Origin of the sequence: Mycobacterium sp. IEC1808 (assembly GCF_002101935.1) — a bacterium.
GTDB lineage: Bacteria > Actinomycetota > Actinomycetes > Mycobacteriales > Mycobacteriaceae > Mycobacterium.
The window spans coordinates 1-55,403 of sequence record NZ_LQPV01000011.1 but is presented as its reverse complement, the minus strand read 5'-3'; the positions used below and the strand labels follow the sequence as shown (position 1 = coordinate 55,403).

Here is a 55,403-nt window from a genome sequence, read left to right as displayed (position 1 = left end):
CAGCTCGGCGTCCGGTCGCCCGTCATGGTCGCCCAGACCGCGATCACGCTGTCGAACCTGTCGAACGGGCGGTTCCTGCTCGGGTTGGGGGCGTCGGGTCCGCAGGTGATCGAGGGCCTGCACGGCGTGTCGTTCGATCGACCGCTGGCGCGGATGGCCGAAACCGTCGACATCGTGCGGCAGGTGTTCGCGGGGGACAAGATCTCGCACTCCGGCAAGGAGTTTCAGATTCCCCGGCCCGGCGGTGAGGGGGTGCCGATGCGATTGTCGACCCGCGCCGAGCACGCGATTCCGGTCTACCTGGCGGCGCTGTCACCGGCGATGCTGCGGCTGACCGGGCGTATCGCGGACGGATGGCTGGGCACCAGCTTCGTTCCGGAGGGGTCCGGCGACGCGTATTTCTCCCACCTCGACGAGGGGCTGGCGGCCGCGGGCCGCACGCGCGCCGATATCGACATCTGCCAGGGAGCCGAGGTTGCGTTCGCCGCCGACGAGGACGAGCTGCGCGGCATGATCGCGGGCCGCAAGAAGGAGCTCGCCTTCAGCCTCGGCGGCATGGGCTCGTCGAGTACGAATTTCTACAACCAGGCGTACAGCCGGCAAGGCTGGGCCGACGTCGCGGCCGAGGTTCGGGAGCGGTGGCAGGGCGGCGACCGAGACGGCGCGGCCGGGTTGGTGTCCGATGAGATGGTGCTGGCCACCACGCTGATCGGAACCGAGGAGCTGGTCCGCGCGCGTCTCGCCGTCTGGCGCGACGCCGGCGTCGACACCGTGCGGCTGTATCCCGCCGGGGACACGCTAGAGGCCAAGCTGGGCACTCTGGGCCGGGCCATCGAGCTGGTCCGCGAGGTCGGCTGAATCTCGAGCGTGGGGGCTATGGACGAATTCGAGGCGGATTTCGTACACAGGCCCCACGTTCGGCGCCCGGTCTCAATGCACCTGCGTCGGCGCGTCGACGACCTTAACCAGTTTCACCTCGGGCCGCGCCGGCACACCGTCGGCCAGGAACCACCGGAACGCTAGGTTGCCGCGGGGATAGTCCAGCGTGGTCAGCGAATTCGGGTGGGTCGTCATGCCGCGGGACAACACGATCGTCACCGAGCCATCGCCGTTGAGCGCGGCGCTGCTGCCGTTGATGGAACACCTGGCATCGGCCGCGCCATAGGTAGCCATGAACTGGTTCCACACCACCATGTTCCAGAACCGGCACGCCGGCGGTCGGTGCGTGATGACCAGCGCCTCGTCGTCGTCGAGCACGAAACTGCCGTAGGAATAGCACGCGTCACGCGCCGACCAGCCGAAGTTGGCGTCCGGCACCTGGTAGGGGTCGGCGAATTCGTTTGCCGCGTGCGCGGTCTCGTGCCCGAGCGCGTGCTCCTCGTCCGCTCGAGTGCCGACGGCCAGCGGCACGATGGCGAACATCGTGCGCAGCCACGTGGCCGCCGCCCGCAGGCTCGCCGCGGTCTCGGCGTCGCCGTGTCGTATCGGGTCGGGCTCGTCGAGCGCCTCGATGTTCCACACGACCGGGCGGCCGGTCAGCGGGTCGGCCTGGTAGTCGCGGGTCATCAGCACGGCCGCGTCCGGTGTCGGGGGGAATTCGAAGCTGAAGTTGCCGTCGGCGTCGACGTCGAGATCGCTGTCGCGGACGATCGCAACGACCCGGTCCGACCACGCGCCGGGCGAGGGTTCGTTGTAGGCCGTCACCGAAAAGTACACGCTGTCACCGCGATTGCCGCTGATGCGGTAGCGCCGCTTCGGGTCCACCGGACACAGGAAGTAGTAGGCGTCGGTGTTGTCGCCGCCCCACCGACGGTCGCGCCGAAACGGCGTGTTCACCGCGACGAACTGCGGGCGCCCCGGCTCGGGAAACAGGTAGGCGTCGAACGCCACGCCGAGTGTGGCGGCAAGCATGCGGTAGCCGTCGGCGATGTGGCGATCGTCGGTGACGGCGCGGTCGCCCTCGAGGAAGGAGCGGTCGAGGGTGCCGAGCGTGGCGAGCAGCTCCTGCCACGCGGCCGTCGAGTCGTGCGTCATGTGCTGATTCCCTTCAGTAGCAGCGTGGTGGTGCGGTCGACCCACGCGTCGTCGAGTTCCTTGGCGCGGGTGAGCAGGGCGACCAGAATCAGGCCCGCGACGGCCTCGGCGAGTTCGGCGGCGCTGACGTCGGCCCGCACCTCGCCCCGCGCGGCCGCGGCCTGCAGCCACTCGGCCAGGCCACCGGCGATGACGTCGGCGAACCGCTCCAGCAGCGCCGAATGCAGGGTCGGGTCTGCGGCCATCTCGCCGACCAGCCCCGGCAGTGCCGCGCGGGCGGCCGGCGTCGTCAGGAAAGCCATTGCGCGGCGGACCATTTCGCGCAGGTCGTCGGGCGGCGAGCCGGTGTTCGGAATCGCGGTCGCGGCGCCGATCGGGAACACCGCTTCATGCACCAGGTGCGCCTTGCTGGGCCAGCGCCGATAGATCGCGGGCTTGCTAGTGCCGGCCCGCTCGGCGATGGCGGAGACCAACAGGCCCGAGTAACCGGTTTCCGAGAGAAGTTCGACGGTCGCGCGCAGCACGGCCGCGTCGATACGCGGGTCACGGGGTCGGCCAAAGTCTATCGTCATTACGTGACTCAGAGTAACATAAGTCGCCGTGACCGAAGCCGTTCGCTCAGTTCCCCTCGACGACCTGGCCCTGCCCCGATTCAGTGCCGAGGCCCAACAGATCCTCGACATGATGGCCACCATGGCCGCGGACTGTCCGCTCGATGCCGACGCCCTGCACGCGAGGGCCAGTGCCGATACCGGCCTGGACGATTTCGGCGCGGACGACTACCGAGAACGACTCGACGTCTACCTCGCCGACCTACGGTCGATCGACGGGCTGCACCCGGCCGGGGCGGTCAACTTCTTCGCGCAGTTGGTGCAGCTGCTGAAGAACCGGTTGCTGTTCACCGACCTGCTGCGTCGGCATCCCGAGATCCACGAAATCGACCTGCAACCGCCGGTCGTGATCGCCGGGCTGCCCCGCACCGGCACCACCCACCTGCACAACCTGCTCGCCGCGGCGCCCACGTTTCGCACCATGCCGTACTGGGAAAGCGTCGAGCCGTTTCCCTTGCCGTCTGAGGCGGGAATCGAGCCGGATCCGCGGCGCACCCGGATGGACGTCGGGGTGTCGGTCATCAACACGGTGATGCCCCATTTTCCGTTGATGCACGAGATGACCACGGACCACGTGCACGAGGAAATCCAGCTGCTCGCAAATGACTTCTCGACGATGCTCTTCGAGACCCTCGCCGAGGCGCCGCGCTGGCGCGGCTACTACCAGGCGCACGATCAGACGCCCCACTACCGCTACCTGGCCGGGCAGCTCAAGGCGATGCAGTTCCTGCGCGGCGGGCGGCGCTGGCTGCTCAAGTCGCCGCAGCATCTCGAGCAGGTGCCGGTGCTGGACCGGGTTTTTCCGGGCAGCATCGTGGTGTTCACCCATCGCGATCCGGTCCCGGTGGCGGTGTCGATGATCGCGATGATCACCTACTCCGCGCGCATGCACCGCTCGCCCGTGCCGGTGCGAGAGATTGCGGCGCAGTGGATCGACCGCCTCGATGACATGCTGACCGCGCTGGTTCGCGACCGCGACGCCATCGGTCCGGCACGCTCGGTCGACATCCGCTTCGACGACTTCATGGCCGACGAGCTCGGTGTGGCGGAGCGGGTGTACGGGCTGGCCGGTGAACCGTTCACCGACCAGGCGCGCGCGGCGGTCGCCGGCTACCTGGCGGGGCATCAGCGCGGCCGGCTGGGCAACGTCGAGACGTCGTACGAGATGTTCGGGTTGACGGAGGACGCCCTGCGGGAGCGCTTCGCGCCATACGTCGACCGGTTCCTGAGCTGAGGCGGCGGTCGGCTACGTTTTCAACTCATGGTCGCTATGCCCGCGTTGAACGGTGTCGAACACAGGTACGTGGAACTCGGCGACGGGGTGACGATCCACGTCGCCGACGCGGGCCCGGCAAACGGGCCGGCGGTGATGCTGGTGCACGGCTTCCCCCAAAACTGGTGGGAATGGCACGATTTGATCCCTCCGCTCGCCGCCGACGGCTATCGGGTGCTGTGTCCCGACCTGCGCGGCGCGGGCTGGAGCTCGGCGCCCCGCTCGGACTACCGCAAGAACGACATGGCCGACGACCTCGCCGCGGTGCTCGACCGCTTGGGGGTCGCGACGGTCACGCTCGCCGCGCACGACTGGGGCGGGCCGATCGCGTTCATCATGATGCTGCGCCATCCGGACAAGGTCACCGGTTATTTCGGCATGAACACCGCTGCGCCGTGGTTCAAAAGGGATCTCAAGCTCGCCCGCAATCTGTGGCGGTTCTGGTATCAGATCCCGATCATGTTGCCGGTGATCGGCCCGCGCGTGATCGGCGATCCCAAGGCCAGGTTCTACCGGCTGCTGGCGTCCTGGGTCGGCGGGGGATATTTGGTGCCCGAGGAGGACGTCCGCTTCTACATCGAGTGCATGCGCCAGCCGGGGCACGCGGTGGCCGGTTCGAAGTGGTACCGCACTTTTCAGACGAAGGAGGTGCTGGGCTGGCTGCGCGGCGAGTACGACGACGCCCGCGTCGACGTGCCCGTCCGCTGGCTGTGTGGAACGAAGGACCCGGTGCTGACACCGGACCTGCTGGACGGATACGGCGACCGGATAAGCGATTTCGAGGTCGAGCTGGTCGACGGCGTCGGCCACTGGATCGTCGAGCAGCGACCCGAGCTGGTGCTTGACCGGCTGCGGGCGTTTCTTCGCGGTGAAACGTAAACCGCTGCGGCGCTATTCGACGCCGATGGTGACTTCGGTGGACTTGATGAACACGGTCGCGGGCTGACCGACCGCCAAGCCGAGGTCGACCGCCGCGTCCTTGGTGACCGACGACGTGACGATCTGCTCGCCGCCGTCGAGCTTGACCTTCACGATCGCCATCACGGCGCCGAGATCGACCTCGGTGATGGTTCCCTTGAGTTGGTTCCGGGTCGATAGCCGCATCGCGTCCTCCGTCTGTGGGCTCTGCGGTCAAACCTAGTGCCGCGGCCCGAGCAGGGCTACGGAGGCGTCCACCGCCGGTTCGACGATCTCGCGCACTGGTTTGCCATCCTCGACCGCCAGCGCGGTCAGCTCGCGCAGGCCACCCAACAGGATCACGGCCAGCGGCGCGGTCAACGGCGGCAGCTCCGCGCGCCGGAAGCCCGGGCTGGCGCTGAGGTCGATCAGCAGGTTCGACAGCAACTGCAACCCCCGGCGCTGGACCGGGCGGGCGACGGCGCCCAGCGACGGCAGCTCGCGGATCAAGCTCAGGGTGATGGCCGGTCGCGCCTCCATGTGTTCGACATAGGCCTCGACGGCCTGGCGAATCTGCCGGTGCCAGTCCGCCTCCGGGTCGACGGCCGCGGCGATGTTCTCGCCCAGCCTCTCGATGTCGGCCCGCAGCAGTTCCAGGAAGCACTCTTCCTTGCTCGCGAACTGGTCGTAGAAGGTGCGCTTGGACGTGCGGGCGTGGCGGACGATGTCGGCGACCGTGCTGGTCCGGTAGCCGCGCTCCCCGATCGCAGTGGCGAGGCCGTCGAGCAGCCGGAGTCGAAAAGGATCCGATGAAGGGTCGGCCACGACCGCGTCGTCAACCGCTGATGTCACGGCCGCCCCCTTCGGTGAATACGGACCTTGTCAGGCTTGGTACCACAGAGTACCGTATCGGGAAAGGTTTGGTACACCGCGGTACCGCCCCCGAATCCGGGCGAGAGATATGGGGAGCAACAACGCCATGAGCGACGTCGTCACCGCCCCGCCGGGGACACCGGCAGTCAGGCTGCCCCCGACCGCCCGAATCCCGAAGCCGTTGTCCGGCATCGCCTTCGCGATCTCGCGGCGCGGGATGATCAAGCGGTTGGCGCGCCGCTACGGCAACGTCTTCACTCTTACCATCCCTATTTTCGGTCGGGCGGTGATCGTGTGTGACCCGCAGTTGGCGAAGCAGGTGTTCACCACCAGTCCCGAGGAGCTGGGCAACATTCAGCCCAACCTGAGTCGGATGTTCGGCTCGGGTTCGGTGTTCGCGTTGGATCGCGAGGAGCACCGCCAGCGGCGACGGCTGTTGGCACCGCCGTTCCACGGCAAGAGCATGAAGAACTACGAGGCCATCATCGAAGAGGAGACCCTGCGCGAGACGGCCAATTGGCCGGAGGGCCGGCCCTTCCCGACCTTGCCCTCGATGATGCGCATCACGCTCAACGCCATCCTGCGCGCGGTCTTCGGCGCCGACGGCGCCGAGCTGGACGAGCTGCGCCGTCTCATCCCGCCGTGGGTCACCCTGGGCTCACGCTTGGCCGTATTGCCGAAACCCGAACGGACATATGGCCGGTTCACCCCGTGGGGCAGGCTGGACTGGTGGCGGCGCCAATACGACGTCATCATCGACAAGCTCATCGCCGACGAGCGGGCCGATCCGAGCTTCGCCGAACGCACCGACGTGCTCGCGCTCATGCTGCGCAGCACCTATGACGACGGCTCCCCCATGTCGCACAAGGACATTGGTGACGAATTGCTCGCGCTCCTGGCCGCCGGTCACGAAACGACGGCGGCGACGCTGGCGTGGGCGTTCGAGCGGGTGACCCGCCACCCCGACGTGCTGGCCGCTCTGGTGGAGGAAGCCGACAACGGCGGGAACGAGCTGCGCCAGGCGACGATCCTGGAGGTCCAGCGGGCCCGGACGGTCATCCTTTTCTGCGCCCGCCGCGTATTTCCACCGACCTTCGAGCTCGGCGAATGGGTTCTCCCCCAAGGGGATTCGATAATCGTGAGCATCTCGCAGATCCACGACGATCCCGATATCTATCCCGACCCGGAGCGCTTCGAACCGCAGCGCTACATCGGGGGCAAGCCGTCGACGTTCGCGTGGATCCCGTTCGGTGGGGGCACCCGCCGCTGCGTGGGGGCCGCGTTCGCCAACATGGAGATGGACGTGGTGTTGCGAACGGTGCTGCGCGACTTCACGATCGAGACCACGACGGCGCCGGGGGAGCGTTGGCACTCCCGCGGTGTCGCCTATACCCCCAAGAACGGTGGGCGCATCGTCGTCCACCGGCGCTGAGCGCGCGCTAGGGGTTGAGTCAGCTGCCGGCGGCGGCGCGGCGCGGCAGCTTCCAGCCGGGACGCACGAAGTGGCAGGTGTACCCGTTGGGGTAGTTCTGCAGGTAGTCCTGATGCTCGGGCTCGGCTTCCCAGAAGTCGCCCGCGGGGCTGACCTCGGTCACGACCTTGCCTGGCCACAGGCCCGACGCCTCGACGTCGGCGATGGTGTCCAGCGCGACCCGCTTCTGCTCGTCGTCGACGTAGAAGATGGCCGAGCGGTAGCTGGTCCCAATGTCGTTGCCCTGGCGGTTCTTCGTCGTCGGATCGTGGATCTGGAAAAAGAACTCCAGCAGCGTGCGGTAATCGGTGACCGCAGGGTCGTAGACGATTTCGATGGCTTCGGCGTGCGTGCCGTGATTGCGGTAGGTCGCGTTGGGAACGTCGCCGCCCGTGTAGCCGACCCGGGTCGAGATGACGCCGGGTTGCTTGCGGATCAGGTCTTGCATGCCCCAGAAGCAGCCGCCGGCGAGAATCGCCTTTTGAGGATCGGTCATGATTGCCCCTCCTTGCCGTCTCGCTATCGCAACCCGAAGCGATCTTCCGATTATTCCGCACAACCGCCGCCGCCGGTGGGCAGGTGTTGGCCGCCGCGGCGACGGCGGGCAATGCTCGACAAACGTCAATAGAACGTGTTCTAGTTTTGGCATGACTACCGCCACGTTCTCGCACAGCGAACTCGCCGCCGCCTTCGAGAAATTCGAGGAAACGGTCGCCCGGGCCGCCGAGACCCGGGACTGGGACGCCTGGGTCGAGCAGTACACGCCGGACGTCGAATACATCGAGCACGCGGCGGGCACCATGCACGGACGCGACGAGGTGCGCGAGTGGATCAAGCAGACGATGACCACCTTCCCCGGCAGCCACATGGTCGCGTTCCCCACACTGTGGTCGGTCATCGACGCGCCCACCGGGCGGGTCATCCTCGAACTGGACAACCCGATGCGCGACCCCGGCGACGGCAGCGTCATCAGCGCCACCAACATCACGATCATCACGTATGCCGGCGACGGCCTGTGGAGTCGTGAAGAAGACATCTACAACCCGCTGCGTTTCCTGCGCGCGGCGCTGAAGTGGTGCCGCAAGGCGCAGCAGCTGGGCACCCTCGACGACGACGCCGCGCGTTGGATGGAACAGAACGGTGGGCAACAGTGAGCGCGAAACCCAAGCTCGTCATCGGCGCCAACGGCTTTTTGGGTTCGCATGTGACCCGCCAACTCGTCGCCGACGGCGCCGAAGTGCGGGTGATGGTGCGCCCGAAAGCCAACACCCGCAGCATCGACGACCTGCAGGTCACCCGCTTTCAGGGCGACGTCTTCGACACCGACACGGTGCGTGAGGCGATGGACGGCGTCGATGACGTGTACTACTGCGTCGTCGACACGCGCGCCTGGCTGCGTGACCCGTCGCCGTTGTTCCGCACCAACGTGGACGGCCTGCGCAATGTCCTCGACGTCGCCGTCAAGGAACCCGGCTTGCGCAGGTTCGTCTTCACCAGCACCTACGCGACGGTGGGCCGGCGACACGGGCACGTGGCGACCGAACAGGACCTTATCGACCCACGCGGCCTGACGCCGTACGTCCAATCCCGGGTCCAGGCCGAAGATTTGGTGATGCGCTACGTCGCCGAGGCCGGGCTGCCCGCCGTCGCGATGTGCGTCTCGACGACGTACGGCAGCGGGGACTGGGGCGGCACCCCGCACGGCGCGTTCATCGCCGGCGCGGTCTTCGGCAAGCTGCCCTTCCTGATGAACGGCATCCAGCTGGAGGTCGTCGGCGTCGACGACGCCGCCCGGGCCATGATCCTGGCCGCCGAGCGCGGCCGCATCGGGGAGCGATACCTGATCTCCGAGCGGATGTTCGCGCTGAATGACGTCGTCCGAATCGCGGCCGACGAGGCGGGCGTACCGCCGCCGCGACGCTCGATCTCCGTGCCGGTGCTCTACGCCCTGGCCGCGATGGGCACCCTGAGGGCGCGACTCACCGGCAAGGACTCCGAACTCAGCCTCAAATCGGTGCGGATGATGCGCGCCGAAGCGCCCGTCGACAGCAGCAAGGCGATGCGCGAATTGGGCTGGCAGCCGCGCCCGGTCGAGCAATCGATCCGCGAGGCGGCCCGGTTCTGGGCCGCCCTGAAGGGAGCGCAGTCCGCTCGATCCGCGACGAAGAACAGCACCGCCGCCCAGGCCGACTAGCCTGCGCCCGTCGGTTCAGTTGGCGGGCCGCGGCGGCAAGGTCGTGACTACCGCGTCGCCGGTCGCGGTGGACGAGGAGAGATGCAGCGGATGCAGCGGCAGTTCGCTCGTCTGCGTCAACGCGGCCTGATGTTGCAGGATGATGCCCTCACGCAGCGCCCATGGGCTCACTTGCACGGTGGGAATCTCCAGGTAGCGCAGCGTCTCGAGGGCGACGATCGCCCCGGCCAGGATCTGTCCCGCCCGCGCCGTCGACACGCCACGCAACCGGGCGCGTTCGGCCGGGGTCAGCCGTTTCAGCCGGGGCAAGCAGCGAGCCAGGTCCGCCGTCGCCAGGGTGCGGCGAACGAACGGGCCCTTGCGCATCTTGGGGGCGCCGCACAACCGCGCCAATTGCCGGAACGTCTTCGACGTCACGACCACCTGGCCCGGTTTCCCCTCCCAGATGATCCGGTCGGCGACGTCACCGAGCTCGCTCTCGACGCGTTTTCGCAGCGCCTTGAGTTGCTTGGCGGAGGGCACCGGCGCGGAGCCGAAGAACTCGCGGGTGGCGCGGCCGGCCCCCAGCGGAAACGAGAAGGCGAAGTCGGGCGCCTGGTCACGACCGAAGGCCAGTTCCATCGAGCCCCCGCCGATATCGATGATGAGCATCCGCCCGGCCTGCCATCCGTACCAGCGGCGGACGGCGCCATAGGTCAGGCGAGCCTCTTGCTCCCCGGAAAGCACTTGCAACCGGATCCCGCACTGATCTTCGATGTGGTCCAGCACCGCTTCCCGATTAGAGGCATCGCGAATCGCGGCCGTCGCGAACGGGTACAGCCATTCGACATCGAAGTCGCGCGCCGCGGAAATCGCTTGCTCCACGGCGGAAGTCACATGGGCGATGCCCGATTTCGAGATCGAGCCGTCCTCGCCCAGCTCCTCACCAAGGTGGGTGTGCTCCTTGACGGCGCGGACCGGAAGCGGCGGACTGCCCGCCACCGCATCGACCACCTGCAGCTGCGCCGAATTCGAGCCCACGTCGAGCACTCCGAGTCGCATAGCGAGCGCATACCCCCGGATGTTCGACCTATGCAAAGCCGCGGGGAAGTCTTGGACCCGGATCGGTGTTGCAGAACACATCCGCGTCTGAGGAGGAACCCATGACCCACCCGGAAATCAAAGAACCGAGCGCCGGACATCCGATCACCATCGAGCCGACGAAAGGCCGGGTACAGGTGCGCGTCAACGGCGAACTCGTCGCCGACACCACCGCGGCGCTGGAGCTGCGCGAGGCGAGTTTGCCTGCGGTGCAATACATTCCGATCGACGACGTGGTCTTCGACCGGCTCACCCGCACGGACACCAGCACGCACTGCCCATTCAAGGGTGACGCCAGCTACTACAGCGTGACGACCTCCGCGGGCGAGACCGTCGTCGACGCGATCTGGACGTACGAGCAGCCCTACCCCGCCGTCGCGGCGATCGCGGGGCACGTCGCCTTCTACCCGAACAAGGCCGAGATCTCAGTAGCCCCCGCTGGGTGACTGGGGCAGCGCGCGCTCCTGCGCGCGCGTGTCGCTGTATTCGCGCATCGAGACGATCAGCCCGTCGCGTATCTCGAAGATGCACGCGAAGGGGCTGTCGTATTCGACCCCGTCGGTGTTGGTGCCGAACGCCTGGGCCTCAACCACCACCGTGTCGCCGTCGGCGAAGCAACTGCGCAGCTCGACGGTAAGATCCAAGGTCCGTTTGCGCCACTCGACCGATTGCCGCAATGTCGCCTTGTCGAACGCTATCCGGGTGTAAAGGCTCCAATAGGTGAAGTCGTCGCTCAGCAGCGAAAAGCCCTCGTCCAGGTCGGCGCCCTCGGTCAGGCTCTGCAAGAACATCCAGGCGAGCTCCGTGTGCGGGCCATCGAATGGCGTCATCACATCGCAATATTGTCGTGGGACACGATCACCGGTCAAACGGCAGGGTCCTTGGAACTCGCTGTGACTGAAGATTGCGGAGTGAACGGGTGAAAAGCGCGCGGACGGTCACATTCCCCGGGGCGGCCAGCTTCGGACACACCTTGGCGCCCCTGCGCCGCGGTCCGCGCGACCCGTGCTTCCGGCTGCCCGGCGACGGCACCATCTGGCGGACCAGTCTGCTGCCCAGTGGGCCCGTCACGGCGCGGATCCGCCGCGCGACCGCCAACGCGGCCCACTGTGAGGCCTGGGGCGGCGGTGCTCAGGAGTTCATCGAGATGCTGCCCGCGATGCTGGGCGCCGATGACGACGCGTCGGACTTCGAGCCGCGCGACCCCATCGTTGCCGCCGCCCACCAGCGCGTCCCGCACCTGCGGCTGGGCCGCACCGGACGGGTGCTCGAGGCCCTGATCCCGGCCATCATCGAGCAGCGGGTGCCGGGCGCCGACGCGTTCCGGTCCTGGCGCGTCCTGGTGTCCAAGCACGGGACCCCCGCGCCCGGGCCGGCGCCGGCCGGGATGCGGGTGCCGCCGTCGGCCGACGCGTGGCGGCACATCCCGTCGTGGGAGTTCCATCGCGCCAACGTCGACCCCAGGCGGGCGCAGACGGTGGTGGCTTGTGCGCGGCGGGCGGCCTCGCTGGAGCGGCTGGTGGCGCGGCCGGCGGAGGAGGCCCGCCGGGCTTTGACCTCCCTGCCGGGGGTGGGTGAGTGGACCGCCGCCGAAACCGCGCAGCGCGCATTCGGCGACGCCGACGCCGTGTCGGTGGGCGACTATCACATTCCCAAGATGATCGGCTGGACGCTGCTGGGCCGCCCCGTCGACGACGCCGTGATGCTCGAGCTGCTCGAGCCGATGCGCCCACACCGCCACCGAGTGGTTCGGTTGCTGGAGGCCAGCGGGCTGGCGTACGAGCCGCGGCGCGGCGCCAGGCTGCCGGTGCAGCAAATCCACACGCTCTGACCCACGGTGTTTTCCGGATGGGCCATCGGGTACCCAGCAGGGCAGTACCGTGTGCGAACCGCAGGGAAGGAAGCTAGGAAAAGCAATGACTCAGTTCACTATTCCGGGATTGACCGACAAGCAGGCGGCGCGACTGACCGAACTGCTGCAAAAGCAACTGAGCACCTACAACGATCTGCATCTGACGTTGAAGCACATCCACTGGAACGTGGTGGGCCCGAATTTCATTGGCGTGCACGAGATGATCGATCCCCAGGTGGACGCGGTGCGCAACTTCGCCGACGACGTCGCCGAACGCATTGCGGCACTTGGGGCTTCGCCACAGGGCACGCCGGGCGCGATCATCAGGGATCGCTCGTGGGACGACTATTCGGTCGGCCGCGACACGGTGCAGGCGCATCTGGCTGCGCTCGACCTGGTCTACAACGGCGTAGTCGAGGACATCCGCCAATCCATCGACGAGACGGACGAACTCGACCCGGTGACCCAGGATTTGCTGATCGGGCAGGCGGGACAACTGGAGAAATTCCAATGGTTTGTCCGGGCGCACCTGGAAAGCGCGGGCGGCGCGCTGGCCCACGAGGGCGCGAGCACCGAAAAGGACGCGGCGAGCAGCGTGCGGCGCGAGTCCTAGCTATCGGTAGCTGATTCGCCTTCGGCGACCGTGGAGGGCTGGCGCGCGCGCTCGGCCTCGGCGGTTTCCCGGTTCAGCCGCTGCGCCTCGTAGATGGTGACGTTGCTGCGCGACAGCACCAGGGCCGCTATCCCGACGGCGAGGATCGCGCCCGGCACCACCGAAAACGAGCCCGTCATCTCGGCGACCATGATCATGATCGCGAGGGGCGCGCGCGCGACGCTGCCGAAGCACGCCATCATCCCGACCACGACGAAGATTCCGGGCTGGTGCGGCACCCCGGGCAGCCCGGACAGCTCGCCCAGCCGCCAGACGGCGGCCCCCACGAACGCGCCGATCACGATCCCCGGTCCGAACAGGCCGCCGGATCCGCCGGTACCGATCGACAGCGACGTGGCCACGATCTTGGCGATCGGCAGCACGATGACGACCCACAGCGGGATCGCCAACAGCGACGTGCGGTCGGCCGCCAGCTGGGCCCAACCGTAGCCACTGCTCAGGATCTGCGGGAGCAGCAGTCCCAGCAGCCCGACGAGCAGCCCGCCCAGCGCCGGCTTGAGCACGGCGCCGCCGGGCAGCCGCTTGGTCAGCCGCACTGTGGCATGAAAGGTGCGGGCGTATAGGTAACCGATCGCAGCCGCGACCAGACCGATCACCACGAACCACAGCAGCGGCCATGCCTTCTCGAAGCGGTACTCGGCATCGATGTAGCCGAACAGCGGATCGAAGCCCAGGAATGCCCCGAGCACCGCGTAGGCCGTGCCCGAGGTGATGAAGCCGGGGAGCAGGTAGCGGTAGTCGAAGTCGTCGCGGTAGGGGATCGACGCGGCCAGCACCGCCCCACCCAGGGGTGCCGCGAAGATTGCGCCGATGCCGGCGCCGATGCCCAGCGCCACCGCCGTCCGGCCGTCCTCGTCGGACAGGTTCAGCCGCCGGGCGAGCAGCGAGGAGAAGCCCGCCGAGATTTGCGCGGTCGGGCCCTCGCGCCCAGCCGAGCCGCCCGAGCCGATGGTCAGCGCGCTGGCCACCATCTTCACCAGCACGGCACGAAAGCGGATGGCGCGGGGATCGCCGTGGACGGCCTGGATGGCTTCGTCCGTGCCGTGGCCGGTGGCCTCCGGGGCCAGCTTCGCCACGATCAACGCGGACAGCAACGCGCCGCCCGTCGTCACCAGCGGGATGGCCCACGCCCGGCTGAAGCCCGTCGACCCGTGGCCGCCACCCTCCCCCACGGGCGTCGGGATGTGGTAACCGGCCAGGTAGCCGAGCAGAAATTCGCCGGTGTACTTCAGCGCGAAATAGAAGGCGACGGCGCCCAGGCCGGCGATGACGCCGATAGTGACGCCCAGCAGCAGCCACTTCTGCACGTAGCCCGACTTGCGGATCGATGCCCCGAAGCGGCCACCTGCGGCACGGGCCGGGGCCTCCGCGGGCTGGGGTTCCTCATCCGTCGGCTCTTCCCCGGGCACCACGTCATCTTAGGCAGACGGGAATAACCGGACTTCGGTCCGGTTATAGAGACAGCTCTAATCGAGGAGGTAAACATGCCTGCTGTAACCGCAGACACGCTGACGCTGCCGCGCGTCGGCGCCCCAAGTCCCGCCGACACCGAACGGCCCGTCCGGTCGATCACCACCGGACCACGCGGCTACGAGGGCGAGGGTTTCCCAGTTGTCCGTGCGTTCGCCGGGGTCAGCACCGCCGACCTGGACCCCTTCGTGCACATGGACCAGATGGGCGCGGTGGAGTACCAGCCGGGTGAACCCAGGGGCACCGATTGGCATCCGCACCGCGGGTTCGAAACCGTCACCTACATGATCGACGGCAAGTTCGCGCATCAGGATTCGCACGGCGGTGGCGGGCTGATCACCGACGGCGCGACCCAGTGGATGACGGCGGGTTCGGGAATCCTGCACATCGAGACGCCGCCAGCCGAACTGGTCGAAAGCGGCGGGTTCTTCCACGGCGTCCAGCTGTGGGTGAATCTGCCGAAGAGGGACAAATTCGCGGCACCCCGGTATCAGGCCATCGAGGGCGGCGACGCCGGGTTGGTGGCGTCGGACGACGGCGGGGCCCTGGTGCGCATCGTCGCCGGTGAGATCGGCGGTCAGCGCGGTCCCGGGATCACCCACACGCCGATCACGCTGGCGCACGCGACGATCCAAAGCGGCGCCCGGCTCAACATTCCGTGGCGGCGCGATTTCAATGCGCTGCTTTACGTGCTGTCCGGCGACGGATACGTCGGTCCGGTGCGCCACCCGATCCGCTCGGGGCAACTGGCGGTGCTCGGGCCGGGCGACCGGATCACCGTGGGGGCCGGCCGGCAGGCGATCGATGTGCTGCTGTTGGGCGGTCAGCCGATTCGTGAGCCGGTATTCCACTACGGGCCTTTCGTGATGAACACCCGCGCCGAATTGATCGAAGCGCTAGAGGACTACCACGCCGGAAAATTCGGAACTATTCCGCCAAATGCGCTAATGCCCCACCGTGGCGGTGGCACACTCTAGAAATGCCGCAAACGGCGAGTCGCCGGCCGGGACGTCCCCCCGCCGCAAAGGCGGATGAGACGCGACAGCGGATCATGCAGGCGGCTCGCCTGGTATTCGCCGAGCGCGGCTACGACGGCGCGACGTTCCAGGCGATCGCGGCCCGCGCCGACCTGACCCGACCGGCGATCAACCATTACTTTTCTACCAAGCGGCTCCTGTATCGGGAGGTGTTGAAACAGACGAACGCCCTCGTCATCGGCGCGGGGATGCGGCAGGCGGAGGGCGAGAAAACGCTAACGGGCCGGCTCACGGCGTTCATCACAGCCGCGGTGCGGGCAAACTCCGACAATCCCGCCGTCTCGGCATTTCTGATTGCCGCGGTGCTCGAGTCGCAACGGCATCCGGAATTAAGCGGAGCTGAAATTGATTCGGTCAAAATTAGCCGCGAATTTCTGGCGTCGGCGGTCAGCGAGGCAATCGAGCGCCGAGAGGTCGCTCCCGATATCGACGCGGCCGCATTGGTCGAGACACTAATAATCGTGCTCTGCGGCGTCGGGTTTTACGCCGGCTATATCCGCAGCTATGAAGAGATCCTCGCGATCAGCGACGTGCTGCGCCGGCTGCTGGAAGGCGCCCTCTGGAGGCCGGAGGCCTGACCCGGTCGGGCGCAGTGAAGTTGCGCACAAAGCGCATAGGCTAACTAACTTATTCGGTAGCATGGTCGCGTCATGACTGATGTGGACGCCTCCTTACCGCCTTCCCTTCGGACCGCCGGTGACAGCTGGACCATCACCGAACTCGTCGGCGCTACCGCGCTCGGGGTGGCCGCTGCTCGGGCCGCGGAAACGGCCGGTCCGGACCCGCTGATCCGTGACGAGTTCGCCCGCCTGCTGGTGTGGTCTGCCGGTGACGCCTGGGCGCGGCTGGCCGACCCCGAGCTGGCTTGGCTCGACGGCGATCCGCAAGGCCAACGCGCGCACCGGCTCGGCATCGACTACCAGGCGGTGCGCACCCACTTCTTCGACGAATACTTCGGCGAGGCCGTCAACGCCGGGATTCGGCAAGTCGTGATCCTGGCCGCCGGGCTGGACTCGCGGGCCTACCGGCTGAACTGGCCACCGGGCACCGCGGTCTACGAGATCGACCAGCCCAAGGTGCTCGAGTACAAGACCCGAACGCTGGAGGAGCACGGCGCGGTGCCGACCGCGGCCCGGCGGCCCGTTCCGGTGGATCTGCGCGACGACTGGCCTGCGGCCCTGACCGCCTCCGGCTTTGACCGCGCCCAACCCACCGCGTGGCTCGCCGAGGGCTTGCTGCCATACCTGCCGAGCGACGCCCAGGACCGACTGTTCGAGATGTTCACCGCGCTCAGTGCGCCGGGCAGCCGGGTCGCCATCGAGGCGTTCGGCATGAACTCGCGAAGCAATTCGCAGCGCTGGCTGCGGATGCGGGAGCGGCTCGGCCTGGACGTCAACGTGCAGGCGCTGACCTTCCACGAGCCCGACCGCACGGACCCCATTGCCTGGCTGACCGACCACGGCTGGCAGGTGGACGCCGTGAATAACCGCGACGAGATGGCCCGATTGGGCCGCCCCGTTCCCGACGACCTGGACGACGAGGCCGTCCGCAGCACGCTACTGCGCGCGCGTCTTGGCGGACCGAACAGCTGATGAAGGAGCAACCAACGCGATGAGCTCACTGCGCACCCACGACGACACCTGGGACATCAAGACCAGCGTCGGCAGCACCGCGGTCATGGTGGCCGCCGCCCGCGCCGTCGAAACCGAACGGCCCGACCCGCTGATCCGCGACCCGTACGCCCGGCTGCTGGTCGAGGGCGCCGGCGCCGGTGTCTTGTGGGAGGCGATGCTCGACCCGGAGATCGCGGCCAAGGTCGAGGCGCTCGATGAGGATTCCGCGGCCCACCTGCACCACATGCGGGGCTACCAAGCAGTGCGCACGCACTTCTTCGACACCTTCTTCGCCGACGCCGTCGCCGCCGGGATCCGCCAGATCGTCATCCTGGCGTCCGGGCTGGACTCGCGCGCCTACCGGCTGGACTGGCCCGCCGGCACCACGGTGTACGAGCTCGACCAGCCCGAGGTGCTGGCCTACAAATCCACCACCCTGGCCGAAAACGGCGTGACCCCCGCCGCGGATCGCCGCGAGGTGGCCATCGACCTGCGTCAGGACTGGCCGGCCGCGCTGCGTGCCGCCGGCTTCGACCCGACGCAGCGCACGGCGTGGCTGGCGGAGGGGCTGCTGATGTACCTGCCCGCCGAGGCCCAGGACCGGCTCTTCACCCTGATCGGCGAGCTGAGCCCGGCCGGCAGCCGGGTTTCGGCCGAAACCGCACCCAACCACGCCGACGAGCGGCGCCAGCAGATGCGCGAACGCTTCAGGAAGGTGGCCGACGAGATCGGCCTGGAGGAGACCGTCGACGTCGGGGAGCTGATGTACCGCGACGACCACCGCGCGGACGTCGCGGAGTGGCTCAACGAAAACGGCTGGCGCGCGACGGCCGAGCATTCGATCGACGCGATGCGCCGGCTGGGCCGCCTGATCGAGAACGTCCCGATGACCGACGACAAGGACGCGTTCTCCGACTTCGTGATCGCCGAAAGGCTGTAAATGCCGCGCACCGCGGACGACTCCTGGGACATCGCCACCAGCGTCGGGGCGACCGCGGTGATGGTCGCGCTGGCCCGCGCCGCCGAGACCGCAAGCGCCGCGCCGTTGATCTCCGACCCGTTCGCCGAGGTGCTGGTGTCTACTCCCGAACTCGAGGGGGTTCGGGAGCAGGTCGCCGCCTGGTGGACGCCGGATCCCGACGACGAGGCCGCGGATTTCACGGTCGACTCCCGGCACATGATCAATTACCAGGCGGTGCGGACTCATTTCTTCGACGAGTACTTCGCCGAAGCGGTGACCGCCGGGATCCGCCAAGTGGTGATCCTCGCGGCCGGGCTGGACTCGCGGGCCTACCGGCTCGACTGGCCGGACGGCACCGTCGTCTACGAGATCGACCTGCCCAAGGTGCTCGAGTACAAGGCCGAGACGCTCGCCGCGCACGGAGCCGCCCCGGTCGTCGACAGGCGACCGGTGCCCGTCGACCTGCGCCACGACTGGCCCCAGGCGCTGCGCGACGCCGGGTTCGATGCGACCCGTCCGACGGCATGGCTCGCCGAGGGGTTGCTGCCGTTTTTGCCGGCGGCCGCGCAGGAAGCCATGTTCGCCTCCATCGACGAGCTGAGCGGACCGGGCAGCCGGGTGGCGGTAGAAATCTTCGGCGTCGACGGGGAGAAGCGGCGCGAGGCCGAGCAAAGGTGGCAGGAGCTGCGGGACAGGCGCGCGGCGCGCGGCCAGGACACCTCGTTCAACCCCTTCGACCTCTGGTTCGACGACGAGGGACGCCCCGAGCCCGCCGACTGGTTCGCCGCACACGGCTGGGCGACGCACGCGGTGAGCGCGCGCGACGAGGGGCTGCGGCTGGGCCGCGCGCCGCAGTCGGAGGAGCGGCCGTTCACGAACAGCTTCGTGACGGCAAGCAAAGCTTGACCTAGGGCGGATCCTTCCTAACTGCTCGCCCAACCGGATGGTTAGGATCGCGGTTATCACCGATGAGCGGCCACCCGCACTGCAGCGGGCGACTCTGCTCGGGAAGGACAATGATGACCACCGAATCGGTTGCACAGAAAGCGTCGGAATCGAAGGAATCCACGAACGGCGCGCCCGCTCAGACAGGCGACATCCCCGCCACGGTGGCCCGGCTCCGCAGGACATATGCCTCCGGGCGCACCCGCGACATCGAGTGGCGCAGGCAGCAGCTGCTGCAACTACAAAAGCTGATGGAGGAGAACGAGGAGGCGATTGGCGCCGCCCTCGCCGCGGATCTGGACCGCAACAAATTCGAGTCGTTCATCGCCGACATCGCTACGACCGCCGGTGAAGCGAAGTACGCGGCCAAGCACCTGCGGAAGTGGACGCGCCGCCGCTACCAACGGCTGGAGCTGCCGCAGCGGCCCGGGCGCGGCTGGATCGAGTACGAGCCCTACGGCACCGTGCTCATCATCGGCGCCTGGAACTACCCCTTCTATCTGACGCTGGGTCCGGCCGTCGGGGCGATCGCCGCCGGGAATGCCGTCATCCTGAAGCCGTCGGAAATCGCCGCCGCGTCGTCGCGATTGATGGCCGAGCTGGTGCCGCGCTACCTGGACAACGACGCGATCACGGTCGTAGAGGGCGACGGTGCGGTGAGCCAGGAACTCATCGCGCAGGGCCTCGACCGCGTGATGTTCACCGGCGGCACCGAGATCGGCCGCAAGGTCTACGAGGGCGCGGCGCCCCACCTGACCCCGTGCACGCTCGAGCTCGGCGGCAAGAGCCCGGTGATCGTGGCCGCCGACGCCGACGTGGACGTCGCGGCCAAGCGGATCGCGTGGATCAAGCTGCTCAACGGCGGGCAGACGTGCGTCGCGCCCGACTATGTGTTGGCCGACGCGAAGATCCGCGACGAACTCGTCGACAAGATCGGTGCGGCCATCACGAAGATGCGCTCCAAGGAGCAGCAGGGAATTCGTATCGTCAACCAGCGCCAATTCGACCGGATCAGCGGTTACCTCTCGGAGGGGGACGGCAAGGTCACCGTCGGGGGCGCCTGCGACGCGTCGACGCTGCGGATCCAGCCGACGGTCGTCGTCGATCCGGACCCGGACGGCCCGCTGATGCAGAACGAGATCTTCGGGCCGATCCTGCCGGTGATCACGGTCCAATCCCTGGACGAGGCAATACGTTTCGTCAACTCGCGCCCAAAGCCGTTGTCCGCGTACCTGTTCACCAAGGCGAAAGACGTCCGCGAGCGGGTGATCAAGGAGGTGCCCGCCGGCGGCATGCTGGTCAACCACCTGGCGTTCCAGGTGTCGACGGCCAAGCTGCCGTTCGGCGGCGTCGGCGCCTCGGGCATGGGCGCCTACCACGGCAGGTACGGCTTCGAGGAGTTCAGCCACCGCAAGTCGGTGTTGACCAAGCCGACCCGGCCCGACCTGTCCAGCTTCATCTACCCGCCGTACACCGAGCGGGCCTTCAAGATGGCTCGCAGGATGTTCTGAGGCGCCGCCACGCCAAATCGCTTGCTAGGTCCAGTGTTTCACACCAGAGAGGAACCTTATGCCCGGAGTGCAGGATCGCGTCATCGTCGTCACCGGAGCCGGTGGCGGATTGGGGCGTGAATACGCCCTGACCCTCGCCAAGGAGGGCGCCAGCGTCATCGTCAATGACCTCGGCGGGGCACGTGACGGCACCGGCGCCGGCCACAACATGGCCGACGAGGTGGTCAAGGAGATCAAGGACGCGGGGGGCCGGGCGGCGGCCAACTACGACAGCGTCGCCGAGCCCGAGGGCGCCGAAAACATCATCAAGACCGCGCTCGACGAATTCGGCGCCATCCACGGTGTGGTGAGCAACGCCGGGATCCTGCGCGACGGCACATTCCACAAGATGACATTCGAAAACTGGGACGCCGTGCTCAAGGTGCATCTGTACGGCGGCTACAACGTCATTCGCGCCGCCTGGCCGCACTTCCGCGAGCAGAGCTACGGCCGCGTCGTCGTCGCCACCTCCACCAGCGGGCTGTTCGGCAACTTTGGCCAGACCAACTATGGCGCGGCCAAGCTCGGCCTGGTCGGCCTGATCAACACGCTGGCCCAGGAAGGGGCCAAGTACAACATCCACGCCAACGCGCTCGCCCCGATCGCGGCCACCAGGATGACTCAGGACATCCTGCCGCCCGAGGTGTTCGAAAAGCTCACGCCGGATTTCGTTGCGCCGGTGATGGCTTACCTGTGCACCGAGGAATGCGCCGACAACGGGTCGGTTTTCATCGTCGGTGGCGGCAAGGTGCAGCGCACCGCGCTGTTCCAGAACGAGGGTGTCACCTTCGACCAGCCGCCGTCGGTGCAGGACGTCGCCGCGCACTGGGACGAGATCACGGACCTCTCCGCAGCGCAAAAGGCCGGATTCAAGCTCTAAGGCCATGAAAGCCTGTGTGGTGCAAGAGCTGTCCGGTCCGGACGGCATGGTCTTCATCGATATCGATGACGTCAGCGCCGACGGGAACCACGTCGTCATCGACGTTCGCGCCGCCGGGGTGTGCTTTCCGGACCTGCTGCTGACCAAGGGCGAGTACCAGCTGAAGTTGCCCCCGCCGTTCGTCCCCGGCATGGAAGCCGCCGGGGTGGTGCGTTCCGCGCCGGAAGGCTCCGGCTTCCGGGTGGGCGAGCGGGTCTCGGCCTTCGGGATCCTGGGTTCCTACGCGGAACAGGTCGCCGTCCCGGTGCCCAACGTGATGCGCAGCCCCGCGGAACTCGATGACGCCGAAGCGGTTTCGTTGCTGGTGAACTACAACACCATGTACTTCGCGCTGTCCCGCCGCGCCGCCATGCGGCCGGGCGACACCGTCCTGGTGTTGGGTGCCGCCGGCGGGGTGGGCACGGCGGCCATCCAGGTGGCGCGGGCAATGGGCGCGAAAAAGGTGTTGGCCGTGGTGCACCGGGAGGCCGCGACCGACTATGTCGGGTCGCTGGGCGCCGACCTGGTCGTGCCGCTGGCCGACGGCTGGGCCGATCGGGTGCGTGACTACACCCAGGGCCGCGGGGTGGACATCGTCGTCGACCCCATCGGCGGCCCGGCCTTCGACGACGCGATCCGGGTCCTGGCGATCGACGGCAAGCTGCTGGTGATCGGCTTTGCTGCGGGCGGCATTCCGACCGTGAAGGTGAACCGGTTGCTGCTGCGCAACGTCAGCGTGGTCGGCGTCGCGTGGGGCGAGTACCTCAACCGGGTCCCCGGTTCGGCCGCCCTGTTCGCCTGGGGGCTGAGTCAGTTGGTCTTTCTCGGGCTGAAACCCCCTCCGCCGCAGCGTTTCCCGCTGTCGGAGGGGCAGGCGGCGCTACAGTGCCTGGCCGACGGGGGGGTGCTGGGCAAGGTAGTGCTCGAGCCCTAGCGGTCAGCCGAGCGCCACTTCGTCACTGGGGACCAGGGTTTGGTACGCCAGTGAAGATCGTCTGGCCCGCGTTCACAAAGTTGATGAGTTCGAAACCGCCTGCCAGCGTGACCAATCCGACGTCGGCGGCGATCGGACGGCCGAACGCGTCCATCAGTCCCTGAATTGGATTGACAGTGATGGCTTCGTTGATCCCGTCGAGGAACAGGTTGAGGTCGTACGACGGGAGGGTGACGACGACGGCGGTCGCGATGTCCGCGGTCGGCAGCAACGTCGCGTAGGCGGTCGAGACATCGCCGGTCAGCGTGCCAACGATGTTGGTGTTCGCCGACTCGATGGCCTGGATGACTCCGGTGGGCGTGGTCGGAAGCGACGCGGACGGTGGCGTCGAAAGCTGGGCGAGGCCCGTTGATGCCGCGCCGGGAAGGGAGCTCGCCAGGTTCGACAGGTCGTGGGTGAAGGCGCTGACGCCCTGCGCGGTGGCGCCGGGCAACAGGGCTCCCAGCTCCGTCGTGGCGCTGAGCGGCGGGAGGAACCCGAACGGGGTCTGGATATCGGCCGGGCTGGTCGACCAGCCGAAGTTCGGGTCGCCGTAGCCCCAGTTGACAAGGAGTTTCAGGTCCGGCTGGATCAAATCCGCCAGCGGGTTTCCGATGACCGGGAGCGCGCGCAGCGGTGTCAGCAGCGGCAGGTTATCGGTGGGGATCATGTTGTAGGTCGTCATGGAGGGCGCTCCCGACTGCCCCAGCGTCACAGCGGTATTGAGCGTCGCTTGGGTCAGATGCGGATAGGTTCCATGGATGAACACAATGCCGGCGAGGGCGTTGAGGTCGGAGAAAATATCGATCGGGTAGCGCGGGAAGTCCGCGAAGCCGTCGTATTCGAGCGACCAAATCGTGGTCGGGAAGTCATTGCTCGGCGTGGAGGTGCCGAAAGTGACGCCCAGGCTCGGGAAGCTCAGCCCCGGGAAGCGCGCGAGCAGGCCGCCGTTGGGATTGGCCGGGTCACCGAGCAGCGTGAAGTACACCTGGTTCGTCGCCGGGTTGAGTGAACCTACAAAGCCCTCGGCGAGGAGTTTCGGCATCTCCAGCGAGGAGATGATCGCACTCTGCGAGTAGCCCAGTATGGAAACGCTATTGGTCGGCCCGCCCAAGCCGGGCGTGATCTGCTGGTTGATGATGTTGTCCAGGGCGGTGACGCCGCGGGCCAAGGAGATGTCCAGCGTCAGGTCCTTGACACCGCTGAACGGGTACAAACCCTCGGCCGTGGTCACGGGGAGCGTGAGTGCACTGGTGAACGCGGTCAGGTAGCGCGTGCTGACGTTGGTGACGTAGCTCTGTGGCGGGTTGGCGGTACCGGTGCCGGTCATGACAAGGATGGCTTTGACGGCCGGGTCGGCCGCCTGGGTCACAGCCGTGAATGGCACGCCGCTGGCCGAGCCGGTCAGGCCCAGCGTCCCTGCGATCTGGGCTTCGGCTTCCGCGTAAGCATTTCCGGCGCCGGCCAGCGCCGCGACGAACTGTCCGTGGAACGCCGAGGCCTGCTGCAGCAGCGCCTGGTATTCCTGGCCGAACGAGCCGAAGAACTGCGCGGTGATGGCCGACACCTCGTCTTCGGCCGCTGCGGCGAGACTCGTTGTGGGGCCGGCCGCGGCCGCCTTGGCCTCGTCGATCGCCGAACCGATGGCAGAAGCGTCCGCTGCGGCCGTCGTCAAGATCTGGGGCTGCGTGATCAAGCTCGTCATCGCCTCTTCCCTTCCGCACTGAGGGGCAAGCGTGTTGGTCCCGAGGACGCCGTCAACCTCGGCTCGGGCACCGGCACCCAGCTAGCTTAGGAGCGACAGCGTCTTCTTGTTGGCGTTTTGCACCGGTGTTTTTGCTTCTAAAGCATTCGTTCCCGAAGTGGGGCAGGACCCATTGTGCGCGTTAGGGAATGAGGCTCTGGATGTCCTTGACGTTGCTCGCGAGCGCCGAAACGATGGTCAGGAATTCGACCCCGCCCGCCACGGTACCCAACCCGACGTCGGCGGCGATCGGATAACCGATCGCGTTGACGAGGTTGCCCTGACCGAGCTGGCTCAGGAAAAGCTCGGTGTCGTAGAAGGGCACCTCGGTGACGAGGGAGTAGCCGATATCGGCCGTCGGAAGCGCGACGGCGTAGTCGGTCGTCACGATTTTGTTGATGGTGTTGAAGACCTGTTGCGGTGACGGGAAGTTCGCCGGCGTCGTCGTCGGGCCCGGCGGCGAACTCGGCAGGGCGAGCTGCGGCACGACGGGGGGCGGCTGCGACGCGATCTGCTGCAGGTCGAGCGAGAAGTCGTGGATTCCCTGCTGGGTCCCGGTCACCAACGCGTTGAACACGGTGGCGGGGTTGGCATCCGGGAACAGGCCGAACGGTGTCGGCACGTCCGCGGGGCTGGTCGAGTACCCGAGAGTGGGATCGGGACCGTAACCCAAATTGACCAACACCTTCATGTCCGGTTGGAGCAGGTCGACCAGCGGCTTTCCGATCACCGGTATGGCATCCAACGGTCTCAGCAGCGGCAGCTCCGCGGTGGGAATCATGAAGTACTGGGTGTTGCCGGTGTAGCCCGGAGACGTCGGCAATGGAATCGCGTTATTGATCTGGGTGGGCGTGAGATCGAGATAGGTGGTGTGCACGTAGACGATGCCCGCGATCGCATTCAAGTCGGAAATGATGTTGATCGGGTACCGCGGGAAGTCGGCGAACCCGTCGTATTCCAGTGTGTAGTTGGCTACGTGGTAGGGCGTGTTCGCGTTCATCGCGGGATAGAAATTCAGCCCCAGGGCGGGCAGGGAGAGATTCGGGAAACGCGAAAGCAGGCCGCCGTTGGGGTTCACTTCGTTCCCGGTCAGCACGAAGTTGAGCTGGTTGACGTTGGGAGGGTTCGTGCCGAAGAGGGACGTGCCGTTGGCGAGGTTCTGCATTTCCAGCGAGGAGATGATGGCGCTCTGGGAAATGCCGAAGACGGTTACCGTTTGCCCTTGGTTGTGTATTGAGTTGTACAGCTGGTTGTCGAGAATGGTCACACCCTCTTGGACCGACGCATCGAGGGTCATGCTTTTGACGCCGGTCAGTGGGTACAACTGCTCGGGCGTGACCAACGCCTGCATGGCGTTCGCCAAGCGGACATAGAGGTTGTTGGCACGGGTAACGAATGACGACGACGGTATGGGGGTCCCGGTGCCGCCGATGAAGATCGTCAAATCCGTTGGTATGAATGGGGGTTGCGTGGCCGCGGGGATAGGCGCGCCGGGTGCGAGGCCCAGGGTCGCGGCGACGGCCGCCTCGGTCTCGGCATAGGCGAACCCGGCCGAAGCCAGCGTCTGCTGGAACTGGTTGTGAAACGCCTCGAACCGCGCGACGAGCTCCTGATAGTCCTGGCCGAATGTGCCGAACACATCGGCGATGGCGGCCGACACCTCGTCGCCCGCCGCCGCCGCCACACCCGACGTCGGCGCCGCCGCGGCGCCGGTAGCGGCGCTGAAGGCGGACCCGATTCCCTCGATTTCCGCCGCGACCGACGCCATCATCTGCGGCTCGGCAATCACATACGTCATCGGCCCGAATCCTTCCCCGACAAAGGCGCGACTCGACCGCTGCAGCGGACCCCGTCAGCCTAGGGCGATCTCACGATCCTGTCCGGGATTTGCGCCGCCGGCGCGGGGATCAGGCGAGCAGCGCGCCGCGCAGTCGATCCAGATCGGCGTCGGTTATGCCCGCGTCGCTCAGATAGCCGCCGAGCGAACCGAATTCGGCGTCGATGGTTTGGCGGGCGGCGGCCAGGTATTCCGGACGCACCCCGAGGACGCCGTCGGACAGCCGGGCCTCGGTGAACGTCACCACCTCCGGGGTCAGTTCGGTATCCCCGCGCTGCTGGATCATCTCGAAGATCCGCGACCGAAGCTCGGGCACGGCGTCATTGCTGCGCAGGAAGTCGGCGACGATGGCGTCGCGATCGACGCCGATTGCTTCGAGCACGGTCGCGATCACAAAGCCGGTCCGGTCCTTGCCCGCGAAGCAGTGGGTCAGCACCGGGCGACCGGCGGCCAGCAGCGTGACGACGCGGTGCAGCGCGCGCTGCGCCCCGTTGCGCGTCGGGAATTGCCGGTACTCGTCCGTCATGAATCGGACGGCGGTCTCGTTCACCGACTCTTCCGAGCCGTCGGCTTCGCCCCGCAACAGCCGCTGGAACGCCTCCTCGTGCGGCGCCGCCGCTTCGGCCTCGGCGTCGGCCAGGTCGGGGAACGGCAGCAGGTGGACCTCGACGGCGTCGGGAACCAGCCCCGGCCCGCGCCGGGCAACCTCGCGCGCGGCGCGCAGGTCGGCGACGTCGGTGATGCCCAGCCGGCGCAGCGTCGCCCGACCGTCGTCGTCGAGGCGGCTCAACTCGCCGGACCGGAACACCCGCCCGTGCCGCAGGCCGTCGACACCGTCGGCGACGTCACGAAAGTTCCACGCACCGGACAGTTCTCGCACGGCTTCAGCCATGCCGGGTGACCGCCGCGGCGAGCGCGGATTGCTCCCCACCGAGCTCCGTGCGCGCGATGGTCCGCATGTGCACCTCGTCGGGTCCGTCGAAGATCCGCATCGCGCGATGCCAGGCGTACATCCGGGCCAGCACGGTGTCGTCGCTGACGCCGGCGGCCCCGTGCACCTGGATGGCGCGGTCGATCACGTTGCACGCCACCTGCGGGGCCACCGCCTTGATCTGCGAGACCAGCAGGTGGGCGGCCTTGTTGCCGTGCTGATCGATGGTCCAGGCCGCCTTCTCGCACAGCAGTCGCGCCTGGTCGATCTCGTTGCGGGACTTGGCAATTGCCTCCCGCACCACGCCCTGCTCGGCCAGCGGGCGGCCGAACGCCACCCGGTTGCGCGCGCGGACGGCCATCAGCGCCAGCGCGCGTTCGGCGCCGCCCAGCGCGCGCATGCAGTGGTGGATGCGGCCCGGCCCCAGTCGCGCCTGGGCTATCGCGAAGCCGGCGCCCTCTTCGCCGAGCAGGTTGGTCACCGGCACCCGGACGTTGTCGTAGTCGATCTCGCAGTGCCCGGGCTGGTCCTGATAACCGAAGACCGTCGTGGAGCGGATGACGGTCACGCCGGGCGTATCGATGGGCACCAGCACCATCGACTGCTGCTGATGGCTGGCCGCGTCCGGGTTGGTCCGGCCCATCACGATGAGGATCTTGCAGCGCGGGTCGGCCGCCCCGGACGTCCACCACTTGCGGCCGTTGATGACGTAGTCGCCGCCGTCGCGCTCGATGGACGTTTCGATGTTGCGGGCGTCGCTGCTGGCGACCGAGGGCTCGGTCATCGAGAAGGCGCTGCGGATCTCCCCGGCCAGCAAGGGCTCCAGCCACTGCTTGCGCTGCTCCTCGGTCGCGAACAGGTGCAGGGTCTCCATGTTGCCGGTGTCGGGCGCCGCGCAGTTGAGCGACTCGGGAGCGAGCTCGAGGCTCCAACCGGTCAGCTCGGCCAGCGGGGCGTACTCCAGGTTGGTCAACCCCGACTCGGCCGGCAGGAACAGGTTCCACAGGCCCTGTTGTTTGGCCTTGATCTTCAATTCCTCGATGACCGGCGGAACCGTGTGGTCATTCGGGCCGGCCTCGTGACGGTATTTGTCGTATTCGGCCTCGGCCGGAAACACGTACTCGATCATGAAGTCGGACAATCGCTTGTGGTAATCGCTGGCTTTGGCCGACATCGCGAAGTCCATGACCGTCACGATAGGACACGTGTCGCCAGGCGGCGCGAGCAGAGTTCCGGCGGCTCGGTTGCGGGTGCCGCGGCGGGTGTGCGTGGCTTCAGTCTCGAGGAACTGTCAGCGCTCGCGAGGGCGCACGATGGACGCCATGACCGAATCACGCCCCCCGTTCCCGCCATTCACCCTCGAGACGGCACTTCAGAAGGTCCAGGCGGCCGAGGACGCCTGGAACACCCGCGACCCGGAGAAGGTGAGCCTGGCGTACACGCCCGACTCGCAGTGGCGAAACCGCGACGAGCATGTCGTCGGCCGGCCTGAGATCGTGGCGTTTTTGACGCGCAAGTGGCAGCGCGAACTCGACTACTCGCTGCGCAAGAGCTTGTGGGACTTCCACGACAACCGCATCGCCGTGCGGTTCCAGTACGAGTGCCACGACCACACGGGCCAGTGGTACCGCAGCTACGGCAACGAGCTGTGGGAGTTCAGCCCGTCGGGACTGATGGCCCGCCGCGAGGCCAGCATCAACGACGTGCCGATCCAGGAATCCGAGCGCCGGTACTTCGGGCCCCGCCCGGCGTCGCAGCACGGGCAAGATATTCCGCTGTGGTGACTGCGGATAGGGTGTGCTGCGGCAAGCCGAAGACATAAGGGAAGTAGATGTACGCGCCATGACAGATGCGCAGACGACGGTGGGGGTGGTCGCCGAGTCGGGGACCGACGAGCGGCGCGTCGCGCTGGTGCCGAAGGCGGTCGCGTCGCTGGTCAGTAGCGGTTTGGCGGTGGTGGTCGAGTCCGGTGCGGGCGAACGCGCGTTGCTGCCCGACGCGCTCTACACCGAGGCGGGGGCCAGCATCGGGGACGCCTGGGCGGCCGACGTCGTCGTCAAGGTGGCACCGCCGACCGCCGACGAGGTCGCCCGGTTGCACAGCGGCCAGACGCTGATCGGTTTTCTGGCGCCGCGCAACGCGGACAACGCGATCGGGGCGCTGAAGCAGGCCGGGGTTCAGGCGTTCGCGCTGGAGGCGATCCCGCGCATCTCGCGGGCGCAGGTGATGGACGCGCTGTCGTCGCAGGCCAACGTGGCCGGGTACAAGGCCGTCCTGCTGGCGGCCTCGGAGTCGACCCGGTTCTTCCCGATGCTGACCACGGCGGCGGGAACCGTGAAGCCCGCCACCGTACTGGTGCTCGGCGTCGGGGTGGCCGGGCTGCAGGCGCTGGCGACGGCCAAGCGGCTGGGCGCGCGGACGACCGGCTACGACGTGCGTCCGGAGGTGGCCGACCAGGTGCGGTCGGTGGGGGCGCAGTGGCTGGACGTCGGGATAGACGCGGCCGGTGAGGGCGGCTACGCGCGCGAGCTGACCGACGAGGAGCGCGCCCAGCAGCAGAAGGCGCTGGAAGATGCGATCGCCGGATTCGACGTGGTGATCACCACCGCGCTGGTGCCGGGGCGCCCGGCGCCGCGGCTGGTGACCGCGGCCGCGGTGGAGGCGATGAAACCCGGCAGCGTGATCGTCGACCTCGCCGGTGAGACCGGCGGCAACTGCGAGCTGACCGAGCCGGGCCGCACCGTGGTCAAGCACGACGTCACCATCGCCTCGCCGCTGAACCTGCCCGCGACCATGCCGGAGCACGCGAGCGAGCTCTACAGCAAGAACATCACGGCGCTGCTGGACCTGCTGATCAAGGACGGGAAGTTGGCGCCGGACTTCGACGACGAGGTCATCGCGGACTCGTGTGTTACCCGCGGGGAGGATTAGATGTACGACGAGCTGTTGGCCAACCTGGCGATCCTGGTGCTGTCCGGATTCGTCGGGTTCGCGGTGATCTCCAAGGTGCCCAACACGCTGCACACGCCACTGATGTCGGGCACCAACGCCATCCACGGCATCGTGGTGCTCGGCGCGCTGGTGGTGTTCGGGGAGGTCGAGCACCCGTCGCTCGCGGTGCAGATCATCCTGTTCGTCGCGGTGGTGTTCGGCACGCTCAACGTCATCGGCGGCTTCATCGTCACCGACCGGATGCTGGGCATGTTCAAGGGCAAGAAGAAGCCGGTGCCCGCCAAAGTTGACGAGGTCGCCAAATGAACTACCTGGTGACCGTCCTTTACATCATCTCGTTCTCGCTGTTCATCTACGGGCTGATGGGCCTGACCGGGCCCAAGACCGCGGTGCGCGGCAACCTGATCGCCGCGGTGGGCATGGCGCTGGCCGTGACGGCGACGCTCATCAAGATCCGGCATACCGACCAATGGGTGCTGATCATCCTCGGGCTGGTGGTGGGTGTCGCGCTCGGCGTCCCACCGGCCCGCTACACCAAGATGACCGCCATGCCGCAGCTGGTGGCGTTCTTCAACGGCGTGGGTGGCGGCACCGTCGCGCTCATCGCGCTCTCGGAATTCATTGAGACCAAAGGCTTTTCGGCCTTCCAGCACGGCGAGTCGCCGACCGTGCACATCGTCGTCGCGTCGCTGTTCGCCGCGATCATCGGGTCGATCTCGTTCTGGGGCTCGATCATCGCGTTCGGCAAGCTGCAGGAAATCATCTCCGGATCGCCGATCGGCTTCGGGAAGGCCCAGCAGCCGATCAACCTGCTGCTGCTGGCCGCCGCGGTGGCTGCCGCTGTGGTCATCGGTCTGGGCGCGCATCCCGGCACGGGCGGGGTGCCGCTCTGGTGGATGATCGGCCTGCTGGCCGCGGCCGGGGTGCTCGGCCTGATGGTCGTGCTGCCCATCGGCGGCGCCGACATGCCGGTGGTCATCTCCCTGCTCAACGCGATGACCGGGCTGTCGGCCGCCGCGGCCGGTTTGGCGCTGAACAACACCGCGATGATCGTCGCCGGCATGATCGTCGGCGCGTCCGGCTCGATCCTGACCAACCTGATGGCCAAGGCCATGAACCGCTCCATTCCCGCGATCGTTGCGGGCGGTTTCGGCGGGGGCGGGGTGGCGCCCAGTGGCGACGGCGGCGGCGACAAGCACGTCAAGGCGACGTCGGCCGCCGATGCGGCGATCCAGATGGCCTACGCCAACCAGGTGATCGTGGTGCCCGGCTACGGCCTGGCCGTGGCGCAGGCCCAGCACGCCGTCAAGGACATGGCCTCGCTGCTGGAGGACAAGGGCGTCGCGGTGAAGTACGCGATCCACCCGGTCGCCGGCCGCATGCCCGGGCACATGAACGTGCTGCTGGCCGAGGCCGAGGTGGACTACGACGCCATGAAGGACATGGACGACATCAACGACGAGTTCGCGCGCACCGACGTCGCGATCGTCATCGGCGCCAACGACGTCACCAACCCGGCGGCGCGCAACGAGGCGTCCAGCCCGATCTACGGCATGCCGATCCTCAACGTGGACAAGGCGAAGTCGGTGATCGTGTTGAAGCGGTCGATGAACTCGGGATTCGCGGGTATCGACAACCCGCTGTTCTACGCCGACGGCACGACGATGTTGTTCGGGGACGCGAAGAAGTCGGTGACCGAGGTCGCCGAAGAACTAAAGGCGCTCTAGACGGGCGGGTATGCCGGCGGCGGGTACCCGTTGCCGTCGACGACGCCGCGCAGACCCCACGGCACGTACTTGAAGAAGAACTCGATCTCGTCGCTCATGTCATAGTCCGGACTCGGATCCATGTCCCCACCTCTCGACTCGCGACCAGTTCGACACACCATCGTAGTCGTAGAGCCGCCGGTGCGACAGGCGGCGATGCCCTTAAACTGTCCAACCAGTTGATTGATAGCAGTGAACGATAGAGAGCACTCAGAGACAGATGCCATCCGAGAACGGGCTGACCCGCCGCGAGGAGTTGCTGGCCGTTGCCACCAAGCTGTTCGCCGCGCGCGGCTATCACGGCACCCGGATGGACGACGTCGCCGACGTCATCGGGCTGAACAAGGCGACCGTCTACCACTACTACGCCAGCAAGTCGCTGATCCTGTTCGACATTTACCGCCAGGCCGCCGAGGGCACGTTGGCCGCCGTGCACGACGACCCGTCGTGGACGGCCCGCGAGGCGCTCTACCAGTACACCGTGCGCCTGCTGACTGGGATCGCGGCCAATCCCGAGCGGGCCGCCGTGTACTTCCAGGAGCAGCCGTACATCACCGAGTGGTTCACCTCCGAGCAGGTCGCGGAGGTCCGCGAGAAGGAGGCCCAGGTCTACGAGCACGTGCACGGGCTCATCGACCGCGGGATCGCCAGCGGCGAGTTCTACGAATGCGACTCGCACGTGGTGGCTTTGGGCTACATCGGGATGACGCTGGGCAGCTACCGCTGGCTGCGGCCGAGTGGGCGGCGCACCGCCAAGGAGATCGCCGCGGAGTTCAGCACCGCGCTGCTGCGGGGTTTGATTCGCGACGAGTCGATCCGGCAGCATTCGCCGCTGGGCCCGTAGCCGGCGGGTCAGCCGAAGTTGGGCGGCGGGATCAGGTGCAGCACGTTGCCGGTCGCCCCGCTCAATAGGGACAGCAGCGTGGTGCTGGACTGGCCGAACGAGACGTTCAGGCCCGGGTTGATGGACGGCACCCACGGGTAGGTGTTCGGGAAGTACGACGGCGACAGCAGCCCGGCCTCCACACCGATCTCCACCGCGGCGCCATAGGGACCCTGGACCGCGCCCAGGGCGAGGTCGGGGATGACCGTGAACGGATTCGGTACGTCGAACAATCCCGCCGGGGTCGGGATGTTCGCATAGTTGGCGCCGGGCCCGTAGTCGCCGTAGCCCAGGTCGACGAGCACCCGCAGATCGGGCTGGAAGATGTCGGCGATCGGGGGGCCGGCATACGGGATAGCGCGGATCGGCTCGAGCAGTGGCAGGTTCTGGGTCATCAGCATGTAGTACTGGGTGCTGCCGGTGTAGTCGGGCGACGTGGGTAATGGCACGGCGGTGCCGACCTGGGTGGCCGTCAAGAGGGGATATTGGCCGTGGACGAAGAAGTAGCCCATGAGCGCATTGAGGTCGGACACGAGGTTGAGCGGGTATTGCGGGGCGTCGGCGATGCCGTCGTATTGGTACGTGTAAATCGAGGTCGGGTACGGGGAATTCGGCGGCGTCGCACCGTTGAAAGCCACGTCCAGGAACGGGATGTAGAAGCCGGGGAAGCGCTCCAGGATGCCGCCGACGGGGTTGTTGGGATCGCCGATCAGCACAAAGTTCAAGTGGCCCTGATAGGGGGAGCCCGCGGCCATCAGGTTCCTTATTTCGTTCGTGGCGATCGTGGCGCTTTGCGAGTAGCCGAAAACGACGGCGCTGTTTAATGGCTGGCCGTTGAGGGTCGAGTTGATCGCGTTGTTCAGCAACGTGACGCCCTTGGCGACCGACTGGCCGAACGTCATGTTGCCGAGGTTCGGCGTCACCGGCCAGAACTGCTCGGGCGTGAAGACGGGCAGCGGCGGCGATGAGACCGACGGGTAGAGGGGCTTGATGTAGGCGTTGAAGACGCTTGTCACGTATTTGGGGTCGGGTTGCGGGTTGTTCGTGCCGCCCATGATCAACGCGAACAGTGGGTCGCCGGGGGAGGCCAGCTGCACCACTGACAGCGGGGTTCCAGTAGACGAGCCTCCGGAGACAAGCGCCGCGTTGGCGGCCTCGGATTGCGCATAGGCGCTTGCCGCCGCCGCCAATGCCTGCGTGAATTGGCTGTGAAAACCCACGGCCTGCGCGAGGAGCGCCTGGTATTCCGTGCCGTACGCACCGAATAGGTTCGCGATCGCCGCCGATACTTCGTCCTGCGCCGCCGCGAGCAAACCGGTTGTCCGCGCGGCGGCATTCGTCCCGGCCGCGTTGATTGCCGAACCGATGCTTTGCACATCGGCGGCCGTGGAAGCCAAGGTCTCAGGGACAGTAATTAAATCCGACATCTCCCCGTCCTTTCCCCACGGACGCCATCCCGGCCCAAAGGGAGTTATCCGCGACCGTGGGTATTAGGTATTGACCGAGGGTAGATCTGTCCCGCCGGTAAGTTTGGCGTTTTGCGCAAGTTCTAAGCGTTCACACGTTTGAGGTGCCTGTCGAGAAAGGCGAGCTGATCCGCGACGACGCGGTCGAAGGCGTCGCCGACATAGATCTCGAAATGCCCCTCGGGATACATCCGGACCTCCCCGCGCGGTGCCTTCGCCGCGTAGCGCAGCGTCGGCACCGGGGGAGCCACCGAGTCGGCCTCGCAGACGCAGAACAGGATGGGGCACGCGACCTTCGCGGCCAGCCTGCCGGGTCGGTAGGCGGCGACCTTCAACGCGAACCGGGCGGCGACCTCGTTGGGCACGGTCTGGCCCTCGGGGATCAGCCTCATGTAGCCGGGGTAGACGTCGGGCGCGTTCATCAGGGCGACTTCGCCCGGCCTGCCGGCCGCGGGAACCATCACCGGCGACCTGCCGAGCCCGGCCGCGATGAGGTCCCGTGTGGCCAGTAGGCCGACGCGGCCGAAAATCACCGGGCTCAGCGTGCGCGCGGATGCGATGCCGTCAGTAAACGGGCACTGGGCCACGGCGGCCTTGATGCCCGGCACCCTGGCCGCCGTCGCGATCACGTGTCCGCCGCCAAAAGAGGTGCCCCACACGCCGATTCGATCGTGATCGACGCCGTCAAGGGTGTGGGCGTGGCCGACCGCGGCCGCCCAGTCCGCGAGCTGCATCCCGATGTCGAGCAGTTGTCGCGGCCGGCCCTCGCTGTCGCCGAAGTTGCGGTAGTCGAACACCAGGCAGGCGTAGCCGGCTGCGCTGAATCGTTCGGCATAGGCGTCCAGTCGCATGGTCCGCACCGCACCCAGGCCGTGCGCCATCACCAGCAGCGGCGCGGCGCCACCGCCGTCCGGCCGGTAGAGCCACGCGCTGATCCGGTCGGCACCGGACCGGAATTGGACGTCCTCGCGTTGCGCCATGAGGGTTTCCATTCTGCCCCTGCGCCGTAGGCGTCGCAGAAGTTGTGGACTACTGTCTAGAAACGTTTCGAGCGTTCGAGGGACGGAGACTCTCATGGCCATCCGCGTCGCACACGTCGGTACCGGAAACGTCGGAGGGTTGGCCCTGGCCGAGCTGATCACCAATCCCGCGTTCGAGCTCACGGGCGTGTGCGTGTCCACGCCGGAGAAGGTGGGCAAGGACGCCGGGCAACTGTGCGGCGTAGGGCTGGACGCCGACACCGTGACGGGCGTCGCCGCCGTTTCGGACCTCGACGCCATCCTGGCCGCCAAGCCCGAGTGCGTCGTCTACTGCGCCATGGGCGACACCCGGCTGCCCGACGCGATGGCGGACGTCATGCGCATCCTGGCCGCCGGCATCAACGTCGTCGGATCGTCACCGGGATTGCTGCAGTACCCGTGGGGGGTCATGCCCGACAAATACATCGCCCGGGTGGAAGATGCTGCCCAGCAAGGGAATTCGAGCATCTTCATCAGCGGCGTGGATCCGGGATTCGCCAACGACCTGATCCCGTTCGCGCTCGCCGGAACCTGTCAGCGTATCGAACAGGTGCGCTGCATGGAGATTCACGATTATGCGTCGTACAACGGCGTCGAGGTGATGAGCTACATGGGCTTCGCCCAGCCCCTGGATTACATCCCGATGCTGCTGCAGCCGGGTGTTCTGAGCATTGCGTGGGGGACCGTGATCCGACAGTTGGCGGCCGGCCTCGGCATCGAGATCGACGCGATCACCGAGTCCTACCAACGTGAGCCGGCACCCGAGGACTTCGACATCGCTGTGGGGCACGTTGCCAAGGGCACGCTGGCGGTGCTGCAGTTCGAGATCCGCGGAATGGTCAAGGGCCACCCCGCGATCGTCATCGAGCACGTCACCCGGCTGCGGCCCGACCTGCGCCCCGACCTGCCCCAGCCTGCCTCCGGCGACGGCTCGTATCGCGTCGAGATCACCGGCGAACCTTCCTACGCCGTGGACATCATCCCCAGCAGCCGCAAGGGCGACCACAATCACGCCGCGATCGCGGGCGCCGCCGGCCGCATCGTCAACGCGATCCCCGCGGTGATCGCCGCGCCGCCGGGGATCCGGACGACCCTGGATCTGCCGCTGGTGACTGGTAAAGGCCTCTATGCGTCAAAAGACTTGGTAGTTAACTAAATTCGAAAGGACTGTTAGATGGGACGGGTTGACGGCAAGGTAGCGCTGATCAGTGGCGCCGCCGGCGGCATGGGCGCCGAAGATGCGCGGCTGCTGGTCGAGGAAGGCGCCAAGGTGGTTATCGGCGACATTCTGGACGACCAGGGCAAGGCGCTGGCCGAGGAGATCGGCGACTCCGCGCGCTACGTCCACCTCGACGTCACCCAGCCCGACCAGTGGGACGCCGCGGTCGCGACCGCCGTCGGCGAATTCGGCAAGCTGAACGTGCTGGTCAACAATGCGGGCACGGTCGCGCTGGGGCCGTTGAAGGACTTCAAGCTGGACAAGTGGCAGAAGGTGATCGACGTCAACCTGACCGGCACCTTCCTGGGCATGCGGGCGGCGGTCGAACCGATGACCGCGGCCGGGGGAGGCTCCATCATCAACGTGTCGTCGATCGAGGGGCTGCGCGGCGCGCCGATGGTGCACCCGTACGTCGCGTCCAAGTGGGGCGTGCGCGGGCTGGCCAAGTCGGCGGCGTTGGAGTTGGCGCCGTTGAACATCCGGGTGAATTCGATCCACCCCGGTTTCATCCGCACCCCGATGACCGCGCACCTGCCCGAAGACATGGTCACCATCCCGCTCGGCCGTCCGGGTGAAGTCCGCGAGGTCGCAACGTTCGTGCTGTTCCTGGCCAGCGACGAGTCCTCTTACTCGACGGGGAGCGAATTCGTCATGGACGGTGGGCTGATAACCGACGTGAACCACAAAGAGTTCTAGGTGCTATAACCGCGAGCATGCTGCGCAGTTTGGCGGGTGTGGTCGGTTCGTCTCACGTCGTCACCGACCCTGACGTGCTGGCCGGCCGCAGCGTCGATCACACCGGGCGCTACCGCGGGCGCGCCAGCGCGCTGGTGCGGCCGGGTACGGCTGAGGAGGTCGCCGAGGCGTTGCGGGTGTGCCGCGACGCGGGGGCGCACGTGACGGTGCAGGGCGGGCGGACCTCGCTGGTGGCCGGGACCGTCCCCGAGCGCGATGACGTGTTGCTGTCGACCGAACGGCTGCGCGCGCTCGGCGACGTGGACACCGTCGAGCGTCGCCTCTCGGCCGGCGCCGGAGCTACCCTGGCTGTCGTCCAGAACGCCGCTGCCGCAGCGGGTTTGGTGTTCGGCGTCGATCTGGCCGCCCGCGACACCGCCACCGTCGGCGGCATGGCATCGACGAACGCCGGCGGCCTGCGCACCGTCCGCTACGGCAACATGGGCGAGCAGGTCCTTGGCCTGCAGGTGGCGCTGCCCGACGGTTCGCTGCTGCGCCGCCACAGTGAGGTGCGCAGCGACAACACCGGCTACGACCTGCCGGCGCTGTTCGTCGGCGCCGAGGGCACCCTCGGCGTCATCACCGCGCTGGACCTGCGGTTGCATCCGATGCCGTCGCATCGGGTGACGGCGGTCTGCGGGTTCGCCGAACTGGAGGCGCTGGTCGACGCCGGCCGCACGTTTCGCGACGTGGATGGGATCGCGGCTTTGGAGCTGATCGACGGCCGGGCCGCCGCGCTGACCGCCGAACACCTCGGTGTCGGGGCGCCGGTGCAGGGCGACTGGTTGCTGCTGGTGGAGCTGGCCGCTGACCACGACCAGACGGATCGGCTCGCCGACCTGCTCGAGGGCGTGCGCCTGGCCGGTGAGCCGGCCGTCGGCGTGGATGTCGCTGCGCAGCAACGGTTGTGGCGGGTGCGGGAATCGCTCGCCGAGGTGCTGGGTGTGTATGGGCCGCCGCTGAAGTTCGACGTGTCCTTGCCCCTGTCGACCGTTGGTGAATTCGCCAGGGAGGCGGTCGATTTGGTCGGGGTGCATGCGCCCGACGCGCTGCCCGTGTTGTTCGGCCACATCGGAGAGGGCAACCTGCACCTCAACGTGTTGCGTTGCCCGCCGGAACGCGAGCAGGCGTTGTATGCGCCGATGATGGATCTGATCGCGCGATGCGGCGGCAACGTCAGCTCCGAGCACGGCGTAGGCAGTCGGAAGCGCCCCTACCTCGGGATGTCGCGGGAGCCCGCCGACATCGCCGCGATGCGGGCGGTCAAGGCCGCCCTCGACCCGACCGGTTACCTCAACGCGGCCGTGCTGTTCGACTGATCCACAGTTGCAGTTTTATCCACAGGCCGGGTGCCGGGTGTGTTCGGGTGGGGGTTTTGACGGGGGTGGTTTTTAGCGTCGGGCTATGGGCTTGAGTGCGGAGTTGGCACGGCAGCGGATCAGCGCTGCTCTTGATGCGATCGACGCCGCGCACGTGGTGTTGCGGGAGACCTCGTCGGATCTGGTGGGCAACGACTTTCGCGTCGAGGTGGCCGAGCGGCTCGAGACCCAGGAGCGGGTGAATCGGGGGGTGATGTATCGGGTGTTCGGTGAGATCGCCGAGCCCCCGGACGGCAGTCCGTCCCTGCCCGCGGTGCGGGGCCGGTTGTGCGCGCGGCTGCGTCTGACGTCCGGGGAGGTGACGCGCCGGTTTCGGTTGGCGGCCCGGATTCGGCCGCGGCGCTCGCTGGCCGGCCCGCCGGTGGGGCCGGAGTTGGCCGAGGTCGCGGCGGCGGTGGAAGCAGGCGCGCTCGGCGAGGATCACATCCGCGCGATCTGTCACGCGGTGGATGTGCTGCCGGCCAGCGTCTCACCGGCCGACGTCGCGGAGGCCGAACGCCTGCTGGTAGAGCACGCCGCGAAACTGGACTCCGGGGTCATCGGCAAGCTGGGGCAGCGCATCGCCGACTATCTCAACCCCGACGGACTGTTTACCGACGAGGACCGGGCGCGGCGGCGCGGGCTGCACCTGGGCCCGCAAGGCCCCGACGGTATGTCGCGGCTGTCCGGGCTGCTCGACCCCGAGGCCCGCGCCTACCTGGAAGCCATCGCGGCCGCGGTGCGCCCGGGGCGCCACCAACCCGACGACACCAGCCCCGCCGAGGAGCGCGACACCCGCAGCACCGCCCAACGTGGCCACGACGCCCTCAAACTGGCCCTGCGGACCGCGATCGGCTCCGGGCAACTCGGCACCCACCGCGGCCATCCGGTCACCGTGGTGGTCACCACCACGCTGGGCGAACTCGATCGGGCCGCCCATGCCGCCGTCGACCCATCGGTGCCGATGCCCGCTCCCGCGCGCACCGGCGGCGGATCGCGCCTGCCGATGCCCGATCTGATTAGGATGGCGGCCAACGCGATTCACTATCTCGCGGTATTCGAGGACCACACCGGCCGGCCCCTCTACCTGGGTCGGCAAAAACGCATCGCCACCCCCGATCAACGCCTCATCTGCCATGCCCGCGACCACGGCTGCACCCGTCCCGACTGCCTGGAATCGGGCTATCACTGCGAGGTCCACCACGTCCCCGACTGGGCCGCCGGCGGGCAAACCGACGCGGATAAACTCTTTTTCGCCTGCGGCCCCGATCACGCCGGCGCCACCGACGGCGACTATCACACCGAAGTCACCGACACCGGACGCCTCGCCTGGACCGACGGCACCGGACCGCCAGAAATCAACCACGCCCATCACCCCGATGAACTCCTGAACGGAGACCCCGACCCGCCGGAGCCGACGGACTAGGTCGTTCCCTTGATTCCGACGGCGTGGCGCAGTTGCTCGAGGAACTGATCGGCGTCGTCGCTTCGCACGATGTAATGCGAGATCGCGATCCGGATGACGGTCGCCGCTCGCACCGCGGCGTTGGGTCCGGAGAGGTGCCGTTGCAGGCCGTCGCGCATCTGCGGGATGACGCGGCCGAACTGGGCGATGGTGTGCTCGGGTTCGACGTCGACCATCCGCACGCCGGAGTACGAATGCTGATACTCGACGATGAAGCGCAGCACCGCGTCGAGCTTGTCGGCTCCCTTCAGCCCCGCGGTGGCCTTGACCAGGCCGCTCTCGAAGCTCTGCCGTTCGTATTGCGAAAACGCCGACAGCAGCTCCTCTTTGGAGGCGAACCAGCGGTACAGCGTGGGACGCGAGACGCCCGCTTGGGCGGCCACCTCGGACAGGCTGAGCTTCGTCTTGCCGTTGCGGCCGAGGACCTCGGCGGTGGCGTCGAGGATGCGCTGGCGTGTTGAGGTGTCGATGTCCGCGGCTGGGGCCGGGTGGCTCATAGGAGAAACTTTACGAAGTATCGCGAGCGTGTCACTGTTTTTTCGCTTCCCGGCCAGGGCGCCCTCGCACCAGCACGCATTGTTGAATGGCGCCGACCGCGCCCCCCTCGTCGAAAAGTGTGCCGACCGTGGTGCCGATGCCGTCCGGCCCGTAGCTGGTCTCCGCGCGAATGCCGATCCAGTCGCCGTCGGGGATCCGGAACACGTGCACCGCGAGGTCGGTGTTGAGGAACGTCCACTTGGTGATGTCGAGCTTGCTGCCGATGCCGTTGGCGCAGTCGGCCACCGCGAACAGCCGCTCCAGCGGGCTCATGGCCTCGCCCTTGACCAGGTCGACGGTCGGCTTGATCCAGGATTCGCCCGGGCCCTCGCTGAGCGGTTCGGTCAGCCACAGCCAGTCCAGGCTGTGCACGTAGTTGCGATCCCAGTCCCGCGCCTTGAGGTTGCGGTCGCGGGCCTCGGCCCGCGGCCGGGGCAGGGGAGTCGCGCCGTGCGCCACCGCGCGGGTGTCTTGGTGCTGCAACCGCCACCCGCTGGCACGCGCCACCGGCCGGGGTTCGCCGTCGGGCCCCGGCGCCAGCATCTCGGCGGTGACGAGCTCGATTTGTTTCCCGCCCCGTTGGACTTGCGAGCTGACCCACAGGTCGCCCTCGGCCGGCACCCCACCCAGCAGGTCGATGACGACCCGGCCGAGGTGGGTGTCGTCGCGCTGCGCACACCGTTCCAGCGCCCGGACCAACAGCGCCGACACCGGGCCGCCGTGCTGGATGGCGGCCGACCAGGTGCCGCGCGCCAGGTCGGTCGCCGCGAACTTCTCGCCCCGCGGGTCGGCGTCGTCGATCAGCTCGTAATAGGAGTCGGTCATCCTCTGCCTTCCGGGTGTCAGGGTAGGCCCGCGCCGGGGGTGTCGACCGTCACCGCGTCCACCTGGGAGAGCCGGGTGCCGATCAGTCGCTGAGGATAAGCGTCGGTGCTCGACAGCAGAAACAGCGTGCGGCGCGCGGGGCCGCCGAACGCGCACGCGATCGCCACCCGCTCGCCCATGCCGATGCGGTCGGTCACGGCGCCGCCCTCGGTGATCCGCTCGAACTGGTGCGCCAACGTCATGGACGCCCACACTGCGCCCTCGGCGTCCAGCGCGATGCCGTCGGGCGGCCCGTCCAGGCCGTCGGCGAAAACCCGGCGGCCGCTCAGCCCGCCGTCATCGCCGATGGTGAACGCGGTCAGCCGCCGCCCCGTCGACTCGGCGACGATCAGCGTCTTCCGGTCCGGCGTGATCACCATGCCGTTGGGAAAGTCGAGGTCTTCCGCCGCGATGGTGGCTGTGTCGTCGGCGTCGAGGCGGATGATCGCGCCGCCGGAGAACGCCTGGCAGCCGATGTAGGCGCGCCCCGCGTCGTCGACGACCATGTCGCCCAGGTTGACCGGCGTCAGGGCGGCGAGGTCGGCGACGGTGTCGACGGTTTCGCCGTCGTAGCGCAGCACCTGCCGGTCCTCGGTCGAGGCGATCAGCAGGGACCCGTCGGGACGAAATCCGAGGCCCGACGGGGACCGCCCGGGCAGCGCCACCGTGGTCACCGAGCCCCGCATGTCCACGGTGTGCACGGCCTCACCGAGCATGTCGGAGAACCACAGCAGTCCTTCGAACCAGCGTGGGCCCTCGCCGAAGCAGAACCCCTTGGCCAACGGCTCCGGGATCATCCGCTCACGCCTTTACAAAACACCGGAAAAGTGTCACGTACGACGTGCGTCGGTGTCAATCTCGCCCAGCTCGCGCGCGACGGCCGTGTGGTAGGCGTCGATCCCCGCGGGATTGGTCTTGGTCCAGTTGGCCGGGTTCTTGGACAGTTAGCGGTTTTGTTGGCCAGCATTGGATGAGCCGTATTTGTCGGACCTGTCTACGAGAGTGTGGGTATGGCCGATCAGAAGTTGCGTGAGTGGCGTGGGGTGAAACTCGTCGCGGGGCCCGCGGGGGTGGCGATCACCTGTCGGATGCGTACATCAGCCGAAGATGAGTACGTGCTGGATCGTGTGGCGGCGCAGCTTGGCCGGTTGCGTCGCGCTGATCTGGCGGCGACATCCCGGCGGGATCTGGTGGATTCGCGATTGGGCGCTGAGCAACGCCGACAGGTCCGCCGGGATCAGCTCAACGCCCGTAAGAAGGTGTTGACCGCGCAGTCCAGTGCGCGGTGGGCCACCGCGATCATCGCGGGCAACGATGACCAGTACTGTCTGGCCCGCGAGGCCCAATACCGCCACGTCGTGGGGCTGCGGGCGGCGATCGCCGCCATCGAAAAGCGACTGGCCGCTCCCACCATCGACGCATTAACGGGCGCGGAGCCTAAAGCCCGCCGCAAAGCCAAAGGGCCGAAAGGTTATGCGACTCAGCACGAACGATTCACCAAACAGCAGCGGCTACAGGCTCTTCGCGGCCAGCTCGCCCAAGCCGAAGAGGATCGCCGCAACCAGCGAGTACGTGTCACTGAAGGTGGGAAACGTCTGGTCCGCACCCGCCGCCACCTCGACAAAGCCGGTCTGACCGTCGCCGAGTGGACACGGAAGTGGGCGGCAGCGCGCTGGCGGATCACCGCGAATGGTTCCCCCGATGAACCCTTTGGCAATCTGACGATCACCGTCACCCCAACGGGTGAGGTCAGTGTGCGGTTGCCCAAACCGCTGGAGCATTTGGCGAATGAGCCGCGGGGACGTTACGTACTGTCCGCGCCGGCGGTATTACCGCATCGCGGACACGAGTGGGCCCAGCGGATCAGTAACGGAAACTCGGTGTCCTACACCATCACCCGCAAGGCTGGCCGCGGCGGCCGCTATCTGACCGCGTCGTGGGCGATTCCCACGCTGCCGTACTGGGTCGGCCGCTACGACACCGCCGCCGGTGAGGACGTCTACGCCACCGGCCCCGTGGCGGCAGTCGATCTCAATGACGGGCACCTCGCCGTGCGCCGACTCGACGCCCATGGCAACCCCACCGGTCGTGCTGAGCGCATCGACATCGACCTCACCGGCTCCGCGGCACGCCGTGACGCCCAGGTCCGTCACGCCATCACTCAACTGATCCGTTACACGCAGCGGTTCGGGATCACTGCGATCGCGGTGGAAGACCTCGACTTCGCCGACGCGCGGGCCACTGGCCGCGAAACAATGGGCCGCGGGACACGCGGGAAACGGTTTCGCCGCACAGTATCCGCTATCCCGACTGCGGTGTTCCGCAACCGGCTGACCGCGATGGCCCATCATGCGCAGATCGCGGTGTTCGCGGTCAATCCCGCCTACACCAGCAAGTGGGGTGCCCAACATTGGCAGCACCCCTATCACAACGTCACCCGTCACCAGGCCGCAGCCACGGTGATCGGGCGTCGCGCCCAAGGTTTGTCGGCGAGGCGACGGAAAGGTGTGACACCAGCGCGACCAGAGGACCGCGCGGTGAGAGCTACCGACCAGACCGCACCGAACAGCCCGACGGCGAGTACCGGTCGTCGCCACGAGACAGGGAAACGGGCAACCACATGCCGTCAGCCCACCTCGCCACGCACGCGACAGCCGGGCCGGGCAACCGTTACCCCGGCACTGGCCAACAACGGCCAACTACGTATGTAACGGTTGGTGACGAAGTCGTACACGTCCTCGGCGGAATGGGTGAAGGCGGTCTCCGAAGTGCTCGTCACGATGCCCAATTGCCTTGCCTCCCTGGATGTTGTTAGCCAAGCTTTACAAATCTTACTCAAAGTGTCACGCTGAGCCCTGAGCTGCTAGCGCGGAGGTGGAGCGGATTTGACGAAGGCTTCTGAGGAATCCGAGCAGATCGAGTGGACCGTGCAAGGTCTGCTGGACCTGTTCGACGTGCGCCCCGACGGGCAGGACCGCTTCACCGGAGAAACCGGGATCGCCGTCGGCGACGAACGGCAGGTCGTCGAGGGCACCCAGGTGCTGGCTCAGGCGATTGTCGCGGTGGCCAAACGATTCCCGGACAAGTCGGTGCGCTCGGCACACGCCGTGTTCTCCCGTGCGGTGACGGTCGGCCCACCGATCGAGCTGGTGCTCGACGTCGTCGCCGAGGGCCGGTCCACCGCCACCGCGGTCGTCGCCGTGCATCAGAACGGTCGGCGCTGCCTGAGCATCACCGTGCTGGCCGACGTCCCGACGGGCGATGTCATCCGCCATCACCTGCCGCGTCCCGACGTGGCGGCTCCGGCCGAGGCCAACCATTCGCCGATGCCGATGGTCGGGCGGGAGCTGCGCCTCGTCGACGTCGTCGACGTCAACAGCCCCGACGAGGTCGGGCCGCCCGAGCTGTACGCGTGGCTGCACTACGACCCCATCCCGACCCGCGACGACCTCGCCAAGGCGCTGGTCGCCTACTTCACCGGGCACCTGGGGATCTCCACGACCATGCGGGCGCACCCCGGCATCGGCACCAGCCAGGCGCACCTGACCGTGTCCACCGCACCGATGAGCATTTCGGTCGCCTTCCACGAACCCGTGCGCTGGGCGGGGTGGCTGCTCTACACCCACGAGAGCACCCAGGTCGGCGCGGGCATGTCGTACGTGCGCGGGACGGTGCACTCCGAGGAGGGCGAGCTGCTGGCCTCCTTCGCCCAGGAGGCGCTGATCCGTCCGCTGCGCACCAGCGACACGGCGATCGATTCGCGCGCCCGGTTCTGACCGCCATGCGCTTCACCGTCACCCATCCGATGCACAGCCATCCGTACAACCCGGAACTGGTCAGCGGTGAAGGCATCGGCAAGGTGGCCGCGGCCACCGAAGCGGCGGGCATCCATGGTTTCGGCTTCACCGACCACCCCGCGCCGTCGCAGCGCTGGCTGGAGGCCGGCGGTCACGACGCGTTAGATCCTTTTGTCGCTTTGGGTTTCGCGGCGGCGAGGACGACGACGCTGCGCCTGATTCCCAACATCGTGGTGCTTCCGTATCGAAACCCGTTCGTGGTGGCCAAGTCCGGCGCCACGCTCGACCTGCTCTCGGGCGGCCGCTTCACGCTCGCGGTCGGGGTGGGCTACCTCAAACGGGAATTCGCGGCGCTGGGCGTGACGTATGACGATCGCGCCGAGCTGTTCGAGGAAGCGCTGCAGGTGATCCGGGCCATCTGGACGGAAGACGATATCTCGTTCGAAGGCAGGCATTTCAGCGCCAAGGGCATCACCGCGCACCCCAGGCCGGTGAGCCCTCCGCCGATCTGGATAGGCGGCAACACCACGACCGCCCGCCAGCGCGTCGCCCAATATGGCGACGGCTGGTGTCCATTTCCCGCCCCGCCGCAGCTGGCCCAGACCGCGGGCACCGCGGTGATCGACTCCGTCGAGAGCCTCACCGTGGGCATCGACGATCTGCGGCGCCGCTGTGATGCGGTGGACAGGGACTGGTCGGCGATCGACATCACCTTCACCAACTTCGAGGGCGGCAGCCCCGCGACTGACGACTTCAACGCCGACGCATACCTCGGCGGCCTGGAAAAGCTTGCGGCCGTGGGAGTCACGTGGGTCGGCGTCCACTTGCCCGGCGACAGCATGGCGCATGCGCTCGAGACCCTCGATCGGTTCCGCACGCTCGTGATCGACGCGATGTAGATGGACTTCTCAGCCGTCGAGCTCAGCGCCGAGGACCAGGAATTCCTTGAGGAAGCCCGGGCCTTCATCGCGAAGCACGTCACCGACGAGGTGCTGCGCCGCCAGCGCGAGTTCGGGGAAAACTTCGACGAGCAGGTGCATCTGGCGCTGGGCGAAGCCGGCTACCTGGCGTCGGATTGGCGGCCGGAATACGAGGGCGGATTCAGCCCGGTCCGCCGGCGCATCTTTCACCTCGAGATCGCCCGCGCCCACACGCCCTGGTACCACTGGGGAACCACCTCTGTGGTCGCGCGGCTGGTGCAGCAGTTCGGCGCTCCCGAGCTCACCGACAAGGTCCTGCCCGGCGTGCTGTCCGGCGAGATCCGGCTGTGCCTGGGATACACCGAGCCCGAGGGCGGATCCGACGTCGCCACCTGCAAGACCCGCGCGGTGCGGGACGGGTCTGCGTGGATCATCAACGGCTCCAAGATGTTCACCTCCAACGCGCAGAACGCCCGGTACGTCTTCCTGCTCACCAACACCGATCCGCAGGGGCCGAAACACAAGAACCTGACCATGTTTCTGGTGCCGCTGGATTCACCGGGCATCGAGATTCAACCCATCCGCACCCTGGACGGCGACCGCACCAACATCGTGTTCTACAGCGACGTGCGCGTCGACGACCTCTACCGCATCGGCGAGGTCAACGGCGGCTGGACGGTGATGCGCTCGGCGCTGGACTCCGAACACGGCATGGTCGATCCGGAAGACCATGGCCTGCAATACGTTGCGGCGATGTCGGCGCACGGCGACATCATGGCCGAGGTGGTCGACACGGTCGCTGCGCTCGTCGCGCAGGTGGACGACGCGTCGGTGAAATATCGGCTCGGACGGGCCGTCGCGCGGATGGAAGCGGCGATGTCCACGCCCGGGATGTTCGGGCGCGTCGCGATCGCGCAGACCATGCGCGACATCTCCCCAGAGTTGATGGACATCCTGGGACCGGCGTCCGCGCTGCCCGCCGAGACGCCGGGCTCTGCGAGTGACGGTGCGGCCGAACACCTTTACCGGCTGGCGCTGCCGCTCGGCATCTACGGCGGCACCCTCGAGGTGTTCCGCAACATGATCGCCCAGCACACGCTGAAGCTCGGGCGTCCCAGCTACGGTGCCTAGCTCTACCCGTGGTGGGCGGCGTTGATGCGGGCGGACAGCAGGCCCACGCCGTCACCACTCAAATACCGCAGGGCTCTGGGACGCCCGGCCAGGACCGACGCGATGTGTGCTGCTTGCCCCGTAACCCTTGGTCCGCCGGCGGAGTGAGACCAGTCGACGTCCGTGGCGTTCAGATTGAGGCCACGGGCTCGTGCGGCCGCGGGGACGAACGGGTTGGGAACGCGCACCTGCGTATCGAGCACAGTGGTGACGGTGGACGGGGGCACCGTCGATTCCTTACCCAATGCGAAGGCGATGTCGAGTTCGTGAATGACGTGATCGCCCAGCAGCAGACGCTTCGGAAAGACGCGGCCGATGCCTCGGGGTCGGCGCGCCAGCTCCTCCAGGTCGGCAATCAGCTGAGCGGGATGGCGACGCACGGCCAGATCGCGGGCCAACTGCGCGTTCGCGGCGTCGAAGGAGCCCCGCTGTCGGACCATCTCCGCGGCGACGTCCCGCGCCGCGGCGCCATAACCGATGACGAGATGGGCCAGCACGTCATGATTGGTCCACTCGCTGCAAAGACTCGGCTCGGCCCACTGCGCCGCGGTGATGTCGCGCGCGAAATCGGCAAGTCGCCCGTCGTTGTCGCGCAGCGCATCAGCCGGCCCTGACATCGAGGTGCTCCTTCAGGAAGTCGACTTGGTCGGCGAGGAGGGCCTCCAGCAACGGGGGATGGTAGATCTGGAAGTGGTCGCCGTCGTAATGCCGCACCACACCGCGAGGAGCCGAATGGCCGACGCCCTCGGCATGGCGCGAGTCCATCAACGTCTCGCGCTGTGACACGCAAACCAAAAGCGGCGCTTCGATTTTCTTCGCGCAGCGCTTGGCGCTGCTCGTCGCGATGCCGACGACGTCCACCGCGGCCATGCGGTTATCGAATGCGGTGCCGGGCGGCACGGTTGAATACCATCCTTCGAGTGCGCCCGGGCTAGTGACGGTGGCCAGGTCGCCGGGCCGACCCACGATGGGGACGTAGCGGCGGCTGGCCGAAAACGCACGGCGCACAGCGTCTTCGGCGATCGCCGGAGTCAAGCGCAAGGCGGACCACAATCCATTTCGCGTCAGCGTGCCCGGGCCATGCACGATCGGACACTGCACCACCACCGCCCGGATATCGGGTTCTTCTGCCGCCGCTTGCAATACGTGCAGCGCACCCAAACTCGTTCCCCACAAGCCCAATCGGGTTGTGTCTATCGCGTCGTGCCGGCGCAGATACCCACACGCCGCAACGACGTCCTGTCGATGCCGTCGCATGTTGAAGTGCTGCCGGGGCTCGCCACCGGACTCACCCGTGTAGCGGTAATCGAAGGCTAGCGTGGCGATGCCGGCGGCGGCGAAGCGTCGTTCGTACTGCCCAAGCAGCATGTCGTGAGTCGCGCCCAGGCCATGAGCGAGCACAACACCGGGGTGGGGGCCGCGTCCCTCGGGAAGAGCCAGCCAGCCTGCGCATTCTGTGTCGTGCGACATGAACGACACCCGTTCGGTGCCGGACCGGGGGGCCCAATTGAGATCATTCGACGATACGTACACCGTACGTTTGTATAATAAGTACGGTGTACTTGTCAACGGCCGGGTCGATGATCAGTAGGCTGATCCCGACATGAAGGCACGATTCACCGTCGCCGAGGTGCGGGCGCAGGCTCTCCAAATCGTCGACCAGGACGGGCTTGCGGGGCTGAGCATGCGGTCGCTGGCCGCGGCGCTGGGCACCGGACCGATGACGCTCTACAACTACGTCACGGACCGCGAAGAGCTCGAGGGGCTCGTCGCGGAAGCGGTGCTCGCCGACGTCCGCCTGCCGCGCCCGTCGAAAGATTGGCGCTCCGATGTCAAGGGCATCGCAACTGCCATTTGGCGGGCCGTGCGCCAGCACCCCAACGCCGCGTCCTTGGTGCTCACCCGAAGGGTTGTGTCAGCGGCCGGGTATCTTCCGGCCGAGCGGCTTATCGAATCCCTCGCCCGGGCGGGGCTGAGCGACCTCGATCTGTTGGCGGCGTTTCGCGGTGTGCTCAGTCTTGTAATGGGTGCTGCGCAAGTGGAATTGGCGGGGCCACTGTCCGAAACCGCACCCGCAAGCGTTCGCGAGAAGTCGAATGTGGCGATGGCCAAACGTATCGGGCAGCTCGCGGCGGCCGACCACCCGCACATGGCCGCGCTCGCAGAAACCTCCCAACGCTCAACGATGGCCAAGGATTTCGATCGGGCTCTCGACATGCTGCTTGCCGGTATCCAGTCCCAAGCCCGACGTTAGGCTCCCGTAGCCGCCTGGACTGGAGTCGTGCGGGCGTTGATGAGGGTGGGCCGCCCCCGGTCGGCGATGCCGGCCCGCACCATCTCGACAACGTCGTCGGTCGTATGGGCTTCGTGTGCGTCGACACCGTAGCTGGCCGCGGTGGCCACGACATCCAGGCCCGGCAGGTCCAGGCCGGGTACGCCTGGCGTCTTCTCCCACACGCCGAATTCTTTGACCACGCCGTATTCGCCATTCGAGGCGACAACGATGGTCACCGGTATCTCATACTGCGTGGCGGTCCACAATGCGGTAATCGCGTAATGCATTGAGCCGTCGCCCATCAGAGCGACGACCGGACGATCCGGGGCCGCCAATTGCGCGCCGACTGCAGCCGGCAGGCCGTAGCCGAGGCCGCCCCCGGCCGACGACAGGTGCGACAACGGGCGGCCGGGCCGGATGCTGTTAGTGATAGCGACTTCGTTGCTACCCGCTTCGCTGACCCACAGCGTCTCCGCGGGTGCGGCCAGGCCGACCGCCGTCCAAAGCGCCTCGGGCTCGAAGGGAACCTGCGCTTGTCGCAGGTCCGGAATCGGCGCGCGCGGAGCGGGGGCGCCGCGCTGGGTGGACTTCGCCGCGGCGAGAAGAGCTTGGGCAGCGCTGGCCAGGTCGGCAATGATCGCGTCGCCGACGGGGGCGCGGGCGGCTTCGTCGGGATCGTTGGTGATGTGGAGCAAGGTGGCGCCTTCGGGCACGTATGGGCCGGGAACTCGGGGGTAGTACCGAAATACGGGGGCACCGATCACCAACAAGAAATCATGTCCGGCAAGCATGTGTGAGATCCAACCGGCGCCGGGCGGCAGTATCCCCTGATATAGCGCGTGATTCTCCGGGAAGCCGCTCCATCCGGTCAGCGGTGCCGTCCACACGGGGGATTGCGTTCGTTCGGCCAACCCGACGACCGCCTCCCACGCGCTGTAGCGCTCGACATCGCCACCAACGATCAACGCCGGTGATCGCGCGCCGTCCAACCGCGCCACGATCTGCTCGGCGACTTCGGCGGAGAACCCCGACACGGATGTCACTGAACGGTTCCCGATGGCGGCGACGTCATCCGCCTGCGCTTCGTCGAGCTCGATCGGCATGTCGTCCATCGGGAGCGAAACGAACACCGGGCCCCTCGGCGGCGCAGTCGCGAGGTGGATGGCGCGAGCCAATACGGCAGGAGCCTCGCTGGCGAGGGCGGGCTCGGCCGCCCATTTCACGAATGGTCTCGGGACGGACGTGGGCTCGATGTTGGTCAGCAGGCAGTATTGATTTTGCATCGTCCGGCGCTGATTCCCCGCAGTGACGATCAAAGGCGTCTTGTTGACGAACGCGTTGTACAGCTGTCCCTGGGCGTTCCCCATTCCCGGGGCGGTGTGGAGATTGACCAGCGCGGGCCGGCCGGTAACTTGCGCGTATGCGTCGGCCATGCCGACGGGCACCATCTCCTGGAGTCCCAGCAGATAACGGAAATCGTCTGGGAAATCCTGCAGCAGAGCCAATTCCGACGAGCCCGGGTTCCCAAACCAGGTCGTCAAATTGTGTGCGCGGAACAGATCGAGAATCGCGTTACGGACGGTGGCCATGGCAGCTCCAGAGGTCGGGTCGGCGGTGATAGGGAGAGTCAGTAGTTGGTTCGCCCGCTGGTTGGCTTGCGGTGCGGGATCAGGCCGATGCCCCCAGGCGGTGCCTCACCTCGATGATGACTTGGCGTGCTGGCCGCGGAATCCTCAACACCTGGTAGTCGACTGTGATTAAGGCCGTGCCGACGTGGAGTTTGTCGCGGCAAGTCGGGCCCGCGCACCGGGGACGTCCAGCCGATACACTTCCCACATGATTTACGCCCGGAGCTGGGCGGGCGCGAAGTCATCGATACACCGATGAACCCTGCCGAGCACACGCGACTGGCAGAGCAAGCCGACGCCTTACCTCCCGTGTTGCGCGGCGAGATGATGTTCACCTCCAAGTTCGGCAGCGACGCAACCGCGGCCTTGCTCGAGATGGCCAACGCGTACACGGCGCGCGATATCCGGTTGGCGCGCGAGCTGTATCTGGAGGCGCTCTCGACGGTCCTTTTCGCCGGTCGGCTGGCCGGCGCTCGCGGCGTCCTGGAAGTGGCGGTAGCCGGCGCGGCCGCGCCCCGACCGGAAGATCCTGCCCGGCCAACCGATGTCATGCTGGATGGATTGACGGCCGTCGTCATCGATGGCGCTGCGGGAGTCAGGCTGGTCCGACGAGCCGTACACGCGTTCTGTCGCACGGACGAAACAAGCCACCACGACGGGACGCGATGGCTCTGGCTTGCCTGCCACGCCGCAATAATCGCCTGGGACCATCGAGCGTGGCAGCTGCTCCCGGCTCGGCAGGTCGCTTTGGCTCGGGAGGCAGACGATGAGCGTGCGCTGGCCGTCGCGCTGCAGTCGCACGCGGCGGCGCTTGTTTGGACCGGTGACTTCGCGGCGGCTCGGCGGTTGATCGCCGAAGCGGACTCGGTCGCCACCGCGACGGCGACAATGATGTTTCCCTACGCCGCGCTTCCTCTCGCGGCGTGGCAGGGCGACCAAGCCGAGGCCCGGCGACTTATGCGCGCCGGCAAGCACTATGCCGTTGCGCGGGGCGAGGGGATGTGCTTGGCCTCGATTGAGTTGGCGACGGCAGTGTTGTGCAATGGGCTCGGGCGGTATGAGGACGCCTTCGTCGCGGCCCGAGAAGGCAGCGACCATCCCCAAGAGCTGTGGGCGAACTTCCTGCTGCCGGAGTTGATAGAGGCGGCAACGCGTTGTGGGCAGGCGAACGTAGCGAACCGGGCCCTGCACTTGTTGACCGAAAGTGCCCATGCTGCCGATACCGACTGGGCGTTAGGGGCTTTGGCGTGCTCGAAGGCGCTCGCCAGTGGTGACGCGGCCGCCGAACGTCTCTACCGCGAGGGAGTCGAGCGACTGGACCGCACGAACCTTCGTCCGGCCGCCGCACGTGCGCGACTCGTCTACGGGGAATGGCTGCGCCGGGAGCGACGCCCACTCGATGCGCGTGCCCAGCTGCGACCGTCCTACGAAATGTTCGCCGCCATGGGTATGGAAGCCTTCCGCGAGCGGGCTCGGCTGGAGCTGGAGGCGACCGGCGAGCATGTGCGCGAAAGGCATTCCCCGGCAAGCCCTTCTGGGCTGACACCGCGAGAAGTTCAGGTCGCCGCATTGGCGGCGCGGGGAGCCACGAATGCCGAGATCGGCGCCCAGTTGTACATCAGCTCCAATACCGTCGCGTACCACCTGCGCAAGGTGTTCACCAAACTGGGCGTCACCGCGAGACGTCAACTCGGACTGGCGTTGAAGGACGAGTCGGACGATTAGCCGCGGTGGCTGAGCGGCAGCTCGGCGACGACATCGACGCGCGCGGCGTCGAAGCTGAAAAAGCCCTTGATGGGCAGGCTTTCGGGCGGCGGATCCTCGTAGCTCCACGCGACGTCGTCGACATCGTCCGTGGACCAGTAGGTCGCGTAACCCTTGTAGTTGCAGTAGCTCGACGTCTCGGAGCGCCGCAGCAGATCGGTGCGCACGTGAGCGGGCGCGACGTAGAGGCGCGGCTCGAGCGCGGTCTCGAACAGGATCACCGTGTCGTCGGTGTCCACCAGCGTGGTGCCGTCGACCGTGACGCGCAGGCGGCGCGTCGTCGGGCGGCAGTCGACGCGGTGGTACGGATTCGGCGGGTAGTGCACCAGCTGGCGCCCCTCCTCCAGCCAGGTGTCGACGGCGTCCCAGGGCACCTGGACGAAACCCGGGGCCTCGGGCTCCGGCTCGTTCCGGAGGTCGCCGACCTCCTCGGCAGGAAACGCGTAGCTGAGCGGGCGACCCTGCCGGTGCACCAGCAGCGCCCGTTCGGTGTCGATCACCAGGCGGCCGCCGACGAAGGCCTGCACGCGTCGGGGGTGTGGCTCGACGTAGACCACGCCGGCGGGTATCTGGGGAGCGAACCGCCCGGCCGGATCAGCGGACAGCGGTCCCCGTCCTGCTACCAAAGTCATTGGTCAAAGCTTATCGGCAGCGCCGGTCGGGCCGTTCGGAACATTTGCGGAGGGCGCACTGTTGTGTCGCCCGTGACGAACCAGGAAGTAGACGGCCGGCTGACTGCTGAGAGCACGCCGCCGCATGAGTCCCTGTTCCTTCCGGCAACGATCGGGCGCGCGGACCTGAAAAACCGTGTCGCCCTGGCGCCGATGACCCGCGTCAGCGCTACCGCGGAGGGACTGGCCACCGAGCGGATGATTTCGTACTACGGCGTGTACGCCGACGGTGGATTCGGCCTGCTCATCACCGAAGGCATCTACATGGACGAGCAGGCCAGCCAGGGTTATCTGTTCCAGCCCGGCATCGCCACCCCCGCTCAGGCCAAGGCCTGGCAGCCGGTGGTCGAGCGGGTCCACGCGGCCGGCGCGAAGATCTTTGCCCAGTTGATGCACGCCGGCAGCCAATCGCAGGGCAACGTTTACACATCCTCGAACGTAGGCCCGTCCGCGGTGCGTCCGAAGGGTGCACAAGCCGCCATGTATCGCGGATCGGGCCCGTACGCGATGCCCGAAGCGATGTCCGCCGAGCAGGTTCGCGAGGTGCGCCGGGCCTTTGTGAGGGCTGCGCGCCTGGCCCGCGATGCCGGCTTCGATGGGGTCGAACTCCACGGCGCGAACGGGTATCTGCTCGACGAGTTCCTCACCGACTACTTGAACACTCGCACCGACGAGTACGGGGGAACTGTCGCCAATCGCGTTCGCTTGGCCGCAGAGATCAGCAGCGACGTCGCGGTTGCGGTGGGATCCGAGATCACCACCGGAATCCGCATCTCCCAAGGGAAAGTGTCCGACCATCAGCACCGCTGGGCCGGTGGCGAACAGGACGCGGCGGTAATCTTCGGCGCGTTGGCCGACACGGGCATCGACTACATCCACACGACCGAGTACCGCGCGCTGGCACCGGCTTTCGATGCGGGCCCGAAGACGTTGGCCGAACTGGCCAAACAGCACAGCGGCCTGCCCGTGCTCGTCAACGGACACCTTGACGATCCCCGCGATGCGGCCGCCGTCATCGAATCCGGGATCGGCGACGTCGTCACTCTGGCCAAACCAGCATTGGCCAACCGCAATTGGCCTCAGCTGGTTCGCGCGGGTCAACCGCTCGCCGGCGACATTCCCGCGGATCTGTTTGGCCCCATCGCCGACATCAAGGACTGGGAACTGCTCTCCCCGGGCAGCACCAGCTGATCCCGGCGCCGGGCTCTCCGGAAACTCGTTGCGTCCCAACCCATTCCGTAGGTCAGCCGCGGCCGCGACACAAGCATAGGCATTCGTGTTCTCGGAAAGCCCGAATGTCGGCTTGGAATCTGCATACGCTGAGCCGACGGCCGGTAGGAGGAAGCGATGTCGTATCTTGCGGTGGCTACGGACTTCGTGGCACGGGCGGCATCGGATCTGTCGAACATCGGCGCGGGCCTGATCGCGGCGGACGAGGCAGCGACGACTCCCATCACGTCGATCACGCCCGCCGCGGGCGATGAGATCTCCGCGGCCATCACGTCGGTGTTCTCCGGCCATGCGCGGGCCTTTCAAGGCCTGACCAGCCAGGCGGCGGCGTTTCACGCCCAGTTCGTGCAGGCATTGAGGGGCGCGAGCGGAGCGTTTGCGGCCGCCGAGGCGGCCAACGTGCCGTCGTTGCAGACCGTGGAGCAAGACGTTTTGGCGGCGATCAACAAACCCACCAATTTGTTGTTCGGGCGCCCGCTGATCGGCGACGGCGCCAACGGGACGGCGGCCAACCCGAACGGCGCGCCCGGCGGGTTTTTGCTCGGCAACGGCGGCAACGGCTTTTCGCAAACGGGCAACCCCGGGGTGGCCGGCGGCGCCGGCGGGGCCGCGGGATTGGTCGGCAACGGCGGTCTCGGCGGCGCCGGTGGGGCCGGCGCGGCGGGCGGGGCGGGCGGCACCGGCGGGTGGTTGTACGGAAACGGCGGCGGCGGCGGTAACGGCGGGGTGGCGTTGCGGGGCGGCGG

General features: G+C 67.4%; 56 protein-coding genes and 1 pseudogene (1 of these 57 running past the window's edge). 34 read left to right on the top strand and 23 right to left on the bottom strand.

The features are described 5' to 3' along the window. Positions 1–858, top strand: partial view of an LLM class flavin-dependent oxidoreductase gene (locus tag AWB92_RS06945; protein ID WP_085184653.1) — the 3' portion only. The gene continues 186 nt to the left of window position 1, outside the view; the window shows 858 of its 1,044 coding nt (coding positions 187–1,044); the start codon falls outside the window, past its left edge; its stop codon occupies positions 856–858. 72 nt (positions 859–930) lie between these two features. Here the strand turns inward: AWB92_RS06945 and AWB92_RS06940 are convergent, their stop codons facing one another. Next, on the bottom strand, positions 931–2,034 hold the full coding sequence (locus AWB92_RS06940; protein WP_085184652.1) for a DUF1214 domain-containing protein: 1,104 nt from the start codon (positions 2,032–2,034) through the stop codon (positions 931–933). Further along, positions 2,031–2,606 carry a TetR/AcrR family transcriptional regulator gene (locus tag AWB92_RS06935; RefSeq protein ID WP_085184651.1) on the bottom strand — a complete coding sequence of 192 codons (576 nt, stop codon included), beginning with the start codon at positions 2,604–2,606 and terminating at the stop codon, positions 2,031–2,033. The genes AWB92_RS06940 and AWB92_RS06935 overlap by 4 nt, the downstream gene beginning before the upstream one ends. Positions 2,607–2,634: 28 nt before the next feature. Between AWB92_RS06935 and AWB92_RS06930 the strand changes: the two genes are divergently transcribed. Next, entirely contained in the window at positions 2,635–3,879 is a 1,245-nt protein-coding gene (locus tag AWB92_RS06930; RefSeq protein ID WP_085184650.1) for a sulfotransferase, read from the top strand. A 27-nt stretch (positions 3,880–3,906) separates the two neighbouring features. Next, complete coding sequence (locus AWB92_RS06925) at positions 3,907–4,797, top strand: alpha/beta hydrolase (protein ID WP_085184649.1); 891 nt, start codon at positions 3,907–3,909, stop codon at positions 4,795–4,797. Between the two features lie 12 nt (positions 4,798–4,809). Here the strand turns inward: AWB92_RS06925 and AWB92_RS06920 are convergent, their stop codons facing one another. Both AWB92_RS06920 and AWB92_RS06915 read right to left on the bottom strand, forming a co-directional pair. Beyond that, on the bottom strand, positions 4,810–5,022 hold the full coding sequence (locus tag AWB92_RS06920) for a TOBE domain-containing protein (RefSeq protein ID WP_085184648.1): 213 nt from the start codon (positions 5,020–5,022) through the stop codon (positions 4,810–4,812). 33 nt (positions 5,023–5,055) lie between these two features. Then, the gene (locus AWB92_RS06915; protein ID WP_085184647.1) at positions 5,056–5,667 is read right to left on the bottom strand and encodes a TetR/AcrR family transcriptional regulator; all 612 of its coding nucleotides are present in this window, start codon (positions 5,665–5,667) and stop codon (positions 5,056–5,058) included. A gap of 127 nt (positions 5,668–5,794) precedes the next feature. On the opposite strand from AWB92_RS06915, the gene AWB92_RS06910 reads away from it, so the two are divergent. Further along, the gene (locus tag AWB92_RS06910; protein WP_085184822.1) at positions 5,795–7,120 is read left to right on the top strand and encodes a cytochrome P450; all 1,326 of its coding nucleotides are present in this window, start codon (positions 5,795–5,797) and stop codon (positions 7,118–7,120) included. 19 nt (positions 7,121–7,139) lie between these two features. On the opposite strand, the gene msrA is transcribed toward AWB92_RS06910, so the two are convergent. Further along, positions 7,140–7,655, bottom strand: a complete 516-nt coding sequence (gene msrA / locus AWB92_RS06905) for a peptide-methionine (S)-S-oxide reductase MsrA (protein WP_085184646.1) — start codon at positions 7,653–7,655, stop codon at positions 7,140–7,142. 151 nt (positions 7,656–7,806) lie between these two features. Between msrA and AWB92_RS06900 the strand changes: the two genes are divergently transcribed. Both AWB92_RS06900 and AWB92_RS06895 read left to right on the top strand, forming a co-directional pair. Then, positions 7,807–8,313 (top strand): nuclear transport factor 2 family protein, encoded by a 507-nt coding sequence (locus AWB92_RS06900; protein WP_068113176.1) that lies wholly within the window; start codon positions 7,807–7,809, stop codon positions 8,311–8,313. Beyond that, the gene (locus AWB92_RS06895) at positions 8,310–9,353 is read left to right on the top strand and encodes an NAD-dependent epimerase/dehydratase family protein (protein ID WP_085184645.1); all 1,044 of its coding nucleotides are present in this window, start codon (positions 8,310–8,312) and stop codon (positions 9,351–9,353) included. The genes AWB92_RS06900 and AWB92_RS06895 overlap by 4 nt, the downstream gene beginning before the upstream one ends. A gap of 15 nt (positions 9,354–9,368) precedes the next feature. Here AWB92_RS06895 and AWB92_RS06890 read toward each other — a convergent pair whose 3' ends face one another. Further along, positions 9,369–10,394: a hypothetical protein gene (locus AWB92_RS06890; protein WP_085184644.1), complete on the bottom strand. Its 1,026-nt coding sequence runs from the start codon at positions 10,392–10,394 to the stop codon at positions 9,369–9,371. A gap of 101 nt (positions 10,395–10,495) precedes the next feature. Here AWB92_RS06890 and AWB92_RS06885 point away from each other — a divergent pair, with 101 nt between their 5' ends. Then, entirely contained in the window at positions 10,496–10,879 is a 384-nt protein-coding gene (locus AWB92_RS06885) for a DUF427 domain-containing protein (protein WP_085184643.1), read from the top strand. On the opposite strand, the gene AWB92_RS06880 is transcribed toward AWB92_RS06885, so the two are convergent. Continuing rightward, positions 10,859–11,266 carry a nuclear transport factor 2 family protein gene (locus AWB92_RS06880; RefSeq protein ID WP_068176718.1) on the bottom strand — a complete coding sequence of 136 codons (408 nt, stop codon included), beginning with the start codon at positions 11,264–11,266 and terminating at the stop codon, positions 10,859–10,861. The two genes, AWB92_RS06885 and AWB92_RS06880, sit on opposite strands and share 21 nt — an antisense overlap. Positions 11,267–11,352: 86 nt before the next feature. On the opposite strand from AWB92_RS06880, the gene AWB92_RS06875 reads away from it, so the two are divergent. Together AWB92_RS06875 and AWB92_RS06870 are read left to right on the top strand one after the other, a co-directional pair. Then, positions 11,353–12,264, top strand: coding sequence for a DNA-3-methyladenine glycosylase (locus tag AWB92_RS06875; RefSeq protein ID WP_085184642.1), 912 nt, complete (start codon positions 11,353–11,355; stop codon positions 12,262–12,264). Positions 12,265–12,349: 85 nt separating this feature from the next. Then, on the top strand, positions 12,350–12,898 hold the full coding sequence (locus tag AWB92_RS06870; RefSeq protein WP_085184641.1) for a DNA starvation/stationary phase protection protein: 549 nt from the start codon (positions 12,350–12,352) through the stop codon (positions 12,896–12,898). On the opposite strand, the gene AWB92_RS06865 is transcribed toward AWB92_RS06870, so the two are convergent. After that, positions 12,895–14,367, bottom strand: coding sequence for a chloride channel protein (locus AWB92_RS06865; protein WP_085184821.1), 1,473 nt, complete (start codon positions 14,365–14,367; stop codon positions 12,895–12,897). The genes AWB92_RS06870 and AWB92_RS06865 overlap by 4 nt on opposite strands. A gap of 75 nt (positions 14,368–14,442) precedes the next feature. On the opposite strand from AWB92_RS06865, the gene AWB92_RS06860 reads away from it, so the two are divergent. The 8 genes from AWB92_RS06860 (at position 14,443) to AWB92_RS06825 (ending at position 22,387) form a co-directional block, all read left to right on the top strand. Beyond that, on the top strand, positions 14,443–15,405 hold the full coding sequence (locus tag AWB92_RS06860) for a pirin family protein (protein ID WP_085184640.1): 963 nt from the start codon (positions 14,443–14,445) through the stop codon (positions 15,403–15,405). Positions 15,406–15,407: 2 nt separating this feature from the next. Beyond that, on the top strand, positions 15,408–16,043 hold the full coding sequence (locus AWB92_RS06855; protein WP_085184639.1) for a TetR/AcrR family transcriptional regulator: 636 nt from the start codon (positions 15,408–15,410) through the stop codon (positions 16,041–16,043). 72 nt (positions 16,044–16,115) lie between these two features. Next, entirely contained in the window at positions 16,116–17,057 is a 942-nt protein-coding gene (locus tag AWB92_RS06850) for a class I SAM-dependent methyltransferase (RefSeq protein WP_085184638.1), read from the top strand. Positions 17,058–17,076: 19 nt separating this feature from the next. Beyond that, on the top strand, positions 17,077–18,018 hold the full coding sequence (locus AWB92_RS06845) for a class I SAM-dependent methyltransferase (RefSeq protein ID WP_085184637.1): 942 nt from the start codon (positions 17,077–17,079) through the stop codon (positions 18,016–18,018). Continuing rightward, the gene (locus AWB92_RS06840; protein ID WP_085184636.1) at positions 18,019–18,945 is read left to right on the top strand and encodes a class I SAM-dependent methyltransferase; all 927 of its coding nucleotides are present in this window, start codon (positions 18,019–18,021) and stop codon (positions 18,943–18,945) included. A gap of 110 nt (positions 18,946–19,055) precedes the next feature. Continuing rightward, the gene (locus tag AWB92_RS06835) at positions 19,056–20,495 is read left to right on the top strand and encodes an aldehyde dehydrogenase family protein (RefSeq protein ID WP_085184635.1); all 1,440 of its coding nucleotides are present in this window, start codon (positions 19,056–19,058) and stop codon (positions 20,493–20,495) included. Positions 20,496–20,553: 58 nt separating this feature from the next. Then, the gene (locus tag AWB92_RS06830) at positions 20,554–21,414 is read left to right on the top strand and encodes an SDR family oxidoreductase (RefSeq protein ID WP_085184634.1); all 861 of its coding nucleotides are present in this window, start codon (positions 20,554–20,556) and stop codon (positions 21,412–21,414) included. 4 nt (positions 21,415–21,418) lie between these two features. Beyond that, entirely contained in the window at positions 21,419–22,387 is a 969-nt protein-coding gene (locus tag AWB92_RS06825) for an NADPH:quinone oxidoreductase family protein (protein ID WP_085184633.1), read from the top strand. A 22-nt stretch (positions 22,388–22,409) separates the two neighbouring features. Here the strand turns inward: AWB92_RS06825 and AWB92_RS06820 are convergent, their stop codons facing one another. The 4 genes from AWB92_RS06820 to AWB92_RS06805 form a co-directional block, all read right to left on the bottom strand. After that, positions 22,410–24,131, bottom strand: coding sequence for a PE-PPE domain-containing protein (locus AWB92_RS06820; protein WP_085184632.1), 1,722 nt, complete (start codon positions 24,129–24,131; stop codon positions 22,410–22,412). Positions 24,132–24,312: 181 nt separating this feature from the next. After that, positions 24,313–25,968: a PE-PPE domain-containing protein gene (locus AWB92_RS06815; RefSeq protein ID WP_085184631.1), complete on the bottom strand. Its 1,656-nt coding sequence runs from the start codon at positions 25,966–25,968 to the stop codon at positions 24,313–24,315. 109 nt (positions 25,969–26,077) lie between these two features. Further along, positions 26,078–26,899, bottom strand: coding sequence for a tyrosine-protein phosphatase (locus AWB92_RS06810; protein WP_085184630.1), 822 nt, complete (start codon positions 26,897–26,899; stop codon positions 26,078–26,080). After that, positions 26,892–28,112, bottom strand: coding sequence for an acyl-CoA dehydrogenase family protein (locus AWB92_RS06805; protein ID WP_085184820.1), 1,221 nt, complete (start codon positions 28,110–28,112; stop codon positions 26,892–26,894). Before AWB92_RS06805 ends, AWB92_RS06810 begins: the two co-directional genes overlap by 8 nt. Positions 28,113–28,260: 148 nt before the next feature. On the opposite strand from AWB92_RS06805, the gene AWB92_RS06800 reads away from it, so the two are divergent. Genes AWB92_RS06800 through AWB92_RS06785 form a run of 4 tightly spaced genes read left to right on the top strand, consistent with a single transcriptional unit; the run spans position 28,261 to position 31,617 of the window. Further along, positions 28,261–28,722 (top strand): nuclear transport factor 2 family protein, encoded by a 462-nt coding sequence (locus tag AWB92_RS06800; protein WP_085184819.1) that lies wholly within the window; start codon positions 28,261–28,263, stop codon positions 28,720–28,722. Between the two features lie 58 nt (positions 28,723–28,780). Beyond that, complete coding sequence (locus tag AWB92_RS06795; RefSeq protein ID WP_085184629.1) at positions 28,781–29,869, top strand: Re/Si-specific NAD(P)(+) transhydrogenase subunit alpha; 1,089 nt, start codon at positions 28,781–28,783, stop codon at positions 29,867–29,869. After that, positions 29,870–30,196: an NAD(P) transhydrogenase subunit alpha gene (locus AWB92_RS06790; protein WP_066933457.1), complete on the top strand. Its 327-nt coding sequence runs from the start codon at positions 29,870–29,872 to the stop codon at positions 30,194–30,196. Continuing rightward, on the top strand, positions 30,193–31,617 hold the full coding sequence (locus tag AWB92_RS06785) for an NAD(P)(+) transhydrogenase (Re/Si-specific) subunit beta (protein WP_085184628.1): 1,425 nt from the start codon (positions 30,193–30,195) through the stop codon (positions 31,615–31,617). Before AWB92_RS06790 ends, AWB92_RS06785 begins: the two co-directional genes overlap by 4 nt. Here AWB92_RS06785 and AWB92_RS29300 read toward each other — a convergent pair. Beyond that, on the bottom strand, positions 31,614–31,739 hold the full coding sequence (locus AWB92_RS29300; protein WP_108637325.1) for a hypothetical protein: 126 nt from the start codon (positions 31,737–31,739) through the stop codon (positions 31,614–31,616). The genes AWB92_RS06785 and AWB92_RS29300 overlap by 4 nt on opposite strands. A 137-nt stretch (positions 31,740–31,876) precedes the next feature. Here AWB92_RS29300 and AWB92_RS06780 point away from each other — a divergent pair, with 137 nt between their 5' ends. Then, entirely contained in the window at positions 31,877–32,500 is a 624-nt protein-coding gene (locus AWB92_RS06780) for a TetR/AcrR family transcriptional regulator (RefSeq protein WP_068127543.1), read from the top strand. An 8-nt stretch (positions 32,501–32,508) separates the two neighbouring features. On the opposite strand, the gene AWB92_RS06775 is transcribed toward AWB92_RS06780, so the two are convergent. After that, positions 32,509–33,966 carry a PE-PPE domain-containing protein gene (locus AWB92_RS06775; protein ID WP_085184627.1) on the bottom strand — a complete coding sequence of 486 codons (1,458 nt, stop codon included), beginning with the start codon at positions 33,964–33,966 and terminating at the stop codon, positions 32,509–32,511. A gap of 122 nt (positions 33,967–34,088) precedes the next feature. Further along, positions 34,089–34,985, bottom strand: a complete 897-nt coding sequence (locus AWB92_RS06770; RefSeq protein WP_085184818.1) for an alpha/beta fold hydrolase — start codon at positions 34,983–34,985, stop codon at positions 34,089–34,091. A gap of 94 nt (positions 34,986–35,079) precedes the next feature. On the opposite strand from AWB92_RS06770, the gene AWB92_RS06765 reads away from it, so the two are divergent. The 4 genes from AWB92_RS06765 to AWB92_RS06750 all read left to right on the top strand — a co-directional run bounded on the left by AWB92_RS06765 (position 35,080) and on the right by AWB92_RS06750 (position 39,762). Further along, complete coding sequence (locus AWB92_RS06765) at positions 35,080–36,180, top strand: diacylglycerol kinase (RefSeq protein WP_085184626.1); 1,101 nt, start codon at positions 35,080–35,082, stop codon at positions 36,178–36,180. 18 nt (positions 36,181–36,198) lie between these two features. After that, on the top strand, positions 36,199–36,939 hold the full coding sequence (locus AWB92_RS06760) for a glucose 1-dehydrogenase (RefSeq protein WP_085184625.1): 741 nt from the start codon (positions 36,199–36,201) through the stop codon (positions 36,937–36,939). Between the two features lie 17 nt (positions 36,940–36,956). Beyond that, on the top strand, positions 36,957–38,297 hold the full coding sequence (locus tag AWB92_RS06755; RefSeq protein ID WP_085184624.1) for an FAD-binding oxidoreductase: 1,341 nt from the start codon (positions 36,957–36,959) through the stop codon (positions 38,295–38,297). A gap of 85 nt (positions 38,298–38,382) precedes the next feature. Then, complete coding sequence (locus AWB92_RS06750) at positions 38,383–39,762, top strand: 13E12 repeat family protein (protein ID WP_085184623.1); 1,380 nt, start codon at positions 38,383–38,385, stop codon at positions 39,760–39,762. Here the strand turns inward: AWB92_RS06750 and AWB92_RS06745 are convergent. The 3 genes from AWB92_RS06745 to AWB92_RS06735 are packed head-to-tail and all read right to left on the bottom strand — an operon-like array spanning position 39,759 to position 41,999. Continuing rightward, on the bottom strand, positions 39,759–40,298 hold the full coding sequence (locus AWB92_RS06745) for a TetR/AcrR family transcriptional regulator (RefSeq protein ID WP_085184622.1): 540 nt from the start codon (positions 40,296–40,298) through the stop codon (positions 39,759–39,761). The genes AWB92_RS06750 and AWB92_RS06745 overlap by 4 nt on opposite strands. Before the next feature lie 31 nt (positions 40,299–40,329). Beyond that, positions 40,330–41,163 carry a thioesterase family protein gene (locus AWB92_RS06740; protein ID WP_085184621.1) on the bottom strand — a complete coding sequence of 278 codons (834 nt, stop codon included), beginning with the start codon at positions 41,161–41,163 and terminating at the stop codon, positions 40,330–40,332. A 17-nt stretch (positions 41,164–41,180) separates the two neighbouring features. Beyond that, on the bottom strand, positions 41,181–41,999 hold the full coding sequence (locus AWB92_RS06735) for an SMP-30/gluconolactonase/LRE family protein (RefSeq protein ID WP_085184620.1): 819 nt from the start codon (positions 41,997–41,999) through the stop codon (positions 41,181–41,183). Between the two features lie 213 nt (positions 42,000–42,212). On the opposite strand from AWB92_RS06735, the gene AWB92_RS06730 reads away from it, so the two are divergent. Continuing rightward, entirely contained in the window at positions 42,213–43,913 is a 1,701-nt protein-coding gene (locus AWB92_RS06730) for a hypothetical protein (RefSeq protein WP_085184619.1), read from the top strand. Here AWB92_RS06730 and AWB92_RS30400 read toward each other — a convergent pair. Beyond that, positions 43,895–43,990: pseudogene (locus tag AWB92_RS30400) on the bottom strand (SRPBCC family protein); the annotation flags it as partial. The gene AWB92_RS06730 and the pseudogene AWB92_RS30400 overlap by 19 nt on opposite strands. Before the next feature lie 97 nt (positions 43,991–44,087). Between AWB92_RS30400 and AWB92_RS06725 the strand changes: the two are divergent. The 3 genes from AWB92_RS06725 to AWB92_RS06715 are packed head-to-tail and all read left to right on the top strand — an operon-like array spanning position 44,088 to position 47,050. After that, positions 44,088–44,978, top strand: coding sequence for an acyl-CoA thioesterase domain-containing protein (locus AWB92_RS06725; protein WP_085184618.1), 891 nt, complete (start codon positions 44,088–44,090; stop codon positions 44,976–44,978). 5 nt (positions 44,979–44,983) lie between these two features. Further along, entirely contained in the window at positions 44,984–45,898 is a 915-nt protein-coding gene (locus AWB92_RS06720) for an LLM class F420-dependent oxidoreductase (protein ID WP_085184617.1), read from the top strand. Next, on the top strand, positions 45,899–47,050 hold the full coding sequence (locus AWB92_RS06715) for an acyl-CoA dehydrogenase family protein (protein WP_085184616.1): 1,152 nt from the start codon (positions 45,899–45,901) through the stop codon (positions 47,048–47,050). A 2-nt stretch (positions 47,051–47,052) separates the two neighbouring features. Here the strand turns inward: AWB92_RS06715 and AWB92_RS06710 are convergent, their stop codons facing one another. Beyond that, the gene (locus AWB92_RS06710; RefSeq protein ID WP_085184615.1) at positions 47,053–47,706 is read right to left on the bottom strand and encodes a maleylpyruvate isomerase family mycothiol-dependent enzyme; all 654 of its coding nucleotides are present in this window, start codon (positions 47,704–47,706) and stop codon (positions 47,053–47,055) included. Next, positions 47,690–48,622, bottom strand: coding sequence for an alpha/beta fold hydrolase (locus AWB92_RS06705; RefSeq protein ID WP_241523391.1), 933 nt, complete (start codon positions 48,620–48,622; stop codon positions 47,690–47,692). Before AWB92_RS06705 ends, AWB92_RS06710 begins: the two co-directional genes overlap by 17 nt. Positions 48,623–48,692: 70 nt before the next feature. Here AWB92_RS06705 and AWB92_RS06700 point away from each other — a divergent pair, with 70 nt between their 5' ends. Next, on the top strand, positions 48,693–49,343 hold the full coding sequence (locus AWB92_RS06700) for a TetR/AcrR family transcriptional regulator C-terminal domain-containing protein (protein ID WP_085184614.1): 651 nt from the start codon (positions 48,693–48,695) through the stop codon (positions 49,341–49,343). Here AWB92_RS06700 and mdlC read toward each other — a convergent pair. Continuing rightward, the gene (gene mdlC / locus AWB92_RS06695; protein WP_085184613.1) at positions 49,340–50,953 is read right to left on the bottom strand and encodes a benzoylformate decarboxylase; all 1,614 of its coding nucleotides are present in this window, start codon (positions 50,951–50,953) and stop codon (positions 49,340–49,342) included. The two genes, AWB92_RS06700 and mdlC, sit on opposite strands and share 4 nt — an antisense overlap. A gap of 294 nt (positions 50,954–51,247) precedes the next feature. On the opposite strand from mdlC, the gene AWB92_RS06690 reads away from it, so the two are divergent. Continuing rightward, positions 51,248–52,717, top strand: a complete 1,470-nt coding sequence (locus tag AWB92_RS06690) for a LuxR family transcriptional regulator (RefSeq protein ID WP_085184612.1) — start codon at positions 51,248–51,250, stop codon at positions 52,715–52,717. Here AWB92_RS06690 and AWB92_RS06685 read toward each other — a convergent pair. Then, entirely contained in the window at positions 52,714–53,388 is a 675-nt protein-coding gene (locus AWB92_RS06685; protein ID WP_085184611.1) for a DUF427 domain-containing protein, read from the bottom strand. The genes AWB92_RS06690 and AWB92_RS06685 overlap by 4 nt on opposite strands. A 72-nt stretch (positions 53,389–53,460) precedes the next feature. Here AWB92_RS06685 and AWB92_RS06680 point away from each other — a divergent pair, with 72 nt between their 5' ends. Beyond that, on the top strand, positions 53,461–54,618 hold the full coding sequence (locus AWB92_RS06680) for an NADH:flavin oxidoreductase (protein ID WP_241523390.1): 1,158 nt from the start codon (positions 53,461–53,463) through the stop codon (positions 54,616–54,618). A 156-nt stretch (positions 54,619–54,774) separates the two neighbouring features. Then, a partial coding sequence (locus tag AWB92_RS06675) for a PE family protein (RefSeq protein ID WP_142281972.1) occupies positions 54,775–55,403 on the top strand: 629 nt, incomplete at its 3' end.

What these genes read in the sequence shown, in the direction of transcription:
- AWB92_RS06940 (WP_085184652.1), bottom strand. Translation starts at nt 2,034, where the DNA reads ATGACGCACGACTCGACGGCCGCGTGGCAGGAGCTGCTCGCCACGCTC.
- AWB92_RS06935 (WP_085184651.1), bottom strand. Translation starts at nt 2,606, where the DNA reads ATGACGATAGACTTTGGCCGACCCCGTGACCCGCGTATCGACGCGGCC.
- AWB92_RS06925 (WP_085184649.1), top strand. Translation starts at nt 3,907, where the DNA reads ATGGTCGCTATGCCCGCGTTGAACGGTGTCGAACACAGGTACGTGGAA.
- AWB92_RS06920 (WP_085184648.1), bottom strand. Translation starts at nt 5,022, where the DNA reads ATGCGGCTATCGACCCGGAACCAACTCAAGGGAACCATCACCGAGGTC.
- AWB92_RS06910 (WP_085184822.1), top strand. Translation starts at nt 5,795, where the DNA reads ATGAGCGACGTCGTCACCGCCCCGCCGGGGACACCGGCAGTCAGGCTG.
- msrA (WP_085184646.1), bottom strand. Translation starts at nt 7,655, where the DNA reads ATGACCGATCCTCAAAAGGCGATTCTCGCCGGCGGCTGCTTCTGGGGC.
- AWB92_RS06900 (WP_068113176.1), top strand. Translation starts at nt 7,807, where the DNA reads ATGACTACCGCCACGTTCTCGCACAGCGAACTCGCCGCCGCCTTCGAG.
- AWB92_RS06890 (WP_085184644.1), bottom strand. Translation starts at nt 10,394, where the DNA reads ATGCGACTCGGAGTGCTCGACGTGGGCTCGAATTCGGCGCAGCTGCAG.
- AWB92_RS06885 (WP_085184643.1), top strand. Translation starts at nt 10,496, where the DNA reads ATGACCCACCCGGAAATCAAAGAACCGAGCGCCGGACATCCGATCACC.
- AWB92_RS06870 (WP_085184641.1), top strand. Translation starts at nt 12,350, where the DNA reads ATGACTCAGTTCACTATTCCGGGATTGACCGACAAGCAGGCGGCGCGA.
- AWB92_RS06860 (WP_085184640.1), top strand. Translation starts at nt 14,443, where the DNA reads ATGCCTGCTGTAACCGCAGACACGCTGACGCTGCCGCGCGTCGGCGCC.
- AWB92_RS06855 (WP_085184639.1), top strand. Translation starts at nt 15,408, where the DNA reads ATGCCGCAAACGGCGAGTCGCCGGCCGGGACGTCCCCCCGCCGCAAAG.
- AWB92_RS06850 (WP_085184638.1), top strand. Translation starts at nt 16,116, where the DNA reads ATGACTGATGTGGACGCCTCCTTACCGCCTTCCCTTCGGACCGCCGGT.
- AWB92_RS06845 (WP_085184637.1), top strand. Translation starts at nt 17,077, where the DNA reads ATGAGCTCACTGCGCACCCACGACGACACCTGGGACATCAAGACCAGC.
- AWB92_RS06840 (WP_085184636.1), top strand. Translation starts at nt 18,019, where the DNA reads ATGCCGCGCACCGCGGACGACTCCTGGGACATCGCCACCAGCGTCGGG.
- AWB92_RS06835 (WP_085184635.1), top strand. Translation starts at nt 19,056, where the DNA reads ATGATGACCACCGAATCGGTTGCACAGAAAGCGTCGGAATCGAAGGAA.
- AWB92_RS06830 (WP_085184634.1), top strand. Translation starts at nt 20,554, where the DNA reads ATGCCCGGAGTGCAGGATCGCGTCATCGTCGTCACCGGAGCCGGTGGC.
- AWB92_RS06825 (WP_085184633.1), top strand. Translation starts at nt 21,419, where the DNA reads ATGAAAGCCTGTGTGGTGCAAGAGCTGTCCGGTCCGGACGGCATGGTC.
- AWB92_RS06820 (WP_085184632.1), bottom strand. Translation starts at nt 24,131, where the DNA reads ATGACGAGCTTGATCACGCAGCCCCAGATCTTGACGACGGCCGCAGCG.
- AWB92_RS06815 (WP_085184631.1), bottom strand. Translation starts at nt 25,968, where the DNA reads ATGACGTATGTGATTGCCGAGCCGCAGATGATGGCGTCGGTCGCGGCG.
- AWB92_RS06810 (WP_085184630.1), bottom strand. Translation starts at nt 26,899, where the DNA reads ATGGCTGAAGCCGTGCGAGAACTGTCCGGTGCGTGGAACTTTCGTGAC.
- AWB92_RS06805 (WP_085184820.1), bottom strand. Translation starts at nt 28,112, where the DNA reads ATGTCGGCCAAAGCCAGCGATTACCACAAGCGATTGTCCGACTTCATG.
- AWB92_RS06800 (WP_085184819.1), top strand. Translation starts at nt 28,261, where the DNA reads ATGACCGAATCACGCCCCCCGTTCCCGCCATTCACCCTCGAGACGGCA.
- AWB92_RS06795 (WP_085184629.1), top strand. Translation starts at nt 28,781, where the DNA reads ATGACAGATGCGCAGACGACGGTGGGGGTGGTCGCCGAGTCGGGGACC.
- AWB92_RS06790 (WP_066933457.1), top strand. Translation starts at nt 29,870, where the DNA reads ATGTACGACGAGCTGTTGGCCAACCTGGCGATCCTGGTGCTGTCCGGA.
- AWB92_RS06785 (WP_085184628.1), top strand. Translation starts at nt 30,193, where the DNA reads ATGAACTACCTGGTGACCGTCCTTTACATCATCTCGTTCTCGCTGTTC.
- AWB92_RS29300 (WP_108637325.1), bottom strand. Translation starts at nt 31,739, where the DNA reads ATGGATCCGAGTCCGGACTATGACATGAGCGACGAGATCGAGTTCTTC.
- AWB92_RS06780 (WP_068127543.1), top strand. Translation starts at nt 31,877, where the DNA reads ATGCCATCCGAGAACGGGCTGACCCGCCGCGAGGAGTTGCTGGCCGTT.
- AWB92_RS06775 (WP_085184627.1), bottom strand. Translation starts at nt 33,966, where the DNA reads ATGTCGGATTTAATTACTGTCCCTGAGACCTTGGCTTCCACGGCCGCC.
- AWB92_RS06770 (WP_085184818.1), bottom strand. Translation starts at nt 34,985, where the DNA reads ATGGCGCAACGCGAGGACGTCCAATTCCGGTCCGGTGCCGACCGGATC.
- AWB92_RS06765 (WP_085184626.1), top strand. Translation starts at nt 35,080, where the DNA reads ATGGCCATCCGCGTCGCACACGTCGGTACCGGAAACGTCGGAGGGTTG.
- AWB92_RS06760 (WP_085184625.1), top strand. Translation starts at nt 36,199, where the DNA reads ATGGGACGGGTTGACGGCAAGGTAGCGCTGATCAGTGGCGCCGCCGGC.
- AWB92_RS06755 (WP_085184624.1), top strand. Translation starts at nt 36,957, where the DNA reads ATGCTGCGCAGTTTGGCGGGTGTGGTCGGTTCGTCTCACGTCGTCACC.
- AWB92_RS06750 (WP_085184623.1), top strand. Translation starts at nt 38,383, where the DNA reads ATGGGCTTGAGTGCGGAGTTGGCACGGCAGCGGATCAGCGCTGCTCTT.
- AWB92_RS06745 (WP_085184622.1), bottom strand. Translation starts at nt 40,298, where the DNA reads ATGAGCCACCCGGCCCCAGCCGCGGACATCGACACCTCAACACGCCAG.
- AWB92_RS06740 (WP_085184621.1), bottom strand. Translation starts at nt 41,163, where the DNA reads ATGACCGACTCCTATTACGAGCTGATCGACGACGCCGACCCGCGGGGC.
- AWB92_RS06735 (WP_085184620.1), bottom strand. Translation starts at nt 41,999, where the DNA reads ATGATCCCGGAGCCGTTGGCCAAGGGGTTCTGCTTCGGCGAGGGCCCA.
- AWB92_RS06730 (WP_085184619.1), top strand. Translation starts at nt 42,213, where the DNA reads ATGGCCGATCAGAAGTTGCGTGAGTGGCGTGGGGTGAAACTCGTCGCG.
- AWB92_RS06720 (WP_085184617.1), top strand. Translation starts at nt 44,984, where the DNA reads ATGCGCTTCACCGTCACCCATCCGATGCACAGCCATCCGTACAACCCG.
- AWB92_RS06715 (WP_085184616.1), top strand. Translation starts at nt 45,899, where the DNA reads ATGGACTTCTCAGCCGTCGAGCTCAGCGCCGAGGACCAGGAATTCCTT.
- AWB92_RS06710 (WP_085184615.1), bottom strand. Translation starts at nt 47,706, where the DNA reads ATGTCAGGGCCGGCTGATGCGCTGCGCGACAACGACGGGCGACTTGCC.
- AWB92_RS06700 (WP_085184614.1), top strand. Translation starts at nt 48,693, where the DNA reads ATGAAGGCACGATTCACCGTCGCCGAGGTGCGGGCGCAGGCTCTCCAA.
- mdlC (WP_085184613.1), bottom strand. Translation starts at nt 50,953, where the DNA reads ATGGCCACCGTCCGTAACGCGATTCTCGATCTGTTCCGCGCACACAAT.
- AWB92_RS06690 (WP_085184612.1), top strand. Translation starts at nt 51,248, where the DNA reads ATGAACCCTGCCGAGCACACGCGACTGGCAGAGCAAGCCGACGCCTTA.
- AWB92_RS06685 (WP_085184611.1), bottom strand. Translation starts at nt 53,388, where the DNA reads ATGACTTTGGTAGCAGGACGGGGACCGCTGTCCGCTGATCCGGCCGGG.